Raw genomic sequence first — 46,550 nt, 5'->3', positions numbered from 1 at the left:
TCCTCGTCCACCGCCGCCGCGAACGGAGCGATCTTCGCCTCCGCGAGGGCACGCACCGACTCACGGAGCATGTCGTGCTCCTCCGAGGGCCGATAGAGGTCGAAGTCCTTACCCATGATGGAGCTCCCCTAGACGCTTGTGGCACTGAGTACCCTCAGCAAAACACACTCAGTGCCATGACGCCAGAGCGCCCCGACGCTGTTCTGCGTCGGGGCGCTCCAGAAACCGTTGGGTCGGTTTCCTTAACCGTCGGTTTCCGCGAAGTTCGTTTCTTCCCTGCGGTGCCGGTCCGCGTCGTACTCGGCGCCGAGCTTTCGACCGTACTCCTCGGTCAGGCCCAGGCCGGTCAGCAGCGCCGGCGTGCAGATGCTCGGCATGAAGTGCTGGAGCAGGACCGAGACGCGATGGATCAGGTCTTTGCGGTCGCACATGATCTGGGACATGGCCTGGACCCCGGAGAAGGCGCCCGAGAAGAGCGAGGCCGTGTCCGTGACGTCGACGTGGACGAGCAGCTCGCCGCGCGCCTTCGCGACCATCAGGATCTCCGACACCTGGTCGATCCACGCCTGGAAGGGGGCTACCCGGTCGACACCGGTGGCGCCGCTGTCCAGGGCCAGGGCCACGCTCGCCCGCACGAGCGCGTCGCGCTGCAGCCGGTGGGCGAGCAGGAAGGCCTGGTCCGCGAGCTCCTGGAGCTTTATCGCCTGTGGGGGCAGCGGGATGTCGAGCATCTGCGCGTCGAGCACGCCGAGGGCGAGGTCTTCCTTGGAAGCAAAGTGGAAATAGAGGGCTCCCTTGGTCACTCCCGCGCGAACCAGGATCTCTCCGATGGTCGTGCGCTCGTAGCCCCGCTCGGCGAAGACGGCCGCGGCCGACTGCAGGATCGCCTGCCGGGTCTTGATTGCACGCGCTTGCTGCGCCAAGGCGCCTCCCGCTGTGTCGCTGTCTGTGCTCGTCGTGTGACGTGAAGCATTGAAAAGAAAACCGGGCTGTACGTATTCTAAGTCGGGTGGATAAGCCGCTCAGGGGCGCGGGGATGTCATAGGGGGATCCATGGATCAGAGCTTTCGAGGAGCGACGTCGACCCGCGTCCCCGGAGAGTTCGTTCACCGAGCGGATCCCGCGGACATCATCCCCACGGGGTGGACCCAGTTGGCAGAGAACCGGTTCTCCGTCTCCGCCCGCTGGCCTGCCGCACATCCCTTCTTCTCTCCGGTGGCAGGGAACCGGCACGACCCCGTACTGGTGGCCGAGACGATACGCCAGACCACCATGCTCGTCGCTCATGCCGAATTCGGGGTACCCGTCGAGGACCAGTTCGTCATGTGGGGCATCCACTACACCGCCGACGCCGAGGCGCTCGCGGTGAACGACCTCTCCTCGGACGTCACCGTCGACATCGTCTGCTCCGACCTCGACAGCCGCCGCGGCGCCCTCCGCAACCTGCGCGCCACCATGGTGCTCACCAGGGACGGCAGGCACGTCGCCACCGGCGGCGCCGTGGCCCGCTGCACCTCGGCCCTGGCGTACCGCCGCGTCCGCGGCGACCGGATGGCCGCGCTCGGCCGGCCCGTTCCGCTGATCCCCGGCGTGGCCCCGCAGCTGGTCGGCCGCCAGCACGCCAAGGACGTCGTCCTCGCCCCGGGCACCCGGCCCGGTCAGTGGCAGCTGCGGATCAACACCCAGCACCCCACCCTCTTCCGGCGTCCGAACGACCACATACCGGGCATGGTGCTCCTCGAAGCCGCCCGGCAGGCGGCGACGCTGACGCTCGGCGGCGGCGCGTACCTGCCGACCGCCATGGACATCTCCTTCTCGCGGTACGCCGAATTCGACAGCCCGTGCTGGATCGAGGCCGAGACCCTGCCCGGCGCCGCCCCCGGGACGGCGACCGTCCGGGTCACCGGCCTGCAGGACGGCCGACCCGTCTTCCTCTCCACGCTCACCTCCCCGTCCCGGGACCTGACGGTGGCCGGAGCCGGCCTCGACAGCCGCCTGGCGGGCTGAAACAGACCAGGAACCATGGGGCTTCGCACACTGATCACCGGCGCGACCGGATTCATCGGCGGCCGGGTGGCGGCGACGGCCGCGGCATCGGCGGAACCGGCGCACGTACGGCTGCTCGCCCGCCGCCCGCTCGCCCCGCCGCCCGGCCCGGGGGACGGCGACGTCGAGGTCGTCGCCGGCGACCTCCGCGACCCGGACTCCCTGCGCCGCGCCTGCGAGGGCGTCGACGTGCTGATCCACTGCGCCTCGGCGATCGGGGCGGAGGAGGACGTGGCCCGCGCCGTCAACGACGAGGGCACCCGTGTCCTGGTGGACGCGGCCGTACGCGCCGGGGTGACCCGGATCGTCTCCCTGAGCACGGCCTCCGTCCACGGCCGCGGCCCGTTCCGCGCGGCGGCCCCCGGCACCCTTCCGCTCGCCCCGGGATCGGCGACCAGCCGCACCCGGGCGGCGGGGGAGCGGTACGTCCTGGACGCGGGCGGGACCGTCCTGCGACCCCACCTCGTGTACGGCACGGGCGACCGGCAGCTGATGCCCGGCATGGTCCGGCTGCTCGCCGCCCTGCCCGGGCCGCTCGACGGGGGCTCCTCGCTGCACTCCCTGATCGACGTGGACGGCCTGGCGCGGGCCCTGCTCGGTGCGGGGCTCTCCCCGCGGACGCGGCCGGGCCCCCACTACGTCAACCATCCGGAGCCGGTCCCGGTGGCGGAACTGCTCGCGGTCGCCGAGTCGCTCGTCGACGGGCGGGCCGGGGCCCGGGGGCCGGCGGTGGACGTCGCCGAGGCCCGGGCGCTGCTCGCGGACCTCCCCTTCGCGCAGCACCACCTCGCCATGCTCGCCACCGACCACTGGTTCGAGGACGAGCGCCCCTGGCGGGAGTGGGGTCAGGATCCGGGGCCGGGGTTCGCCGCGACGATCGCGGACCACATGCCGTGGTACCGGGAGCTCCTCGGCCGCTCCTGAGGCGGATCCGCGGGTGAGGCGGATCCTCGGGCGGGTCGGTCTCCGAACGGAAAGCAGAGCAGAGAGAAGGCACCACCGACATGTCCGCGTTGGCAGGGAAGACCGCGATCGTCACCGGGGCGAGCCGCGGCATAGGAAGAGGCATCGCGGAGCGGCTGGCCGGGGACGGCGCCCTGGTGGCCGTGCACTACGGCCACAGCGAGGCGGCCGCCCACGAGACGGTGAAGGCCGTCGAGGAGGCGGGCGGCCGTGCCTTCGCGTTCCACGCGGACCTGGAGACGCCGGACGCCGTGGACACGTTCTACACCGCCCTGGACGCGGGGCTCGCGGAGCGGGGCGCCGGTCCGGAGTTCGACATCCTCGTCAACAACGCGGCGGCGAGCGGCTCGGGCCGGATCCACGAGCTGACCACCGAGGTCTTCGACCGGCTCTTCGCGATCAACGTCAAGGCCCCGCTCTTCCTCGTCCAGCGGGGTCTCGACCGCATCCGCGACGGCGGCCGGATCGTCAACATCTCCTCGGCGGCGACGAAGCGCGCCTTCCCCGAGTCCGTCACCTACGTGATGACCAAGGGGGCCGTCGACACGATGACCCCGGCCCTCGCCAAGGAGCTGGCGCCCCGGGGGATCACGGTGAACACCGTGGCCCCCGGCTATGTCGCGACGGACATGAACGCGCGCCGCCGCACGACGCCGGAGGCGAGCGCCGCCCTCGCGGCCCAGTCGGTGCTCAACCGGCTCGGGACGCCGGCCGACATCGCGGACGTGGTCGGCTTCCTCGTCTCGGACGGCGCGCGCTGGATCACGGGCCAGTGCGTGGACGTGTCGGGCGGCTACAAGCTCTGACTCCCGGTCGCCCGCGGCGCCCCGCGGCGGGGGCCGGACGCTCAGCCGACGGGCACGCGGGTGTCGCCGGCCACGGCCGGGCTCCCCGCGGGATCGAGTCCGGCGAGCGACTCCGGGGTCGCCAGCATCGGCAGGAGGGTGCGCCACAGGCCCGTGACGGTCCTGGGGGAGAGCCATTCGCCGTTGTCGTGGCAGAGGGCCTCCAGTCCGATCGTCGCGGCCACGACGGTGCGGGCGAGGTCCTGCCGGCCTCCGGTGCCGGCGGCGAGCAGGCCCTCGTCGGCCGCTTCCGCGAGCCGCTGCTGCACACAGCTCTGCCATTCCTGGCGCAGGCTGAGCTCCGCACGGGAGTCGTCGGCGCAGCTGAGCCGGAATCCGGCGCGGACGACGGTGTCGTCGCGGAGGAGCCGGGCCAGGGCGTGCGAGGTGTCGGTGAGGTTCTGCAGGGCGTTCGACCGCCGGCCGTACACGATCCGGGCGGTCCGGCGCAGGGAGGTGCAGGCCTCCTGCTCGACGGCTTCGGCGATGGCGGCCTTGTTCTCGAAGTGGAAGTGGAGGGCTCCGGGGCTCACGCCGGCTCCCGAGCTGATCGCGGAGAGCGTGGCCAGGACGTAGCCGTGCCGGTCGAACTCCTCGGCCGCCGACCTGATCAGCGCGTCGCGGGTGCGCGTGGCCCGCTCCTGTTTGGTCACCCGTGGCTCCCGTACCTCTAAACCGACTGCTCGGTATTGTACGGGGTCTGGGGTATGTGGAGGTTTCCTCGGTCGTAAACCACTCCTTGGGGTGAAATCAGGGCGGAAGCGCTCCCAGATGGAGGCGGCGAGACCGCACGTCGGACGGGGGCGAGGAGGGGCAACGGGGTCACGCTAAACCGGATACGCGGTTTGTCAGGTCGGTGTGCCGCTCCGGCGTGACACCGCCGCCCGCACGCCGGCTCGGCCCGGCCGACCGCGGGCACGAACCGACTCCCGGCGGGGAAGGGCGGGACGGCGGTGTCCTCGGCGGCGGGGCCACCGCCCTCGGCCCCGAGCCGGGCGTCGCCTCCTGGCCCTCAGGAGGCCGTGCCGTACCGGGCGAGCAGGCGGGCCCGGCGGGACGGCTGGAGGTTCGCCCGGGTCACGTCCCCGTCGTAGTGGGCGAGGACCCGGGGGTCCATGACGCGGCGCCAGAGCGGGGGGACGTACGCGAGGACGATCATCCCCGCGTACCCCGTCGGCATCTCGGGGGCCTCGTCGAAGTGGCGCAGCGACTGGTACCGCCGGGTGGGGTTCGCATGGTGGTCGCTGTGCCGCTGGAGGTGGTAGAGGAAGACGTTCGAGGCGACGTTGTCGCTGTTCCAGCTGTGGCGCGGGGCGCACCGCTCGTACCGTCCGCTCTCGGTGCGCTCCCGCTTCAGGCCGTAGTGCTCGGTGTAGTTGATGACCTCCAGCAGGCAGAAGCCGAAGACCGCCTGGACCGCGAGGTACGGCAGGACCCCCGGCCCGAAGGCGAGCGCGAGCCCCGTGAAGAGCGCGAACGACAGCGCCCAGGAGCCGAGGACCGCGTTGCGCGGGCTCCACACGGATCGGCCCCGGCGGGCGAGCCGGCGCTTCTCCAGCCGCCAGGCCGAGGTGAGGCTGCCGAGGACGGTCCGGGGGAGGAAGCGCCAGAAGCTCTCGCCGAGCCGGGCGCTCGCCGGGTCCTCCGGAGTGGCGACGCGGATGTGGTGGCCGTGGTTGTGCTCGACGTAGAAGTGGCCGTACCAGGTCTGGGCGAGCGCGATCCGGGAGAGCCGGCGCTCCAGGGCCTCCGTCTTGTGCCCCAGCTCGTGGGCGGTGTTGATGGCGATGCCGGCGACCCCGCCGAGGGTGAACGTCAGTCCGATCCTGTCCACGAGGGCGAGGTCGCCCCGGGTGATCAGCCAGCAGCCGAGGACGAGGCCGGCGTACTGGAGGGGGAGGTAGAGGTAGGTGCACCACCGGTAGTAGCGGTCCTGTTCCAGGTGGGCTATCGCGCTGTCCGGAGGGTTGGCGGAGTCCTTGCCGACGAGGTGGTCGACGACCGGGAAGATCACGTACAGGACGAGGATCCCGGTCCACCAGAAGACGCGGAGCCCGGTGGCGGCCACCAGTCCCCAGGAGAGGAAGGGGAAGGCCGGGATGAGCAGACCGAGCAGCCAGAGCCATCGCTTGGGGTCGCGCCAGACGGCGGGGGCTTCGGGGGTGTCGCTGTGCAGGGCCAAGACCGGCTCCTCAAGGAGGTGGACACTTCGCTTGCCTACTGTCCAGTTGATAGACGGATCGATGGAGGAACGTCAATCCTCTGGACAGTGCCCGGTGGATAAGGTGGGGGCACGATGACACGTTTCCGCGAGAGTGTTCGGTCCCTCCTGCGTGAGCAGGTGCTCGACGCCGCCTACCGGCTCGTCGCCGCCGACGGCTGGGGCGTGCTGCGCATGGCCGCCATCGCGCGGGCCGCCGGCATCAGCCGCCAGACGCTCTACAACGAGTTCGGCTCCAAGGAGGCCATCGGCCAGGCCCTGGTCCAGCGCGAGCTGGAGGGCTTCCTCCTCGGGATCCAGCGGGAACTCGACGCGCATCGGGGCGAACTGGAGGCGGCAGCGGCGGCGGGCGTCGGCTACACGCTCCAGCAGGCCGTGGACAACCCCCTCGTCAAGGGCGTCCTGCTCGCGGCGCGCGGCGGCGAGGACGACCTCCTCGCCTACCTCACGACCCGCCCGGAGCCGGTCTTCGGCACGGCGATGGCGATGCTCGACGCGTACGCGACCGAGGCCTGGCCCGACGTCGACGAGGAGTCCCGGGGGCTCGCCGTCGAGACGATCGTGCGGCTCACCGTCAGCCACATCGTCCAGCCCGTGGCCTCGCCGGAGGAGTCGGCCCGGCGCATCGCCAGGATCACGGCGCGGATCGCGTACCCGGGCGGCCGCGCCTGAGGTGCGCCCCGCGCCCGGCGGCCGGGAGAAGGCGAGGCCCGCTGCCGGACACGGGGGATCTCCGGCAGCAGGCCTCTGTTGAACATTGTACTAGGTCGTCGGGGATGCTCCGCACGCCCCGCGTCGGTGGCGAGGGCCGGACCGGCGGGGTACACCTCCCCTGAGACGCGGGAACGGCCGCCCGGGCCGGACGCCTCGACCGCGTCGCCGGTGACGACGAGGAGGTCGCAGTGGAAGGCAGAAGCAAAGGGTTCGTGCAGTCCTTCAACCGACTCGGCGGGTACGGCTTCGTCGTCCCCGTGGGCTCCGAGGAGCAGGTGTACTTCAGCGCCGAGGACATCGAGGGCGCGCAGCGGACGGTCTCCGAGGGGCAGCAGGTCTCCTTCGTCCTGGTCCTCGGCGAGGGCCGCTTCGAGGCGAAGGAGCTGCGCCTCTGACACCGGCCGGCGCCGGGACGCGGAGACCGGCCGGTCCGCCGGGTCCGCCGGTCCGCCGGTCCGCCGGTCCGCGGAGGCCGGCCCGTCCGCCGGGTCCACCGGTCCGCGGCGTCGTGGCCCGGCCCGGGTCCGGCGGGCCCCCGCCCCCGCTTCCTGGGTACGGTGGGCGCATGTCCACACCCGGGCCCGCGCCCCTGGAACCCGCAGCCGCCGCCCGCCCGCACGAGCGGACGCCGGGAGCGCGTGAACTCGCGGCGGCGGCCGAGGTGTTCGGCCTGCTCGCCGACCCGACCCGGCTCCATCTGGTGTGGCTGCTCACCCGGGGCGAGGCCGACGTCGGCGCCCTGACCGAGGCGTGCGGGGCCGCGCGTCCCGCCGTCAGTCAGCACCTCGCCAAGCTGCGCCTCGGCGGGCTCGTCACGACCCGCAGGGAAGGCCGCCGGGTCGTGTACGCCATGCCGGACGGACACCTGAAGCGCCTGGTCGTCGAGGCGATCAGCCGCGCCGACCACCAGGTGACCGGAGAGCCCTGGCACGACTGACCCTCGGGGTGCGGCGGGCCCCGGAGCGGGGCCGTCCTTCGGGTGTGCCCGGTCCTCGGGTGTGCCCGGTCCTCGGGCGCGACCGGCTCTGGGCGCGTCCGGCGTGAACATGTGCGCACTCGTGCACGTGTCGGTTACGGTGGGGACCTCAGCCGTCCGCCGTGGCCGACCGGGGGCTCCCCCATGCTGTCCGTCCTCCGCAACCGCACCTACCGGCGCCTCTTCGCCGCGCAGGTCGTCGCCCTCACGGGCACCGGCCTGGCGACCGTGGCCCTGAGCCTCCTCGCGTACGACCTGGCCGGAGCGGACGCCGCCGCCGTCCTCGGCACCGCCCTCGCCCTCAAGATGGCCGCGTACGTGGCCGTCGCCCCGCTCGCCGGCGCGCTCGCCGACCGGGTGCCCCGGCGCGCGCTGCTCGTCTCGGCGGACCTGGCGCGGGCGACGGTCGTGCTCGCCCTGCCGTTCGTCACCCGGGTGTGGCAGGTGTACCTCCTGATCCTGCTGCTCCAGGCCGCCTCCGCCGCCTTCACCCCCGCCTTCCAGGCGACGATCCCGCAGGTGCTGCCCCGGGAGCACGACTACACCGGGGCCCTCTCCCTCGCCCGCCTCGCCTACGACCTGGAGAGCCTGGTCAGCCCCGTGCTCGCCGCCGCGCTGCTCACCCTCGTCCCGTACTCCTGGCTCTTCGCCGGCACCGCCGCCGGCTTCCTCGCCTCCGCCCTCCTCGTCCGGACCACCGCCCTGCCCCCGCCGCCCGGCCCCGAAGCCCCCCGGGCAGGCGCCGGCCGCCTGTACGCCAGGGCGGCCTTCGGCGTCCGGCTCCTCCTCGCCACCCCGCGGCTGCGCGCCCTCCTCGCCCTCGACCTCGCCGTCGCGGCCGCCGGCGCCGTGGTCCTCGTCGACACCGTGCTCCTGGTCCGCGACACCCTCGGCCGCCCCGCCGGCGACGTCCCGCTCGCCCTCGGCGCGTACGGCGCGGGGTCCATGACCGCCGCGCTCCTGCTGCCCCGCGTCCTGGACCGGGCGGACGACCGCGCCGTCATGGTCCGGGCCGCCTTCGTCCTGCCCGGCGCCCTCGCGCTCCTCGCCCTCGGCCTCACCGCCGCCCCGGGACCCTGGTCCTGGCCCGCGCTGCTCGCGGTCTGGCTGGTGGCCGGCGCGGCCGGCTCGGCGGTCCTCACCCCCGGCGGCAGAGTGGTGCGCCGCTCGGCCGACGGTGGCGACCTGCCGGCCGCCTTCGCGGCCCGCTTCTCCCTCTCGCACGCCTGCTGGCTGCTCGCCTACCCGCTCGCCGGCGGACTCGCCGCCGGGGCGGGGCCCGCCGTCTCGGCGACCGTGCTCGCCGCCCTCGCCCTCCTCGGGGCCGTGGGAGCCGCCCGCCTCTGGCCCCGCGAGGACCCGGCCGAGCTGGAGCACGCCCACCCCGAGCTCCCGGCCGGCCACCCGCACCTGGCCGGGGCCGGCGCCCGGCACGCGCACGCGTTCCACATCGACGCGCTGCACCGGCGGTGGCCGGCCGCGCCGGGCCGGTAGGCGGCCCCGGCTCCCGGACGGCGCGACCGAGCGGCTCTCCCGTCTGCCCCACATGGATGCCTCTCGTCCCGACTGTGGAGTGTTCGACCGGATCGGCACGGTTCCTCCCGACATAGTGCGGGACATGAGACTCACCCCCACACGGAGCCGGTCCCGCAGGGCCCTCCTCTGCGCCGCGCTCCTCGCCCTCACCGTCCAGACCGCCGCCGCCCCGGCGCTCGCCTCGCGCCCCACGGCCCCCGGCGGCCCCGGAGGACACGGCGGGAGCGACTGCGTGCGGACCGAGCGGCCCCTCGACGGCAAGGCCCGCCGGATCCTGGACATCACCCGCAAGGCCAAGAGCGACCTCAAGCTCAAGTCCGTCGAGCTGCGGGTCACCGTCGACGGACACGAGGTCGTCACCGACGCCCTCGGCGAGTCGATGACCGGCGTCCCCGCCGAGCCGGACATGCACTTCCGGGCCGGCTCCGTGGCCTTCGCCCACATCGGCACGGTCCTTCTCCAGCTGGTCGAGGAGGGCAGGGTCGACCTCGACGACACCGTGGAGCGGTGGCTGCCCGACGTGCCCAAGGCGCGTCGGATCACCCTGAGGATGCTGGCCACCAACACCACCGGCCTCCACGACTACGTCACCGACCCGGCCTTCGACGCCGAGCTGGAGGCGCACCCCTTCCGCCAGTGGACCCCGGCACAGCTCCTCGCGTACCCCTACAGCCACCCCTTCTGGTACGAGCCGGGCACCAGCTGGAGCTACTCCCACGCCAACTACCTCCTGCTCGTCGCCGCGCTGGAGAAGATCACCGGCACCCGGATCGACCGGCTCGTGAAGGAACGGGTCACCGGCCCCCTCGGCATGCGCGACACCCGGAACAACTTCACCCCCGACATCCCGCGCCCGGTCCTGCACGCCTTCACCTCGGAGCGGGGCCTCTACGAGGAGTCCACCTTCTGGAACCCCTCGTGGACCACGGCGCCGGGCGCGGTCATCACCACCCACATCTGCGACCTCGCCACCTCGGCACGGGCGATCGGCAGCGGCGAACTCCTCTCGTACCGCTCGTACCGCACGCTGCTGAACCCGGGCACCGTCGGCCTCGGCGGCGCGAGCGCCACGTGCCCCGCCTCGATCTGCCTGAAGCAGACCGAGGCCAAGCACTTCGGCCTCGGCGTCATCGTCGTCAACGGGTGGGTGCTGCAGAACCCGTCGTTCTCCGGGTACGCGGCGATCCAGGCGTACCTCCCGTCGAAGCGGCTCGCCATCGCGGTCTCCGCGACGAAGACCCCGACCACCCCCGAGGGCAACCAGGCCGAGGTGGTCGCCCAGCGCATCGCGGCCGCGCTCGCCCCGAACGACCCGCTCGCCATCTCCTGACCCTCCGGCGCGTGCCGCCGCGCCGGGCGTGTCGGCCTCCCGCGAGGCGTCGGGCAGGTGGTTACGTGGCCGGACACCGACCCCCCGGGCCACCGTGACGCGGTGGCCCGGGCCGGCACCCCCGGAGGAGAACGCCATGCGGATCCACGTCACCAGTGTCTTCGTCGACGACCAGGACAAGGCACTCCGCTTCTACACCGAGAAGCTGGGCTTCGTGAAGAAGACGGAGGTCCCCCTGGGCGACTACCGCTGGCTGACCGTCGTCTCGCCGGAGGCCCCCGAGGGCACCGAACTGCTCCTGGAACCCGACGCGCACCCCGCCGCCAAGGCGTACGCGAAGGCCCTGATCCAGGACGGCATCCCGGCCACCTCCTTCGCCGTCGACGACGTCCGAGCGGAGTACGAGCGGCTGAGCGCCCTCGGGGTCCGCTTCGCCCAGGGGCCGACGGAGGCGGGACCGGTCGTCATCGCGGTCCTCGACGACACCTGCGGCAACCTCATCCAGATCGTCCAACTGCCCTGACCGGGAACGTCAGTGGCGGAAGCCCGGCGAGCGCCGCACGAAGACCTGAGCGGGAGCGTCGCCGGGTGCGCGAGGGGGCCGGAGGAGATCGAGTACCGCCGGGGCCGCAGGCGCCCCAGCGCGGCGGTCCGCTCCGCGGCGGAGGCCGGACGGGGAACGCGGCGACGACGTCGGCGGCCTGCCGTCCCCCGGTCCACGGGCCCGGCGGGGTCGAGGCCGGTGAGGGCCGGCCATTCGGCCACGAGCCCGGCGCCGTTGACCGTCCACACCCCCGAGGGCGTCACCGGCCTCGGGGGCGGTCGCACGGGGTGTGAGACCGCCGCCCCGGCTCAGCCGACGTGGACGCGGGGGCGGCGGTCCCGGTCGGGCTCCGCCTCGCGCAGCACCTCGCGGGTGGTGGGGGCGACCTCGCCCCGGCCCAGGAGGAAGAAGCGGAAGAAGTTGGCGAAGGGGTTGCCCTCGGTCCACTCGAAGTAGACGTGGGGGCGGACGCCGGTCAGGTCGCGGGAGTGGAGGAGGAGGGCCGCGAGGGCGTTGGGAACGGAGGAGGACTCGACGGTCAGGACCCGGAAACGGTCGTGCATGACCTCGCCCCTCACCGTCAGACCGGCCTCGAACTCGGAGGGGTCGGTGACGGTCACCTCGACGAAGACGAAGTCCTCGGTGGTCGGGAGGTCGTTGTCGGCGCGGATCTGCTCGATCTTGTCGCGGTACTCGGCGACGTCCCGGTTGTCCGGTTCGTTGGCGATGAAGCGCGGGACGCGGCGGGAGATGTCCTCGATGAAGCGCTCGGCCATCTCGTCGAGCTCGATGTGGGTGACGCGGAGCTCGAAGGCGCGGCCGAGGCGGGAGAGGAGCGAGATGAGGATGATGCCGGCGATGAAGCAGGCGCCGATCTTGACGCCGTCGGGGCGTTCGATGACGTTGACGACGGTGGTGTAGAGGAAGACGGCGGAGATGACGCCGAAGCCGACGGTCCAGCCCTTCTGTCCGGCCTTGCGCGCGGCGATGGTCACCGCGATGGCGGCCGAGCAGATCAGGACGAGGACGCCGGTGGCGTAGGCGCCGCCCTGGGCGTCGACGTCGGCGTCGAAGATCCAGGTCACCAGGAAGGCGACCAGGGTGAAGACGATGACCATGGGGCGCACGGCGCGGGCCCAGTGCGGGGCCATGCCGTACTTCGGCAGGTAGCGGGGCATCAGGTTGAGCAGCCCGGCCATGGCCGAGGCGCCCGCGAACCAGAGGATCGCGATGGTGGAGACGTCGTAGACCGTGCCGAAGGCGCTGCCGAGGTACTCGTGGGCGAGGTAGGCGAGCGCGCGGCCGTTGGCGTTGCCGCCCGACTCGAACTCCTCGTGCGGGATCAGGACGGTGGTGATGAAGCTGGTGCAGATCAGGAAGACGCTCATGATCAGCGCGGCCGTGGTGAGCAGCTTCTTCGTCCCCCGGATGCGTCCGGTGGGCTTGGCCTCGGTGTCGTCCGGGTCGCCCTGGACGTGCGGCATGACGGCGACGCCGGTCTCGAAGCCGGACAGGCCGAGCGCGAGCTTGGGGAAGACCAGCAGGGCGACGCCGACCATGGCGAAGACGTTGCCGTGCTCCTGCGTCAGGGCGGCCGTCCAGTCGGTGACGACGTGGCCCTCGGTGAGGACGTGCCACAGGCCGGTGACCACGACGACCGCGTTCAGGGCGAGGTAGACGCCGACGAGGGCGACGGCGACGCCGATGGCCTCCAGGAAGCCCTTGAGGAAGACCGCGCCCAGGAGGGCGATCAGCACGAGCGTGATGATCATCTGCTTGTCGTGCAGCGCCGACTCGAGGTGGGGGTTCTCCACCAGGTGGGTGGAGGCGTCGGCGGCCGACAGGGTGATGGTGATGAGGAAGTCGGTGGCGGCGAAGCCGAGGAGGGTGAGGACGAAGAGCTTGCCCTGCCAGAAGGAGAGCAGGCGCGACAGCATCGCGATCGAGCCCTCGCCGTGCGGGCTCTCCTCGGCCACCCGCCGGTAGACCGGCAGCGCGCCGGCCAGGGTGACGATCACCAGGACGATCGTCGCGACGGGGGAGAGCAGCCCGGCGGCCAGGGCCGCGATGCCGGGCTGGTAGCCGAGGGTCGAGAAGTAGTCGACACCGGTCAGGCACATCACCCGCCACCAGCGCTGCCCCTGGTGGGCGGCGTCCGCAGCCGGTTCCTCGGGGCGGGAGGGCCTGCCCTTGCCCATGTCGGAGAGGCCCTCCAGCATCCAGGCGCGCAATCGTCCGGTGCGGGCGTCCTTCGTGGTGGCCATGCGGGTGTCCCTGGGGTGTCGGCGGGTGCCGGCGGGCGTCGACGAGGCGTCGACCCTGCTGTCGGCTTTCGGCCATCGGATGGACGGCCGGGCAAGCCTAAGCAGCCCGCGAGCCCCGGATCCGGGGTCACGCGTCAGAGAACCGTCAAGATCCCCCTCCCGGACGTCGTCCTCGTCACACCGGGCCCCTCACCTGCCTCAGCGACTGCCGAAGGCCTGCGTCCAGTAGGGGCCCCCGGAGGTGTGGAGGCCGACGCCGATCTCCTTGAAGCCGCAGTTCAGGATGTTCGCCCGGTGACCGGGGCTGTTCATCCAGGAGTCCATCACCTGCGCCGCGGTGGTCTGGCCCTTCGCGATGTTCTCGCCGTACGACGACCACGCGTATCCGGCGGCGGTGATGCGCTCGCCGGGGCCGTCGCCGTCGGGGTCGGTGTGGTCGAAGAAGTCCCGCGCGGCCATGTCGTCGGAGTGCCCCTGGGCGGCCTGGGTCAGCAGGGGGTGCTCGGTCAGCGGCCCGCAGCCCGCCTTGGCGCGTTCCGCGTTGACCAGATCGATCACCTGCTTCTCGGTGGAACCGGAACCGGAACCGGAACCGGAACCGGAACCGGAGCCCGACCCCGAGCCGGGTGTCGTGTGCGTGTCGGTGGGGCGGGGCGCGGATGTGGTCGCGGGTGCGGTCGTACGCGTCGGCCGGGGCGGCGCGGGCGGTGAGGTGCGGGAGGCGGCCGGCGTGGGGCGCGAGGGCCTCGGGGTCGTACGCGGGGTCTTCGAGGCCGACGGCGAAGGAGCGGCCGAGGAGGAGGCGGACGCCGGGACGGCGGTCGACTCCTGCGGGGCGGGCAGGCCGGTGCCGGTCGTCGCGGCGAGGGTCGTGTCCCTGCTCTCCGCACCCTCGTCGGGGCCGGTGGTCAGGGTGAAGGCGCCTCCGGTGACCGCCACCACGGCTATGCCCGCCGCGATGACGGCGCGCCTGCGGCCCCGCTGCTGCCGACGCCGGCGACGGGCGGCACGGCCGCTCCGGGGACCACGCCCCGCGGCCCCTTCCCGGGGCCCGGCCCCGGAACCGGTTCCCGTCCCGGTCCCGGAACCGAGGGACGGGGCGGTGAGCGGACCGGCGTCCGGGGACGCGAGCGGACCCGGGGCCGGCGCGGCGAACGACGCCGGGGCCGGGGCGGCGAACGGGTCGGCCGCCGGGGAGACCGCGGCGGCGGTCTCGAAGCCCGCCCGCTCGCGGACGCCCGCGAGGAGCATCGCGGCCGGGGGCACCAGGAGCAGCCCGGCGAGCAGCCCCTCCGCCGGCACGAGTCCGCTCCACAGTCCGGCGCAGTGCGCGCACGCGCGGGCGTGCCGGGCGATGCGCTTGCGCCAGAGGGCCGACGGCCGGCCGTCCCAGGTGTCGATCTCGTACCGCAGCGTCGCGCACGGCGGGTTCTGCGACAGGGCCCGTACGACCACCCGCGCGGTCTCCAGGCGCTCCTTCATCCGCTGGACCCGCACCGCGGTGTGCTGCGGGGACAGCCCGAGCGCGGCGGCCACCTCGTGGCGGCTCAGCTCTCCGGCGCATTCCAGCCACCACAGGGACAGCAGGTCCCGGTCCTCCGGCTCCATCCAGCGGGTCGCCTCGGCGGTCTCGCGCCGCTGGCCGGAGAGGTTCAGCCGGACCACGGCCAGCTCCACGAAGTCGGCCCCCGGCTGCGCGAGCTCACGGGCGTCGTCGAGCCCGCCCGAGGGGAGGCCGGCCTGCTGCTGCCGGTGCCAGTGGCTGCGGACGCCGTTCATGGTGATGGCGACCAGCCAGGACCTGAAGCTGTCCGGGGAGCGCAGGTCGCCGAGCCCGGCGAGCGCCCGCAGCATCGTCTCCTGCACGACGTCGTCGACGTCGTGGTGACCGTTCATCGCCCGGCCCACGATGTTGTAGACCAGGGGCAGGTGGAGGGCGATGAGCCGGTCCTGTGCCCGCGGGTCCCCGCTCTGTGCCGCCCTGACCAGTTCCGTACCGTGCTGTGCGCCCATGCTCCGAATCACCCTGCCTGTTCCCGCTGTCGTCGACGGCCAACATCTGGGAGATCACGGGGAGGGGGCCCGATAACAGGAATCGGCGGAGGACTTCCGGAATCCCCGACGGCCCCCGGGACCGGGCGCGCTCCCGTAGGGGAGGCCGGCGCGAGGTCCGGGACTTCGTGGGATCTGCCAGTACGGACCGCCGTCGCGGTCCGGCAAGACTGCCGAGGCATGACTGATCACCAGGGACGTGACCAAGCACCGGGGAGGACGGCGCGATGAGCGTGCAGCTGTACGACGGGATCGGCGAGGCGTTCGAGGGGTTCAAGTCCCTGCCGCTGACGCGGTACGGGGAGGTGCCCAGCTTCCTGGGCCTGGTCGGTGACGTACGGGGCAGGTCGGTCCTCGACCTCGCCTCGGGCACCGGCTTCTACAGCAGGGAGCTCAAGCGGCGAGGCGCCTCCGAGGTGCTCGGCGTCGACATCTCCGGCGCGATGGTCGCCGCCGCGCAGGCCTTCGAGGAGAGCGATCCGCTGGGCGTGCGCTACGAGGTGGGCGACGCGTCCGAGCTGCGCGACCTCGGCCGGCGCTTCGACATCGCGCTGGGGGTCCAGCTGCTCAACTACGCGCCGGACGTCGCCGCCATGGAGCGGATGTGCCGCCATGTGCACCGGAGCCTGGAGCCCGGGGGCGAGTTCTTCGTGCTCGCGCAGAAGCCCGACTACCGCTTCGACGGGCCGTCCCTCGCCAAGTACGGCTTCCTCTGCGAGGCGACCGGCGAGGAGATCGAGACCGGGCCGCGCGTCCGGATCACGGCGCTGCTCGACCCGCCGATCTCGTTCGTCGGCGCCTGCCCGCGCCGCGAGGTGTACGAGGGGTCCCTGCGGGCGGCCGGTTTCAGCGAGCTGACCTGGGTCCCGCTGGAGATCTCCGAGGCGGGCGTCCGTGAGTTCGGCGCGGACTTCTGGGCGGACTGCCTCGACAACCCGCCCTTCGAGCTCCTGCGCTGCCGCGCCTGACGACCGGTCCGGGGCCCGCTCCTCGCGGCGGGCCCCGGTGCCGTCGGCCGGCCGACGGCACCGTGCCTCCGGTCCGCACCCGCCGCCCCGGGGCGGTCCCGGGGCGCTCGAACGGCCCGCACCCGGATGCCCTCGGGACCGGAAACGGGCAGGCTGGTGTCCCGGACCGGACACGGGACGCCGCGATCGTCCGGTCCCGCGACCGCCCGGTACCGCGGTCGGGCACGGCAGGGGAGAGGACGGCATGGAAGGGTCAGGACCCGCAGGAAACCCGGCCGCGCGGCTGCTGGCCCGCCTGGCCCTGCTCGCCGCCGTCGGTTCGCTGGTCGTGCTCCTGCTCGCGATCGGGGACGGCGGCCTCAAGGTGGTGGGGGCCGGGTTCCTCGGCCTCGTCCTCTGCGCCGTCGGCGTCTGGTGGTTCGTGTCGCGCCGCGGCGCCGTGCGCCTGTTCGGGGCGCTCCTGGCGATCGCCGCGCCCGTCGGCGTCCTGGTCCTCTTCGCGTACGACGGCCTGTGGCTGACGGCACTGATCCTGTGCCTGTGCTGGGGCGCGGCCCTGGCCTGCGCGCGGGCGGCGCTGCGCAGATCGCGGCCGAAGCGGTCGATGCGGGCGGTCCCGGCGCTCCCGCCGAAGCGCCCGGTCCTGATCATGAACCCGAAGTCCGGGGGCGGGAAGGTCGGCCGCTTCGGTCTGGTGGAGCGGGCGGAGGAGCTCGGCGCGCGGGTCGTCCTGCTCGACCCGTCCGCCCCGGCCGACGTGGCCGAGCTGGCCCGCGAGGCCGTGGCCGGGGGCGCGGACCTGCTCGGAGTCGCGGGCGGCGACGGCACGCAGGCCCTGGTCGCCGCGGTCGCCGCCGAGCACGACCTGCCGTTCCTCGTGATCTCGGCGGGCACCCGCAACCACTTCGCCATGGACCTGGGCCTCGACCGCTCCGATCCGTCCCGCTGCCTCGACGCGCTGACCGACGGCGAGGAGCTGCGGATCGACCTCGGCGACGTCGGCGGGCGGGCCTTCGTGAACACGGTGTCCTTCGGGGTGTACGCCGATGTCGTCCAGCGCCCGGAGTACCGCGACGACAAGGCGGGCACGGCGCTCTCCCTCATGCCGGACCTGCTGCTCGGCGAGGGCGTGCGACGGCTCGAGGCGCGCGTCGACGGCACGCCGCTCTCGTCCCAGCAGGCCCTGCTCGTCAGCAACAACCCGTACGTCTCGCCCGACGAGGTCAGCGGCGCCGGCCGCCGCCCCAGCCTCGACGACGGCGAGCTGGGGGTGCTCGGCATCAAGGTCGAGGACGCGGCGCAGGCCGCCGACCTGGCCGTACGGGGCTCGCAGTCCACGGCGCTGTCCGTCCTGACCGCACACCGCGTCGAGGTGACCTCCGACGCGGAGGAGATCCCCGTGGCGGTCGACGGCGAGGCGCTGCGGATGCCCACGCCGGTCGTCTGCACGCTGCGGCCCGGCGCCCTGCGGGTCCTCGTGCCGCGCGACCGCCCGGGCGTCCCCGCGCCCGCGCCGCCCGTGAGGTGGCGCCGGGTCTTCGACCTCGCGTTCGGCCGCGCGGAGCGGCCCGCCGAAGCGTCGTCGTGACGGGGCGCCGAACCCGTCGCGGCCGAGCCCCGCACCCCGGGGAGTCCGTCCGTGCCTGAGCCGCCCTCCCCGCGCCGCCGGAACCGGTGGCTCTCCGAGCGCCGGCGGGGGGCGGTGAGCGCGTCCGTCGCCGCGGCCGCGGCGGTGTTCCTCCTCGGCTTCGACAGCGTCAGGGCGGAGCTCTCCGGGGCGGACGTCTGCGCCCTGCTGCTGTTCGCCTACCTCTTCCCGTACCTCCTGCTCACGGTGGTCGCCTTCTCCACCGCCTCCCCGGACCGGGTCCGCGCCTGGGCCGACCGCGAGTCGCGGGGCACGGTGCTCCAGCGGTACCTGTACGGCACGGCGCCCGGCCCGGGGGTGTCGCTCCTCATCTCGGCCGCGGCGCTCGTGGTGGCCGTGGTGTGGCGCCCCGGGCACATCGGCTCCTCCTTCGAACCGGCGGTCCGGGCGTCGGTGGCGCTCGTCCTGGTGGCCCTCGCCTGGGTGTGCGTGGCCGTCTCCTTCGCGGTCGCCTTCCAGGCCGACAACCTCGTGGAGGGGCGGGGGGCGCTGGAGTTCCCCGGCGAGGAGGATCCCGCCTGGGTCGACTACCTCTACTTCGCCTTCTCGGTCATGACGACCTTCGGCACGACCGACGTCAGCGTGACGTCCCGGGAGATGCGCCGGACCGTGACGGCCAACTCGTGCATCGCGTTCGTCTTCAACACCGTCACGGTGGCCAGCCTGGTCTCCGCCCTGGACAGCCTCTGACGGGCCCGCCGGACCCGCCGGATCACGCGACGCCCGGAGGACCGGCCACCGCCCCCTCCTGCGGACGCACCCGGTCCGGTCCGGCCGCGCCGGACGGGCCGAGCAGGCCCCGGACGGCCGCCTGGTAGCCGGCCTGGAAGCGGCTCTCGGCACCGAGCGATTCCATGATCGCGGCGATGTGGCGGCGGCAGGCCCGTACGGACATGCTCAGGCGGCGGGCCACGCCCTCGTCCTTGTGGCCGAGCGCGAGGAGTTCGACGATGGCGCGGCGGAGGTCGCCGTTGGCCTGGCCGTAGCCGAAGCCGTTGGGCGCCGCGCAGAACGGGGTGGCGGTGCTCCACAGGCTGTCGAGCGAGCGGTAGAGGTAGTCGACCACGGCGGGCTCGCGCACGACCACCGCGCCCACGTACCCGGAGGGCCGGACGCGGTCGGGCAGGACGGCGACCTCGCGGTCGAAGATGATGATGCGCTCGGCGACCTGGTCGCTGGTGCGCAGGTGCGAGCCGTGGTCCGTCATCTTCGCGAAGTGCGCCTGGATGTAGGGGTGGGCGAGGACCGCGTGCGGGTAGAGGGTGCGGATGCGGACGCCCCGCTCGATGACGTCCAGGGTCCGCTGGAGGCCCTCGTCCAGCGCCTCGGGGGGCGGCAGCACCGGGTGCGCGGCGAAGACCTCGGTGCGGCAGCCGGAGGTGAGCCGGCCCAACTCGGCCTGGACGGCGGGCAGTCCGGTGAGCACGTCGACCGAGGTGCCGCCCCGGTCGAGGTGCCGGGCCTCGATGTAGGTGGGGTTGAGGGTGAGCAGGTGGGAGCGGATCTGCTCGATGGACCGCCGGTGCAGCTGCACCTGTGCCTCGATGGGGCCGGTCAGGTGGGCGGCGGCCACCTCGGGGCTGCTGGGTATCAGCGCGCCGTCCTGCGGGGAGAGCCGGAGCAGGTGCATCCGGAGCAGGTCTCCCACCCCGGCGGCGACCGCGGCCCCGTCCAGGCCGGTCTCCGCCGTGAGCGCCGCGACGTGTGCCTGGCCGTTGCGCAGAACCCGCTCGTAAAGCAGCTGGTGGATCTCGGTGAGCTCGGGAAGGGTGTCGGGCAGGGTGCCCGCCTGACGTATCTCAACAGGGTGTTGAGGAATTACTGGAACGAATCCCTCCGGTTTATCGGCAGGAATACGCTCCACCACTTCGTGGTCAATGCGTTCTGTCCGATTGTTGCCCACTTGTGTGTTCCTGTCCGGGTGGGGGGTTCCTGCCTGCAACTTGATGACACCGGTGGTATCTGGTGCGCAGCCTACTCGCGGCCGCAGGATTACCTCCGCCGCACCCCGGCAGAACATCGAGCACCCTGCCCCGACCTGGCGGGGGCACCTCAGGAGAATGACGTGCAGTTCGTGGAAACATTCACGCGATCCCTTGTTGTCCTCGGTTTTTCCGCAATGGCCTCCGTGCTGATCGCGCAAGCCGCCCAGGACGAATTCCCGACCCGTTCGGCGGCCGCCGTGCGGTCGTCCGTGACGCTCGCGGGCACGACCGGGCCCGCGGTCCGGCCGCAGCCCGACATCATCTGGCACTGAGTTCCGGCATCGCGCGAACGGGCCTCCCGGACGGTATGCCGTAACCGCCCGGGGCCCGCGCGATCGCCCCACCGGCCCTCTGCCGCTTGCCACTTCGGGCGCCTGGCGCGGACGTCCGTCACCAGGCCGCGGCCCGGCCCGCTCCCAGTACTCCATCGACGCCCAAGGGGTCCGTCATGCCGTTCGTCAAGTACGCGGAACTTATCGACAGTTACGCGCGTGGATCGAGCGAGAAGGTCATCCACCACTGCTGCATTCGCTGCGGGAAGGAGAGCGACGACCCGACGCTCAACCGTTGCCCCGAGTGCTCCGGGGCCATGGACGCCATCTACGACCTCGATTACGCCGCACAGGCCGAGTGGGAGGACTCCCCGAATCCGCTGCTGCGCTATTTCCCGCTCATTCCGGTGCGGGACCCGAAGAACGTCGTGTGGCTCGGCGACGGAAACTCGCCCTGTATTCAGGCGCACAAACTCGGTGCGGAGATAGGCCTTCCCGGCCTCTTCCTGAAGGACGAGTCCTTCAATCCGACCCGCTCGACCAAGGACCGTATCGCCTCCATGGGCATTTCCCGGTTCGCGGAGCTCGGACTCAGGAAGCTCGCACTCGCCTCGACGGGCAACAGCTCGACCGCGTACGGCCGCGCCGTCCAGGTCGTGCCCGGCTTCGAGGCCCACATCTTCGCCGGCCGGGCGTTCGTGCACCGCCTCAACTACGGCGACCACCCGCGGGTCAAGACGTACGCCATCGACGGCGAGTTCGCCACCGCGGGCAACGCCGCCCAGCGCTACGCCGAGGAGAACGGCCTCTTCTCCGAGGGCGGCTTCTTCAGCCTCTCCCGGCGCGAGGGCCTCAAGCTGGCCTACCTGGAGGCGTTCGACGCCATGCCGGTCACCCCGGACTACGTCTTCCAGGCGGTCAGCAGCGGCATGGGCCTGCTCGGCGCGTACAAGGGCGCCCTCGAGTACCTCAGGCTCGGCCGGCTCTCCAGGATGCCCCGCTTCGTCGCCGTGCAGCAGGCCAGCTGCGCGCCCATGGCCCACGCGTACGCCGAGGACTCCGAGACCATCCAGGACCGGCACATCGTCAGGAACCCCGAGGGACCGGCCTACGCCATCCTGCGCGGCAACCCCACCCCCAGCTACCCCTACATCCGCGACGTGGCGCGCGAGTCGGGCGGCGACATCCGCGCCGTGACCACCCAGGAGATCGAGCGCGCCAAGGACCTGCTGCGCACCGTCGAGGGCATCGAGGTGTGCCACGCCGCGGCCGCCGCCCTCGCCGGAGTGATCGCGGCCGTCGCCGACGGCCGGGTGCCCTGGGACGCCGACGTCCTGGTCAACCTGACCGGCGGAGTGCGCCCGCACCGCCCCTCCCCGTCGCAGGTCATCGACTTCGAGATCGCCGAGGCGGACCTGTGAGCCTGCACCCCACCCCCGTGACCCCCGCCCCGACGGCGCCGACCGTCGCCGAAGCCGCCGTCGACGAGCTCGCCCGCGCCGGCGTCCGGCACGTCTTCGGCTTCCCCGGCGAGACCTCGCTCCCGCTCTACGTCGCCCTCCAGCAGCGCCCCGAGATCGACCACGTGCTGGCCCGCTGCCCGCGCTGCGCCGGCTACATGGCCGAGGCGTACGCCCGGATCTCGGGCCGGGTCGGCGTGTGCGACGCGCCCGGCGGCATCGGATCGCCGTGGACCACCCCCGCCCTCCTGGAGGCGCGCAACAGCTCCACCCCGCTGGTCTTCCTGGCCAGCGGCATGGCGCGGCGCAAGGAGGACCGCTGGGCCACCGGCGAGGTCGACCAGCAGGCGCTGTTCGGCCCCGTCACCAAGAAGACCGTCCGGCTGGCCGGCGCCGAGCGCACCCGCGAGGAGGTGGCCGGCGCGCTGTCCGCGGCCGCGACCCCCCGCACCGGACCCGTACTCCTGGAATTCCCCGCCGACAGCCTCGACCAGGCCGTCCACGGCGGTCCGGGCCCGGCGTCCGCGTCCTGGGGCTGCGCCTACCCCCAGGTACGGGCCTACCCCGACCCCGCCCTCGTCACCGCCGCGGCCGACGCCGTGCGGAACGCCCGCCGGACCGTCGTGGTCGCCGGCGGCGGCGTCCACCTCTCCGGTGCCGTCGAGGAGCTGCGCGCCCTGTCCCGGGAGACCGGACTGCCCGTGGCCACCACGCTCAACGGCAAGGGAGCGGTCGACGAGGACGACGCCCGCTCGCTCGGCGTCACCGGCGCCAAGGGCCTCGAAGTCGCCAACCGCCACGTGCACGAGGCCGACTGCGTGATCGTGCTCGGCAGCAAGCTCGGCGACAAGTCCTCCGACGGCTACAGCTGGCCCGAGCCCCACCAGACCCTGGTCAACGTCAGCGACGACGCGGCCGAACTGGTCCGCGGAGCCCGCGGCGGCATCGTCGTGCAGTCCGACGTCCGCGCCTTCTGCGAGGCGCTGCGACGGGAACTGGACGGCTTCCGCTACACGGGACCGGACGTCCACCGCGCGGAGCCGCGCTGGGACACCGGCCTGACCGACACCCTGTGCCGGATGCTCACCGACGCGCTGCCCGAGGACGGCGTCCTCGTCGCCGACGCCAGCGTCTCCAGCGGCTGGGCCGGCGCCGCCGTCCGGCTGCGCGGCGGCACCCGCAGGCTGCTCACCCCGCGCGGCACCGGCAGCCTCGGCTACGCCCTGCCCGCCGCCATCGGCGCCTCCGTCGCCCGCCCCGGCGCCCGGGTCGTCGCCCTCGGCGGCGACGGCGGACTGTCCATGGCCATGCACGAGATGGAGACCGCGGCCCGGCTCGGCCTGCCGCTCGTCTACTTCCTGCTGAACAACGAGCGCCTCGGCCTCATCGACCGGCACGCCACCGACCTGCTCGGCGGCGACCCGGTGAGCTCCTCGTTCACCTCCGTCGACTGGCAGACGGTCGCCGCCTCCTTCGGGTGGCGTTCGCACCGCGTCACCGACACCGACGCGCTCAAGAGCAGCTGGGACGAGATCTTCGCCCCGGCCGACGGCCGGGTCCGGCCCACGCTCGTCGAGTGCGTCGTCCCCGCCACCGAGATGGCACCCGACTTCCTGCTCACCCTCAAGAGGAACTGAACCGACATGAGCGTCCTGATCCTTCACACCAGCAACGCCAGCCGCAAGCGGCACTTCGCCCGGGCCCGTCTGCACGGGGAGCGCCTGCTCCTCATCGTCAAGAACCCCACCTGGGAGCCCGAGTTCGTCGACCGGGTCGTCGCCGCCGACACCAGCAGCATCGAGGACACCGTCGCCGCGGCCCTCGAACTCGCCGCCTCGGAGACCGAGAAGATCGACGCGGTCGTCGCCTTCGTCGAGCACAGCGTGCCCGCCGCGGCCGCGGTCGCCGCCGCCCTCGGCGTCCCGTTCATCTCCGAGAAGACCGCGCACATCGCCCGCAACAAGTTCGAGATGCGCACCGAGTTCGCCCGCCACGGCGACGTCCCCGGCCCCGGCTTCGGTCTCGCCCACACCCTCGACGAGGCCCGCAAGCTGGCCGCCGACATCGGCTACCCGCTGGTCATGAAGCCGCTCATCGGAGGCGGCAGCATGTACGTCCGCCGGGTCGACGACGAGACCGAGCTCGACGAGCACTTCGAGCTGATCCGCTCCGGATCCTGGGACGGCTTCGACTACGACCCGCTGCACCGCGCCGACCGCGAGAAGTACGGCGCCGCCCTGCTCCTGGAGGGCTACATCCAGGGCGACGAGATCAGCGTCGAGTCCATCGTGCGGGACGGCGTCACCCACGTCGTCGCGATCCACGACAAGCCGCTGCCGATGGAGGGCCCCTTCTTCGAGGAGGTCTTCTACTGCACCCCCACCCGGCTCGCCCCCGAACTCCAGGCCCGCATCAAGGAACTGACGGCCAACGCGCACGACGCCCTGGACATCCACACCGGCGCCACGCACACCGAGTTCCGCATCACCGCCGACGGCGAGCCGGTCATCCTGGAGACCGCCGCCCGGCTCGGCGGCGGCCCCGTCTACCGCTCGGTGCTCACCAGCACCGGAGTGGACATGGTCGACGCGGTGCTCGACGTGTCGCTCGGCCGCACCCCGGACCTGGCCGTCCCGGGCCCGGTCCGCCCCACCGGCTTCTTCATGTTCTTCGCCGAGCGCGCCGGCGTGATCACCTCCATCGGCGGAGTCGAGGAGGTCCGCGCCTCCGAGGGCGTGGTCGAGGTCGAGCTCTACAAGAACGTCGGCGATGCCGTCCAGGTGCCCCCGCACATCTGGCAGGCGCACGGCCACGTCGTCTTCACCGTGGACGACCCGGCCGACCTCGACGCCCGCTTCGCCGAGCTGCGCGACATGCTGCGGATCGACGTGGCGCCCCAGCAGTGAGGACGGACGCACAGTCCACCGCCGCGCCGCTGCGACCGTTCCGCGCCCTGCGGTACGGTCCGGCGGCCGGCGGCCCCCCGCACGTACTCCTCAGCCCGCCCGGCGACGGCGTCACCGCCGACCGCGCCGTCGGCCTCGCCGCCCACCCCCACGCCTTCCTGCGGCTGGTCCGGCCCGACCTCCTCGAAGGGCAGGGCCCCGGCGAAGGCCCCGACGGCACCGCGCGGCTGCTGCGCGCGTGGACCGCCCGCGGGGTGCTCCGCCAGGACGCGAGGCCGAGCCTGTACGTCGTCGAACAGTGCGCCGGCCCCGGCGGCGCACGCGTGCAGCGGGGCCTGATCGGCGTGCTCGACCTGGCGCATCCCGGCTCCGCCGAGGTCCGCCCGCACGAGGAGGTCGACCCCCACCGGGTACGGGCCCAGGCCCGCCGCCGCAGGGCCGCGGGCGCGGACCTCGAACCGGTGCTGCTCTGCTTCGACGGCTCCGACGCGGACCCCGCCGCCGCCCCCTCCGTCGAGGCCGGCGCGGCCTGTCTGGACCGGGTGGCGGCGGGCCGGCCGCTCGTCGAGACCAGGGTCGAAGGGTGCCGCGTCCGGCTGTGGCGGGTCGACGACCCCGTACGCCTGGGCGTGCTGGACGCCTACCTGGCGGGCCGATCGCTCTGCATCGCCGACGGGCACCACCGCTGGGCCGCCGCCGAGGAGCAGTACCGGACCGACCCCACGGGCCCCGGCCGGACCCTGCTCGCCATGGTGGTCGACGTCGGCCGCCACCCGCTCACGTCCTCGGCCATCCACCGGGTGCTGACCGGCGTGCCGGCGGCCGAACTGCTCACGGCCGCCGGGGAACCGTCCCCGCTCCCGTCCCGGCCCGAGCACGCCGTCGACGTGCGCGGCCTGCTGCCGGACCGCCTCCACGACCCGCTGGCGGCCTACCGGCTCGCCGAACGGCTGATCGCGCGGGTACGGCCGGACGGCCGGGGGGTGGAGTTCGAGACCCGCCGGGACCGGGCCGTCGCACGGGCCGCGGCCACGTCCGGCACCGCCCTGATCCTGCCGCCGGTCGCCTTCCCGGCGGTACGCGAACGGGCCGCCCGGGGCCTGCTCATGCCCCGCAAGACGACCTCGCTCACCCCCAAGCCGTGGAGCGGTCTGGTGGTCCACCGCCACCACCCCGGATCCACCTCCCACCATCCCGAGGAACAGGTATGCGACTGGCGCGAGTCCGAGTCCACCACGACGGCACCGAGCACTACGCGGCCGTCGTAGCCGCGCCGACGGGCCCCGGCGGCCCGGACGGCATCGAGTACGTACTCCTGGAGCAGGACCCCTTCGACGGGTCGGCGCGGCCGCTCCGGCAGCCGGACGGCCCCCGGATCCCCGCCCGGTCCGTGACCCTGCTCTCGCCCGTCCCCGCCTCCGCCAAAGCCGTGGGCATCGGCCGCAACTACGCCGGCACGGTCGACGGGCCGGGGGACTCCCCGCTCTTCCTCAAGCCCAGCACCTCGCTGCTCGCCCACGGCGAGCCGATCGTGCAGCCCGCGTTCTCCGACGAGATCGGCTTCGAGGCCGAGCTCGCCGTGGTCATCGGCCGCACCTGCAGCCGTGTGCCGCACGGGCGCGCGCAGGACTACGTGTTCGGATACGCCTGCGCCAACGACGTGACGGCCCGTGACGCCCAGCGCAGCGACGGCCAGTGGACCCGGGCCAAGGGCTTCGACACCTCCTGCCCGATCGGCCCGTGGATCGTGACCGGCATCGACGTCGCCGACCTCGGCATCACCGCCCGGCGCAACGGCGTGGTCGTCCAGCACGGACGCACCTCCCAGATGCTCCTGGAGATCGCCGGACTGATCGAGCGGGTCTCCGCCGCCATGACGCTGAACCCCGGCGACGTGCTCCTGACGGGAACCCCGGTCGGGGCCGGCGGCCTCAGCGTCGGCGACGAGATCGAGGTGGAGATCGAATCCGTCGGCAGGCTGGCCAACCGCGTGGTCGCGATCCGCTGACCGGCCGGCCGACCCACACCAACGGACAAGGCAAGGAACGGAACCTGACAGTGCCCCCCACGACTTCGACCCTCTTCTCCGCTCGCAGCGACGTGACCGCCCACTGGGTGGCCGTCATGCGACACCGCAGGAACGACCGGGCCCTGGTGCCCGCCCCCCTGCGCACCCGCTGCCTGCGGGCCGGCGAGATCCACGAGTTCATCCTGTGCCGCCCCGGCGCCGACCCCGCCGAGCCGATGAACGAGGTCTCGTACCTCGGATTCGCCGAGATCTCCAGGGGCGGCGTCCTGGAGGTCGGCGACGAGCTGTACGCGGGCAACCGCCTCGTCGGAACCGTCCACGGCTTCGACGAGATCCACCTGCCCAACCACTACAACATCCTCGTCGCCGTCCCCGAGCTGATCACCGGAGCCGACGCGGGCCTGCGCCCCGGCGAACCCCTGACCATGACGGCGGGGGCGGACAAGAAGGGACCCGCCCTGTGACCGCCACCGCCACCGCGGCCCCCGCCGTGCCGATGCGCCGGGCCGTCCTCACGATCTCGGCGACCCGGGTGGTCACCAGCCTCGGCTTCTACCTCAGCATCCCGATGCTCGGCGTGATCGCGCTGCGCAGCGGCACGATGAGCGCCGCCGACGTGGGACTGCTCGTCGCCACCCACGCCCTGTTCCGGCGCGCCTTCAGCATCCCGCTCGGCATCGCCTGCGACCGGTGGGGCGCCCGGCCGATGCTGGTCGGCGGCCTGTGCGCCGAGACGATCGCGTACGCGCTCCTCGCGAGCGGCACCAGCTTCCCGCTGTGGCTCGGCGCCCTCGTCGTCGACGGCCTCGGCGGAGCCGCGTACAACGCCGGGGCCAGACTGCTGCTCGCCCGGGTCGCCCAGGGCAACGCGGCCTCGTCCTTCGCGGGCTTCTACGTCGCGACCAACCTGGGCGCGCTGTTCGGCCCGCTCGCCGCCGCCGCCCTGTCGGGCGCCGGCCACCCGGCGCTGCCGCTCGCCCTGTCGGCCGGGGCGTACGGGATCAGCACGGTGGCCGGGTTCCTGGTCACCCGCCGGATCGCCGACGAGACCAACCCGGGGGCGCGCTTCGGCAAGGCCGTCCTCGCGCCGCTGCGCCACCGGTCCTTCATGGGCTACTGCGCCAGCACCGTCCCCCTCTGGTTCGGCATCTCCCTGCTGGTCTCCGCGCTGCCCCTGGAGGCCGAGCTGCGGGGCCTGAGCGCCTACGACGTGGCCGTGGTCAACGCCCTGAACGCCCTGGTCGTGGTCGCCCTCGGCGGCGTCGTCGGCCGGCGGGCCGACGGCTGGTCCCTGGCGGCCCGGCTGAAGGTGCTGTCCCTCGGGTCGCTGACGATGGCCGCCGGAAGCCTGGTGTGCCTGGCCCCCGGCCGCCCCGGCCTGTACGGGGGGCTGCTCCTGGTCACCGTGGGCGAACTGGCCCTCATCACCGCCGCGGACGTCGTCGCCGTACAGCTGGCGCCGTCCGGCGAGACCGGCGCCTACCTCGGCTACGTCACCTTCGCCTGGGCGGTCGGCGGCGTCACCGCCGGTGTGCTGGCCGGCCGGCTGCTCGACGTCCCCGGCTCGGGCACTACTCTGTTCTGGCTGATCAGCGCGGCCCTCGGCCTGGCGGGCGCGGCCGCGCTGCTGCGCCGGTCGGTGCGCGTCGGGGGAGCTGCCCATGGAACTGCCTGAGGACTGCGCGGGCGTCCTCCTGGACATCGACGACACGCTGATCGACTTCAGCGGGGCGAGCCCGGCCGCGCTCGCCCACGTCCTGGGCCCCGACGCGGACTTCACGGAGTGGATGGAGCTCACCGAGGAGCTCTACCCGCGGTTCACGGCGGGCGCCATCGACTACCGGGAGCTGGAGCGCCGACGGCTGGCCGCCCTGCTCACCCGGATGGGACGGCCCGTGCCCGACGTGCCGGAGCTCGACGCCGTCGAAGCGCGCCGCAGACGCGAGGTCGAGTCCCGGCTCCGGCTCTACCCCGACGTGCTGCCGTTCCTCACCCGGGTGCGTGCGTCAGGACGCCGCATCGGCGTGCTGTCCAACTCGGACGGGCCGCAACAGCGGCGCAGGCTGGAACAGTTGGGCCTCACCTCCTGGCTCGACGCGGTGACGGTCTCCGGCGAGACGGGCGTCGCCAAGCCGCGCCGCGAGGCCTTCGCCCTGGCCTGCCGCCGACTGGGCGTCCCGGCCGCGAGGACCGTGCACATCGGCGACAGCCTGGACGCCGACGCGCTCGGCGCCCACGGGGCCGGCCTCGGCGCGGTCTGGCTCCACCGCCCTCACCGGGGCCCGGCACCGGCACCGCCGGCCCGGGGGATCGCCGTGGTCACCACGCTCGACGCGCTCGGGTGACGCGGCCCCCCGTCCCCTCGGGTGACGCGGCCCCCCGTCCCCTCGGGTGACGCGGCCTCCCCGCCTCCCCGCCACCTCACCCTTCCCTCCCTTCCTCCCAGGAGCGCACCATGCACCTCCTCCTCGTCGGCGCCTGGCCAGAGCTGGCCAACTGCGTGATGGGGCTGCCGGCCCGAGTGACCCTGATGCAGACGCCGGGGACACCCGACAGCCCCTGGCCGGAGCGGCGGACGACCGTCGACTACACCGACACGGCCGAGGCCCTGCGCCGGGCGGCGGAGCTGCACGCGGCCGACCCCTTCGACGCCGTGGCCGGCTTCCGCGAGCTGTCGCTGCCCGCCGTCGCCGTGATCGCCGAAGGCCTCGGCATCCCCTGCGTCCCGGGGCCCACCACGAGTCTCGGCCACGACAAGGCGGCCGTACGCGACCTGCTGGCGGCGGGCGGCTGCCGCACCGTCCGGCACAGGGTCTGCGCCGACCCGGGGGAACTGGCGGGGTTCGTCCGGGAGGTGGGCCTCCCGGTGGTGGTGAAACCCGCGTCCGGCGCGGGCAGCGCCGGCGTCCACGCCCTGAAGGAGCCGGGCGACCTGGCGGCGGCCTGGGCCCACACGGAGGCCGCGGGCCAAGGCGCTCTCCTGGCGGAGGAGATGCTCTCGGGCCGGGAGTTCAGCGTGGAGGTCCGCTCGGTGGCAGGCGTCCACGAGGTCGTGGTCGTGACCGGGAAGCACACCACCGGAGCCCCGCACTTCGTGGAGACGGGTCATGTGGTCCCGGCCCGGCTCACCGCCGCCGAGCGGGCGGCCGTGGCGGACGAGGCAGCCCTCGCCCTCACGTCCGTCGGCCACCTGGACGGCCCCTCCCACGTGGAGGTCATGCTCACCGCGGACGGCCCGGCGGTCATCGAGATCAACCGGCGGCTCGGCGGTGACCGCATCTGGGAACTGGTCCAGCTCGCCACCGGCCGCGACCTGATGCGCGAGTCCCTCCTCGACGCGACCGGCGCGGCGTCCACGCCCGCCCCGCACGCCGCTCGCGCCGCCGCGATCCGCTTCATCCGGGCGCCGCGCGAGACGACCGCCCCGGAGGTTCCGACGGACCTCGACCCGGGCGCGGAGACCCCCGGGTTGGTGCGACTGCGGCTGTCCCTCCCCGCCCCCGGGACGCCCGTCCGCCCGATGCGGTCCTCGCACGACCGCCTCGGTTATCTGATCTGCGTCGCCGACACGCCCGAGGAGGCCGACGCGGCCGCCGACCGGGCGCTCACCCGGACCCTGGAACGACTGTTCCCGGAGTAGCCCCCGGCCGGACCGTCCACCCCGCCCGAACCGCTCGCGCGCGGAGGGGAGTCGACGGGCGGCCAGCAGCGGTGCCCGGGCCGCGCCCGTCGGTCAGACCGCGTCGGCCTCCGTGCGGGCGCGGAGTCGCCCCGCTGCTTCGAGCCGGGAGAGCCGCTGGTGTTCCCGGTCGGCCCAGCGGCGGACCCGGTCGGGTTCCAGCGGGGTGCCGTGGCCGACGTGGAGGCCGGTGGGGTTCAGGGCGAGCATCTTCCGCAGGCTGGCGAGGTTGCGCAGCGGGTCGTCGTGGAAGGGAGGGTTGGCGGGACGGCCCCGGACGAGACCGAAGAGGGAGTTGGCGATCAGGTCGCCGGCGACGAGGTCCCCTCGGTCGGTGAGGACGGAGACCGATCCGGCGGTGTGTCCGGGGGTGGGCATGATGCGCCCTGCGATCCCGAAGTCCTCCAGATCGGTCTCGCCGGTCACCAGTACGTCGGGTTCGAGGGGCTCCACCCGGACGTGCAGGTTCTTGTTCCTGGCCATGAGGCGGCCCATCGGCCCGGTGGGCCGATAGGGCTCGCGGGCCCGGCCGGCGCGGTAGGGGCCGAGGTCGGCGGCGTGTGCCGCCACGGGAGCTCCGGTCAGGCGGTGCAGTTCGGCGGCGGAGCCGAAGTGGTCGATGTGGCCGTGGGTGATGACGATCAGCGACACGTCGGTGGGGTCCACCCCGTGGGCGGCGACCTGTTCGTAGATCTTCCGGCCGCTGCCGGGCGTTCCCGCGTCGACGATGACGGGCCGGCGGCCCAGCAGCAGGTACGCGTTGATGTGGTGCCGGCCCATGACCGGGATGGGGACGACCTTGGTTCGGGACACGTTTCTCTCCTTGGGCACGACCGTCCTCCGCCGCGCGGCGGTCCGCGGGCGGTCGGAGGAGTACGGCGGGGTTCAGCGGAAGCGGCGCCGGTACTGGGCGGGGGTGGTGCCGAGACGGCGCCGGAAGGAACGGTGCAGGCTCTCCACGGAACCGAGGCCGCTGAGGGCGGCGACCTCGGGCAGGCCGTGGGTGCTGTCCTGGAGCAGCCGCCGGGCGGCCTCCAGCCGGACGGACTCGACGTACGAGGCCGGAGTGGTGCCGGTGCGCTCGCGGAACAGCCGGGAGAAGTGGCGCACGCTCAGGTGCAGCCGTGCGGCCAGGACCTCGGCGGAGAGGTCCTCGGTGAGGTGCTCGCCGATCCACGCGCGCAGGTCGTCCAGCCGGTCGCCGGGTGCCGCGGGAGGCGCGAGCGGGACGCTGAACTGGCTCTGGCCACCGGCGCGTTTGACGTACATGACCATCGTCCGTGCGGTGGCGAGGGCGAGTTCGGGACCGTGGTCCTCGGTGACCATGGCCAGCGCCATGTCCATCCCCGAGGCGATGCCGGCGCAGGTCCACAGCCGCCCTTCCCGGATGAAGATCGGGTCCGGGTCGACGGTGACGAGCGGGTGGTCGGCGGCCAGCCGTGCGGCCGTCCGCCAGTGGGTCGTGGCGGTGCGGCCGTCCAGCAGGCCCGCCGCGGCCAGCAGGTGCGCGCCCGCGCAGACGGATCCCAACCGGCGGGTGCCGGGGGCGGTCTCGCGCAGCCAGTCGACGATCCCGCGGTCGAGCACCGGCTCCACCTCGTGGTCGTGCACCCGGACGGCGCCCGAGACGAGCAGGGTGTCCACGTCGCCGTCCACCTCGTCCAGGGTCAGGTCGGCCATCAGCCGGACCCCGCCGGCGGTGGCCACCGGCTCGCCCAGGGCCGTCGCGATGCGCACGGTGTAGCCGGGGCGGGCGGCGCCGGCGACCCGCGTGGCGACGGAGAACACCTCGGCCGGACCGGTGACGTTGAGCAGTTCGACGCCGGGGAAGGCCGCGATGACGACCCTGTGCGGTGGGAGCATGCGCCGATCATTTCGCCCCGCCACGAAGGCCGCAATGACCATGTTCTGTCAGATCCGGACACGGCACGGTGAACCGCGCGCGGCGCGAGGGGGCCGCTCCCGCGCCGGCGCCGGCGCCGTGACCTCGCGCGTTCGCGTCCGTGGCACCGAGTGTTCGCGTCCGTGACCTCGCGCGTTCGCGTCCGTGACACCGCGCGGCTCCGGCCCCGGACCGGTTGTGCGCTGTCGTGCCAACCCCTGGGCGCGGGAGGTCAACACGGTCGGTCGGGTCGCTCCTAGCGTGCAGAGGTGCCGAGCCGCGGTCGCGGCGGGCACGTCACCGATCGCTTCGAGAGGACCCCTCATGTTCGACATCGCCAAGGTGCAGGCCGCCCCGAGCAAGGACCTGCTGACGCCCGACAACGCCGTCATGCTCTTCGTGGACCACCAGCCGCAGATGTTCTTCGGCACCGGGAGCGGCGACCGTGCCGCGATCATCAACAGCACCGTGGGCCTCGCCAAGGCGGCTCGGGCCTTCGACGTCCCTGCCGTCCTGACCACGGTCGCCGCCGAGTCGTTCTCCGGGCCCCTGCTGCCGCAGCTCGCCGAGGTGTTCCCCGGGCACGAGATCGTCGACCGCACCACCATGAACGCCTGGGAGGACGAGGCGCTCGTCGCGGCGGTCAGGGCGACCGGACGCAAGAAGATCGTCCTGTCGGGCCTGTGGACCGAGGTCTGCCTGGTGCTGCCCGCGCTCTCGGCACTGGAGCAGGGGTACGAGGTGTACGTCGTGACCGACGCCTCCGGCGGCGTCAGCCCGGCCGCCCACGAGCACGCCCTGCAGCGGATGACCGCCGCCGGCGCGGTGCCGGTGACCTGGGTCCAGGTCCTCCTGGAGCTGCAGCGCGACTGGGCGCGTCAGGAGACGTACGGCGCGGTCATGGAGATCGTCAAGGCCCACGCGGGTGCGTACGGCCTGGGCGTCGTGTACGCGCAGAGCGTCATCGGCGCGCACGCGGCCGGCTGACCTCCTTGGACACCGGCATCCTGGTCCTGCGCCTGCTGGTGGGCCTGCTCGTCGCCGGCCACGGTGTGCAGAAGGTCAGTTCGCACCTGGGCGGCAGGGGACTCGAAGGCGGCACGGAGGAGTTCCGCGCCGACGGCTTCCGCGGCGGAGCCCTCACCGCACTGGCGGCGGGCGGCGGCCAGATCGGATCGGGCCTGCTGCTCGCGGCCGGCCTCCTGACCCCGCTCGCCGCCACCGGGGCCATCGGGGTCATGACCGTCGCGCTCACCGTGAAACGGCACAACGGCCTCTGGGTGCAGAACGACGGCTACGAGTACCCGCTCGTCCTCATCGGCACCGCCGCCGCCCTCGCCGCCACCGGACCCGGCGCCTGGTCCCTCGACGCGGTCCTCGGCCTCACGCCGTACCCCCTGTGGTGGGCGGCCCTCGCGCTCGTGGCCGGCCTCGGCAGCGGGCTCCTCACCCGGCTCGTCCTGCACCGGCCCCCCGCCCCGGCGAACGCCGGGCGCTGAGCGCGAGCCGCGCGGACCGGGTCCGGCCGCCCGCGCCCCCGACCGGACGGCCGGACCCTTCCCACCCCCTCTTCTTCCGATCTCTCCGAACAGGAGCACCCGATGGACACCCTCACGACCCCGCACGGCGGCGGCCAGCCGCTGCTGCACCAGAAGGGCGCCGAGACCCAGGCGTTCGGCACGCTCAAGCAGCTGCCGATCGGCCTCGGCCACGACACCCGCATGTACGCGTGCCAGCGCCTGAACCGCGTCCTCGCCGACACGCAGATCCTGTACTCGCTCTACAAGAAGCACCACTGGCTCATGCGCGGTGCGACCTTCTACTCGCTCCACCTCATGCTGGACAAGCACGCCGAGGCCCAACTGGCCATCGTGGACGCGCTGGCCGAGCGGGTCCAGAGCCTCGGCGGCGTCGCGGTCGGAGACCCGCGCCACGTCGCGGAGCTGACCGCGATCCCCCGGCCGCCGGACGGGGTGGAGCCCGTTCCCGTCATGCTGTCGAGGCTCCTCGACGCGCACGAGCGGATCCTGATCGACGCGCGGGACGCCGCCGCCCGGATCTCGGCCGAGGGCGACGAGGGCAGCACCGACCTGCTCGTCTCCGAGGTCATCCGTACCGGCGAGGCACAGGTGTGGTTCCTGGCCGAGCACCTCGTGGACACCCCGCTGGTCCGCGGCTGACGCCGGACGCGTACGCCCGGACCACTCCCGGGAGCCGCCCGGTCACGACCGCCGACACGCCCGTCGGCGCCGCCCGCGGCCCCCGCGTCCGCCGAACAGGGCCACCACCCCGGCCCCGCATCCCCAAGGAGAACCACCATGTCGAACCGGCCGATCCTCGAACCCGCCGCCCAGGCCTTCGCCGACGCGACCGCCCGGCCGCCGTTCCTGTACGAGATCCCGGTGGCCGAGGGCCGCAAGGCCGTGGACGACGTCCAGAGCGGCGAAGAGACCCCCCTGCCCGCCGTCGACGAGGAGTGGGTCACCGTCCACGGCGGTCCCACCGGCGACGTCCGCGCCCGGATCGTCCGCCCCCGCGGCGCGACCGGCCCGCTCCCCGTCGTCCTCTACCTCCACGGCGCCGGCTGGGTCTTCGGCAACGCCCACACCCACGACCGGCTCGTCCGCGAACTCGCCGTCGGCACGGGGGCGGCCGTGGTCTTCCCCGAGTACGACCTCTCGCCCGAGGCCCGCTACCCCGTCGCCGTCGAGCAGAACTACACCGTCGCCCAGTGGATCGCCCGCGAGGGACACCACAAGGAGCTCGACGGCACCCGCATCGCCGTCGCGGGCGACTCGGTCGGCGGCAACATGACCGCCGCCCTCACCCTGATGGCCAAGCAGCGCGGCGACGTCCGCCTCGCCCACCAGGTCCTCTTCTACCCGGTCACCGACGCGGGCTTCGACACCGACTCGTACCACGACTTCGCCGAGGGCTACTTCCTGCGCCGTGACGCCATGAAGTGGTTCTGGGACCAGTACACGACCGAGGAGGCCGAGCGCGCCCAGATCACCGCCTCGCCGCTGCGCGCCACCACCGAACAGCTCACCGGACTGCCGCCCGCCCTGGTCGTCACCGCCGAGGCCGACGTCCTGCGCGACGAGGGCGAGGCGTACGCGGCGAAGCTCCGCGCCGCCGGGGTCCCCGTCACCGCCCTGCGCGTCCAGGGGGTCATCCACGACTTCGTCATGCTGAACGCCCTGCGCGAGACGCGGGGCGCGGAGCTCGCCATCGGCCTCGCCGTCGACACCCTCCGCAAGGCACTGGCATGACCCGGCCCTCGACGAGCATGCCGGTGGCGGGCCTCGTGCCCGCCCCCCGACAGGAGCCCGCACAGGCCGACCTCCTCGTCCGCAACGCGAAGGTGTTCACCGGCGACCCCGCACGCCCCGAGGCCCGGGCCGTCGCGATCCGCGACGGCCGGATCGCGGCCCTCGGCGACGACCACGACCTCGCCCACCTCGTGGGACCGGGCACGAAGGTCGTCGACGCGCTGGGCCGGCGGGTGGTCCCCGGACTCAACGACTCGCACCTCCACGTCATCCGGGGCGGCCTGAACTACGTACTGGAGCTGCGCTGGGACGGCGTGCGCAGCCTCCGCCACGCCCTGGCCATGCTCCGCGAGCAGGCCGGCCGCACCCCCAAGGGGCAGTGGATCCGGGTCGTCGGCGGCTGGACCGCCGAGCAGTTCGCCGAGCGCAGGATGCCGACGGTCGCCGAGCTGAACGCCGCCGCGCCCGACACCCCGGTCTTCGTCCTGCACCTCTACCAGTCGGCGCTGATGAACCGGGCCGCCGTACGGGCCGCCGGCTTCACCCGCGACACCCCCGATCCGCGCGGCGGACAGATCGTACGGGGCAGGGACGGCGAGCCCAACGGAGTGCTCCTCGCGGCGCCGGGCGCGCTCATCCTGTACTCCACCCTGGCCAAGGCGCCGACCCTCGACGAGGCCGACAAGCGGACGTCGACCCGTCACTTCCTGCGGGAGCTGAACCGCTTCGGACTGACCTCGGCGGTCGACGCCGCCGGCGGTTTCCAGAACTTCCCCGGCGACTACGCCACGGTCGCCGACCTCGCCGGGGCGGGGGAGCTGTCCCTGCGGATCGCCTACCACCTGTTCCCGCAGACGGCCGGCCAGGAGCTCGCCGACCTGAGGCGCTGGACCGGGACGGTCAGGCCAGGGGACGGGGACGAGTGGCTCCGGCTGAACGGCGCGGGCGAGAACCTGACCTGGGCGGCCGCCGACTTCGAGAACTTCTCCGAGCCCCGTCCGGAACTCGCCGCGGGATACGAGACCGAGTTCGAACAGGCCGTCCGGCTGCTGACGGAGAACGGCTGGGGCTTCCGCCTGCACGCGACCTACGACGAGACGATCCGCCGCGACCTGGCCGTCTTCGAGAAGCTCGCCGCGGAGGGACTCTTCCCCGGCGGCAACCGCTGGCTCTTCGACCACGCGGAGACCGTGTCGGCCGACAGCCTGGACCGGATCGCCGCCCTCGGCGGCGCCCTCTCCGTCCAGAACCGGATGTCCTTCCAGGGCACCGCCTTCCTCGACCGCTACGGCGCCGAGGCCGCCGCCCACGCCCCGCCGGTCCGGGCCATGCTCGACCGGGGCCTGACCGTCGCCGCCGGAACCGACGCCACCCGCGTCTCCTCGTACAACCCCTGGGTCGCGCTCCACTGGCTGGTCACCGGCAGGACCGTCGGCGGCACCGCGCTCCGCCCGGCCGGGAACGCGATCGACCGCGAGACCGCCCTCGGCCTCTACACCCGGGGCGGAGCGCAGCTCACCGGCGAACAGGACGTCAAGGGCGTGCTGCGGGAGGGGTGGTACGGCGACCTCGCCGTCCTGTCCGACGACTACCTCACCGTGCCCGAGGAGGTCATCCCCGGCATCGAGTCCGTGCTCACGGTCGTCGGCGGCCGGATCGTCTGGGCGAGCGCGGAGTACGAGGGCCTCGACGAGGCCGTCCCGCCGGTCAGCCCGGAATGGAGCCCCGTGGCCCGCTTCGGCGGCTACCAGAGCGGCGCCCGCCAGGCCTCGCTCGTGGCCGAGGCCGCGGCGGAGTCCGAGCGGCACCGCCGGTGGCGCGTCGCCCGCGGCACCGTCCCCGACACGACGCCGTCCTTCGTCGACCCCTGCTTCGAGCACTGAAGGAGAGATCCACCCGATGTCCGCAGCCTCCCCCGCCGCCGACGGCGGCGACACCCCGGCGACCCCGCCGGACGCGCCCCCGGAACGCCGCTTCGAACCGGACCTACGGTCGATGACCCGGATCAACCTGCGCCCCATCGCCTCACCCATGCCGCTCGGCTTCTTCACGATCGCCATCGCCTCCGTGATGACGGGCTGCCTCCAGCTCGGGGTCTTCGACGAGACGGCCCGTGCCGCCGTCGCCTTCACCGTGCTGCCGGCCTTCGTCCTCCAACTCCTGGTGAGCTTCCTGGCCTTCGGCGCCCGCGACGTGATCGCGGCGACGCTGATGGCGGTCTTCGCCGGCAGCTGGCTGCCCTACTCGCTGATCATGCTCAGCGGCGCGGCCGACGGCCTTCGGGTGCTCGGCGTGTTCAACCTGGCGCTCCTTTGCTTCGGGGCTCTGATGACCGCCGTGACCCGGCCCAAGCGGGCGCTGTGGTTCGTGCTCGCGGTCTCCCTGCCCCGCTGGGCGGCCACCGGTCTCGCGGGCGTCACCGGTGCCGAATGGCTGACCCGCACGTCCGGTGCGCTCGGCCTCGTGGTGGCGCTCGTCGCGATGTACACGGCGTTCGCCCTGATGCTCGAGGACATGCGCAGCGAGCAGGTCCTGCCCATCGGCCGCAGCGGGCCCGCCCACCTCGCGGTGGAAGGCGACCTGGCCGTCCAGCTCCGCAACCTCGAACGTCAGGCGGGCGTGCGCCGCACGCTCTGACCGCACCCACCCACCCACCCCGCCGCACCACGACCGCACAGGAGCACCCATGGAACCGCAGGTGACGGACCGGCCCGAGAAGTCCCGGTACGAGATCCTCGCCGGCGACGACGGCACCGAGACCGCGGGCTTCGCCGAGTACCACCTCTCGGAGGGCGAGATCGCCTTCATCCACACCGAGATCGACGACCGGTTCGCCGGCCGGGGCCTGGGCGGTCTCCTCGCCCGGGGAGCGCTCGACGACGCCCGGGCCCGAGGGCTGCGCGTCCTGCCGTACTGCCCCTTCGTCCGGGGATGGATCGGCAAGCACCCCGAGTACGCCGATCTGGTGCCCGAGGCGAGGCGCGCCCGCTTCGGCCTGTGAAGCGCCCCACCGACACCCCACGGCCGCCTCCCGCGTCCCCGACCCCCCCCTCACCCACCGAGGAGTTCCCCCATGCCCCGACACGCCCGCCCCACCGTCGTCCTGGTCCACGGCGCCTTCGCCGACGCTTCCGGTTTCGCCCGCGTCATCCCCGAGCTGACCGCCGCCGGCATGGAGGTGGTGGCCCCGGCGGTGCCCAACCGCGGCCTCGTCGACGACGCCGCGTACATCGCCTCGGTGATCCGCGCCGTCGAAGGCCCCGTGATCCTGGTGGGGCACTCCTACGGCGGCGCCGTCATCACCCTCGCCGGCACGGAGGACAACGTCCGCGCGCTGGTGTACCTCGCGGGATACGCGCTGGAGGAGGGCGAGAGCCTGGGCGAACTGCAGGGCCGCTTCCCCGACTCCGGCCTCGCCGACGCGCTCGTCCGCACCCCGTTCCCGGTGGCCGGCTCCACCGAGACCGGCATCGACGTCTCGGTGGAGACCGAGAAGTTCCCCGCCCTCTTCGCGGCGGACGTCGACCCCGGCCTCGCCGCGGTGCTCGCCGTCTCCCAGCGCCCCCTGGCCGCACGCGCCTTCTCGGAGGCGGCGCCCGTCGCGGCCTGGAAGACCAAGCCCTCGTGGGGCCTGGTCGCCTCCTCCGACCGCACGATCAACCCCGACGTGGAGCGCTACGGCTACGAGCGCGCCGGCATGACCGTCGTCGAGGTCGACTCCTCCCACCTGGTCATGCTGGCCCAGCCCAAGGCCGTGGTGGAGCTGATCCAGGACGCGGCCCGGTCCACCGTCCACTGACCCGATCGTCCAGGATCGAACGATTAGTCGATGTGTTCGGGCGCTGATAGCTTCTGATCGCCCCCCGAGAACCCTTCGGCGGGCGATCGGAGGAGACACACCCATGAGGTTCGGCGCGAGGCTCACGCCCGCCGTCATCGCCCTCGCCGCCCTTGCCACCGCCTGCGGTGTTCCGCAGGACAGCGGTTCGCAGCCGCACACCGCCGTCGCATGCGGGCCGTACGCCGGGTACGGAAAGCACCCCGGCACCCGGGTCACCGTCTACGCGGAGAACCGCGACCGGGAGGCCGACCTGTTCGAAGAGACCTGGGCGGACTTCGCCGACTGCACGGGAATCGACGTCCAGTACGAGGGGGACGGGGAGTTCGAGGCCCGGATCCAGCTCCGGGTCGACGGCGGGAACGCGCCCGACGTGGCGTTCTTCCCCCAGCCCGGCCTCCTGGAACGCTTCGCGCGGGCGGGGAGGCTCAAGCCCGCGAGCGCCGGGGTCGTGGCCCTCGCGAAGCAGGGCTGGTCGGCGGACTGGAACAGCTACGCGACCGTGGACGGCACCCTCTACGGCACGCCGCTGGTCGCGAACGTGAAGTCGTTCGTCTGGTACTCGCCGAAGTTCTTCCGCGACAGGGGACTGAGCGTTCCCCGCACGTGGTCCGAGCTGATGGCCGTGACGGAGAAGGTCGCGGCCTCGGGCGTCAAGCCCTGGTGCGCGGGCATCGAGTCCGCCGAGGCGACCGGCTGGCCCGTGACGGACTGGATCGAGGACGTCCTGCTGCGCCGGCAGGGCACGGACGTCTACGACCGGTGGGTCGCCCACGAGATCCCGTTCGACGATCCGCGGGTGATCGAGGCCATGGACACCGTCGGGTCCATCCTCAAGAACGACCGTTACGCGAACGGCGGTTTCGGCCCGGCCCGGTCGATGGCGTCCATCTCCTTCCAGGAGGCCGGCGCACCGGTCCTCTCCGGCGACTGCGCGATGCACCGCCAGGCCTCGTTCTACGCCGACATGTGGCCGAAGGGCACCGAGATCGGACCGGACAAGGACGTCTACGCCTTCCTCCTGCCGGGGGCCGACCCGGCCGACCACCCCGTCCTGGGCGGTGGGGTGTTCACCGCGGCGTTCGCCGACCGTCCCGAAGTGCGGGCGTTCCAGGAGTACCTGGCCTCCGCGGACTTCGCGAACGCGCGGATGAAGAAGGGCCCGTTCGTCTCGGCGAACAGGGGCGTGGATCCGGCGAACGCCGCGACCCCGGTCGACCGGCTCTCGATCCGGCTGCTCCAGGACCCCAGGACGCGGTTCAGGTTCGACGGTTCGGACCTGATGCCCGCGTCGGTCGGCGCCGGGACGTTCTGGAAGGGAGCGGTCGACTGGATCGGCGGCGCGAGCACCCGGCAGGTCGCCGCCTCCGTCGAACGGTCCTGGCCGAGCCGCTGATGTCGTTCGACGCCGTCGCCCAGCAGCCCAAGCTGCTGTACCTGCTCCAGGGCGTCGCCGCCTTCGCGGCGGTGGTCTCCCTGATCCTCCTCGCGCTGCACCGGGGGCCGGTACGGAGGAGGGCCGCGGCCCTGATCCTGCTGGCCCCTGCTCTGCTGCTGCTCACGACCGGTCTTCTTCTGCCGGGTCTGCGCACCCTGGCGCTGTCGTTCACCGACAGCGGGGGAGAGGCGTGGGCCGGCTTCGACAACTACCGCTGGATGATCACCGACCCCCGGGCGCTGGTGGCGCTGCGCAACACCCTGGCGTGGGTGGTGCTCGTGCCGCCGACGGCGACCGCGGTCGGTCTGCTCTACGCGGCGGCCGTCGTACGGTCACGGTTCAGGACGTTCGCGCTGTCCCTCCTCCTGACGCCGATGGCGATCTCGTTCGTCGGCGCCGGCGTCGTCTGGAAGTTCGTCTACGCCTACCGTCCCGCGGCGGCCGGGCAGATCGGGCTGCTGAACCAGCTGGTCGTCGCGTTCGGCGGCGAGCCCCGGCAGTGGCTCGTGGACTCCCCCTGGAACGTCCTCTTCCTCATCGTGGCGATGGTGTGGACGCAGGCGGGCTTCGCGGCCGTCCTGCTGGCCGGCGCGATCAGGGCCGTCCCCGGTGAGCTGACCGAGGCGGCCCGGCTGGACGGCGCGTCCCCCCGGCAGATCTTCCGGTGGATCACCGTGCCGTCGATCAGGCCCACGCTGCTCGTCGTGCTCCTCGCCCAGGCGATCGGCACCTTCAAGGCCTTCGACATCGTCAAGACCATGACCGGAGGGCAGTTCGACACGGGCGTGCTCGCCCACGAGATGTACGACCAGGCCTTCGGCTACGGCGAGACGGGCCGTGGCGCGGCCCTCGCCGTGCTCCTCTTCGTCCTCGTCACCCCCTTCGTCGCCCACCAGGTCCGGGCGCAGCGGAGAGCGGGGTGAACGGCGTCCGCGAGCGTCTGGCCTCCCGCGCCCTCACGTCGATCGCCGTGGTGATCGCGGTCCTCTGGACGACACCGACCCTCGGCCTCCTGCTCTCCTCGTTCCGCCCCGAGAACGAGATCAAGACGACGGGCTGGTGGACCGTGTTCGGCGCGCCGCGCCTCACGCTCGACAACTACGGCGAGGTGCTGTCCGGCGGGGGGAACGGGTCGGGGCGGCTCGCGGAGCACTTCGTCAACTCCGTCGTCATCACCCTCCCCTCGGTGCTGTTCCCGCTCGTGCTGGCGTTCCTCGCGGCGTACGCCCTGGCGTGGATCGACTTCAGGGGGCGGGACGCGCTCCTCGTCGGCGTCTTCGCGCTCCAGATCGTGCCGCTCCAGATGGCGCTCGTCCCCCTCCTGAAGCTCTTCTCCCGGGGCTGGCTGTTCCTGCCCGGGTGGCATCTCACCGGTCCCGCGCGGTTCGGCCCGGTCTGGTTCGCCCACACGGTCTTCGCGCTGCCGTTCGCGGTGTTCCTCCTGCACAACTTCCTGGCCGGGCTGCCCCGGGACCTGATCGAGGCCGCCCGCGTCGACGGCGCGTCGCACGGGACGCTGCTGCTCCGGATCGTGCTGCCCCTGGCCCGCCCGGCCCTGGTCACCTTCGCCATCATCCAGTTCATCTGGGTGTGGAACGACCTCCTCGTGGCCCTGACGCTGTCGGGCGGAACGGCCGAGACCGCACCGATGACGGTCAGACTGGCGAACCTGGCCGGGACGTACGGCAACGAGTGGCAGCGGCTCACCGCAGGAGCCTTCGTGGCGGCGTTCGTCCCGCTGCTCGTCTTCTTCGCCCTCCGGCGGCACTTCGCACGGGGACTGCTCGCCGGATCGGTCAAGGGATGAGCCCCGACCGGACCGGGGGAGAAGGAGCGGCGGCGCCCGGGAGCGCGGGGCTGAGCCGGCCCGGGCTGCGGGGCCGCGAGGCCGAGCTGGAGCGGCTGCGCGCCCTGGTCGAGGCGGTGCGCGACGGCGAGGGAGGAGCGATCGCGCTGCTCCTGGGCGAGCCCGGCATCGGGAAGACCGTACTGCTGCAGGAGACCGTCTCGATCGCACGGGCCCACGGATTCGTCGTCAGCCATGGACGCGCCGAGGAGCTGCACGAGCTGGCACCGCTCGCCTCACTGGCCTCGGGCCTCCTCCACGGTGACCCGCCGCTGCTGGCCGGCACGGACTTCGCGGACCTCGCCGGCCACCACGACCAGCGCATCTGGCTGGTCGAACGGCTGGCCCAGCTGATCGAGGAACGCTCGGCGGGCACGCCCGTGCTGATCGCGGTCGACGACGTCCAATGGGCCGACCCGCTGAGCCGGTTCGCCCTGAGCGTCCTGCCGGCACGGCTGCTCAGCTCCCCGGTCCTCTGGCTGCTCACGGCCAGGAACGACCCGGCACCGTACGGGCAGGGCCCGCGGACGACGACCCTCCCCCTCCGACCGCTGTCCGACACGGCCCTGGCCGAGCTGGCCCGGGACGTCCTCGGCCGGGACGTACCGGAGCAGGTCGCGGAGTTCCTCGACGGCGCCGGAGGCAACCCCTTCCTCGCGGCCGAGATGCTCACGGGCATCGCGGCGTCGGGCGCGGACGGGCCGGAACCGCCCGAGCGGCTGATCCTCGGCGTACGCGGCCGACTGGCCGGCCTCCGGCCGGACACCCTCCACTTCCTGCGGATCGGTTCGGTCCTCGGCCGCGCGTTCTCGCTCGCGGACGCCGCCGCCCTGTGCGGCCGGCCCGCCTCCGGACTCGGCGCCGAAGTGGACGAGGCGGTCGCCGCCGCCCTCCTCCACGACGACGGCGAACGCCTCCTGTTCCGCCACGACCTGCTCCGGCAGGCGGTGTACGCCGACCTCGCCCCCTCCGTACGCCGCGCGCTGCACCGGGAGGCCGCGCGCCGGCTCGTCGCGGCGGGCCGGAGCTCCACCGACGCCGTCCCGCACCTGCTGGAGAGCGCCGAACCCGGCGACCAGGAGGCGATCGGGCTGCTCGGCACGGCCGCCACGAACGTGATCGCCGTGATGCCCGACCTCGCCGCCGACCTGGCCGTGCGCGCCCTGGAACTCGTACCGCCCCATGCGCCCATGATGTTCGACGTGGGAGAACGGGCCATCGTGGCGCTGACCCGCGCGGGCCGGTACACCCGGGCGCGGGACACCGGCGACACCCTGCTCGCCCGGCAGCCGCCCCTGGACGTCTTCGCCCGCCTGCAGTCCGTGCTCGGCGACACGCTGTGGCACCTCGACGACGTCCACGAGCTGACCCGCCGCACGACGGCGGCGCTGGCGGCCGTCACCGACCCGGCGATCCGCGCCCGGCTCACCGCCCGGCAGGCCCTCGCCCGGTCCCGCGGGCGCGACCTCGGGGCCGCCCGCGAGACCGGCGAACGGGCGCTCGCCGAGGCGGAGCGGTCCGGCGACCGGGAGGCCCGTGTCCTCGCGCTGTGGGGCCTCGGCGAGATCGCCCTCAACGCGGGCGACTGCGCCGCCGCCGTCGAACACCACACGGCGCTGAGCGTGTTCGACACGGCCTTCCTGCCCGAGGAGGCCGTCGCCCGGATCCACACGGACGACTTCGACACCGTACGGCGACTGCTCCGGACGGCGGGCGACGCCCCCCTGCGCCCCGCCCTGCTGATCTGGGCCCAGGGCACCCTGAACATGGGACTCGGCCGGCTCGACGACGCGGACGCCGACTTCGTCACCGCCGAACGGCTCGAAGCGGACCTCCGCGTACCCGGCAACCTGGTCAACGTCCGCGTCAACCGCGGCCTGATCGCGATGCTGCGCGGCGACCGCGAAGCCGCTCGGGAACACCTGGACGTCGTGAGGGCGACCGTGGCCGACCGGCCGAACACGGGCAACCACGCCACGCACCAGTACTTCGAGGCCGTGGTCGCCGACGCCGACGGCGACCACGCGGCGGCGGCCGAACTGGTCCGGGCCGTGCAGCGGGACCACCCCTTCCTCCGGTGGCGGCTGCTGCGCCCCCACGTCGTCCAGGCCGTGCGGATCGCGCTGCGCGGCGGGGACCGGAACCTGGCCGAGGACCTCGCGGCCCAGGCCGTCGAACACGCCGCCCGCAACCCCGACGTGCCGACCGCCCAGGGGACGGCCGCCCACGCGTCCGCCCTGGTGAACGCCGACCACGGACTCCTGGAGCGCTCGGTCCGCATCCTCCTCACCGGCCGCCGGCCGCTGCCCCTCGCCGCCGCCTCCGCCGACCTCGGGCGCGCTCTCCTCACAGCGGGCGACCCCGCCGCGACAGCCGCCCTGACCAGGGCCCACGACATCTACGCCCGGGCGGGGGCCGACGGCGAGGCCGAACTGGTCCGGGCCGAGCTGGAACGGGCCACAAGCCGCCCCGGCCGGCGCCGAGGGGGCCCCCGGCCGCGCCCCCACCAGGGCTGGGACGCGCTCACGGCCTCGGAGCGCAAGGTGGCCGGGCTGATCGCCGCCGGTCACACCAACCGCTCGGCCGCGGAGGCCCTCGTCGTCTCCCCGCACACGGTCAACACCCATCTGGCGTCGATCTTCCGCAAGCTCTCGGTGCGCTCCAGGGTCCACCTGGCCCGGATCGTGCTCGCGGAGGGCGACGCCGGGACGGCCACCGCCGACTGAGCGGTCTCTGCGCCCCCGTGCAAGGGGCGGTGCGCTGTACGGCAACAGGAGGCGCGGGACCGGTCCTAGCGTGACGGGCAGACCGCGCCGCTTCGACGCGCGGACCAGCCGAACCGAATCGAGGAAGCATCCCGATGCCCTACATCACCGTGGGTCAGGAGAACACCGTCCCCATCGAGCTGTACTACGAGGACCAGGGTGCCGGGCAGCCGGTCGTCCTCATCCACGGCTTCCCGCTCGACGGCCACTCCTGGGAGCGGCAGACCGCCGCGCTGCTCGACGCCGGCCACCGCGTCATCACGTACGACCGCCGCGGGTTCGGGCAGTCCTCCCAGCCGACCACCGGCTACGACTACGACACCTTCGCGGCCGACCTGAACACCGTGATGGAGACCCTCGACCTGAACGACGCCGTCCTGGTGGGCTTCTCCATGGGCACCGGCGAGGTCGCCCGCTACGTGTCCAGGTACGGCTCCGCCCGCGTCGCCAAGGTCGCCTTCCTGGCCTCGCTGGAGCCCTGCCTGCTCAAGTCCGACGACAACCCGGACGGCGCGGCCCCGAAGGAGTTCTTCGACGGCGTCGTCGCCGCGGTGAAGGCCGACCGCTACGCCTACTACACCGCCTTCTTCGAGGACTTCTACAACCTCGACGAGAACCTGGGCACCCGGATCAGCGAGGAAGCGGTCCGCAACAGCTGGAACACCGCGGCCGGCGGCGGCTCCTTCGCCGCCTCCGCGGCGCCGGCGACCTGGTACACCGACTTCCGCGCCGACATCCCGGCCGTCGACGTGCCCGCCCTGATCCTGCACGGCACCGCCGACCGCATCCTGCCCGCCGAGAACACCGCGCGCCCCTTCCACAAGGCGCTTCCGTCGGCCGACTACGTCGAGATCGAGGGCGCCCCGCACGGACTGCTGTGGACCCACGCGGAGGAGGTCAACGCCGCCCTCCTCGCCTTCCTGGCGAAGTGACGCCGCACCGTTGACCCGCCGGGGGGGGGCCCGGGGCCCCCCCGGCCCCCCCCCCCCCGGGGCCCCCCCCGGGGCCCCCGGCCCCCCCCCGGCCCGGCCCCCCCCCCGCCCGGCCCCCCCCCCCCGCCGGGGCCGGGGC

At 73.5% G+C, this 46,550-nt stretch carries 44 protein-coding genes; 35 read left to right on the top strand and 9 right to left on the bottom strand.

Going from position 1 to position 46,550, the window contains the following annotated elements:
• On the bottom strand, positions 1 to 116 hold a 116-nt coding region (locus ACFYUZ_RS38005; protein ID WP_389317405.1), incomplete at its 3' end, for an acyl-CoA dehydrogenase family protein.
• Positions 117 to 242: 126 nt separating this feature from the next.
• The gene (locus tag ACFYUZ_RS38000) at positions 243 to 923 is read right to left on the bottom strand and encodes a ScbR family autoregulator-binding transcription factor (RefSeq protein ID WP_389317402.1); all 681 of its coding nucleotides are present in this window, start codon (positions 921 to 923) and stop codon (positions 243 to 245) included.
• 130 nt (positions 924 to 1,053) lie between these two features.
• Here ACFYUZ_RS38000 and ACFYUZ_RS37995 point away from each other — a divergent pair, with 130 nt between their 5' ends.
• The 3 genes from ACFYUZ_RS37995 (at position 1,054) to ACFYUZ_RS37985 (ending at position 3,815) form a co-directional block, all read left to right on the top strand.
• On the top strand, positions 1,054 to 2,007 hold the full coding sequence (locus ACFYUZ_RS37995) for a ScbA/BarX family gamma-butyrolactone biosynthesis protein (protein ID WP_389317399.1): 954 nt from the start codon (positions 1,054 to 1,056) through the stop codon (positions 2,005 to 2,007).
• A 15-nt stretch (positions 2,008 to 2,022) separates the two neighbouring features.
• A complete protein-coding gene (locus ACFYUZ_RS37990; RefSeq protein ID WP_389317395.1) occupies positions 2,023 to 2,970 on the top strand; it encodes an NAD-dependent epimerase/dehydratase family protein in 948 nt (315 codons plus the stop codon).
• 80 nt (positions 2,971 to 3,050) lie between these two features.
• Complete coding sequence (locus ACFYUZ_RS37985) at positions 3,051 to 3,815, top strand: SDR family oxidoreductase (protein WP_389317392.1); 765 nt, start codon at positions 3,051 to 3,053, stop codon at positions 3,813 to 3,815.
• A 41-nt stretch (positions 3,816 to 3,856) separates the two neighbouring features.
• Here ACFYUZ_RS37985 and ACFYUZ_RS37980 read toward each other — a convergent pair whose 3' ends face one another.
• A complete protein-coding gene (locus ACFYUZ_RS37980; RefSeq protein WP_389317389.1) occupies positions 3,857 to 4,507 on the bottom strand; it encodes a ScbR family autoregulator-binding transcription factor in 651 nt (216 codons plus the stop codon).
• 359 nt (positions 4,508 to 4,866) lie between these two features.
• On the bottom strand, positions 4,867 to 6,036 hold the full coding sequence (locus ACFYUZ_RS37975; RefSeq protein WP_389317386.1) for an alkane 1-monooxygenase: 1,170 nt from the start codon (positions 6,034 to 6,036) through the stop codon (positions 4,867 to 4,869).
• A gap of 114 nt (positions 6,037 to 6,150) precedes the next feature.
• Between ACFYUZ_RS37975 and ACFYUZ_RS37970 the strand changes: the two genes are divergently transcribed.
• The 6 genes from ACFYUZ_RS37970 to ACFYUZ_RS37945 all read left to right on the top strand — a co-directional run bounded on the left by ACFYUZ_RS37970 (position 6,151) and on the right by ACFYUZ_RS37945 (position 11,154).
• Positions 6,151 to 6,747, top strand: a complete 597-nt coding sequence (locus tag ACFYUZ_RS37970; RefSeq protein WP_389317383.1) for a TetR family transcriptional regulator — start codon at positions 6,151 to 6,153, stop codon at positions 6,745 to 6,747.
• A gap of 230 nt (positions 6,748 to 6,977) precedes the next feature.
• Positions 6,978 to 7,184, top strand: coding sequence for a cold-shock protein (locus tag ACFYUZ_RS37965; RefSeq protein WP_389317380.1), 207 nt, complete (start codon positions 6,978 to 6,980; stop codon positions 7,182 to 7,184).
• A gap of 170 nt (positions 7,185 to 7,354) precedes the next feature.
• The gene (locus tag ACFYUZ_RS37960) at positions 7,355 to 7,726 is read left to right on the top strand and encodes an ArsR/SmtB family transcription factor (RefSeq protein WP_389317377.1); all 372 of its coding nucleotides are present in this window, start codon (positions 7,355 to 7,357) and stop codon (positions 7,724 to 7,726) included.
• Between the two features lie 183 nt (positions 7,727 to 7,909).
• The gene (locus ACFYUZ_RS37955) at positions 7,910 to 9,259 is read left to right on the top strand and encodes an MFS transporter (protein ID WP_389317375.1); all 1,350 of its coding nucleotides are present in this window, start codon (positions 7,910 to 7,912) and stop codon (positions 9,257 to 9,259) included.
• A gap of 124 nt (positions 9,260 to 9,383) precedes the next feature.
• Complete coding sequence (locus tag ACFYUZ_RS37950) at positions 9,384 to 10,631, top strand: serine hydrolase domain-containing protein (RefSeq protein WP_389317372.1); 1,248 nt, start codon at positions 9,384 to 9,386, stop codon at positions 10,629 to 10,631.
• Positions 10,632 to 10,767: 136 nt separating this feature from the next.
• A complete protein-coding gene (locus ACFYUZ_RS37945; protein WP_389317369.1) occupies positions 10,768 to 11,154 on the top strand; it encodes a VOC family protein in 387 nt (128 codons plus the stop codon).
• A 329-nt stretch (positions 11,155 to 11,483) separates the two neighbouring features.
• Here the strand turns inward: ACFYUZ_RS37945 and ACFYUZ_RS37940 are convergent, their stop codons facing one another.
• Positions 11,484 to 13,439, bottom strand: a complete 1,956-nt coding sequence (locus ACFYUZ_RS37940; RefSeq protein ID WP_389317366.1) for an amino acid transporter — start codon at positions 13,437 to 13,439, stop codon at positions 11,484 to 11,486.
• Positions 13,440 to 13,637: 198 nt separating this feature from the next.
• Positions 13,638 to 15,452 carry a sigma-70 family RNA polymerase sigma factor gene (locus ACFYUZ_RS37935; protein WP_389317363.1) on the bottom strand — a complete coding sequence of 605 codons (1,815 nt, stop codon included), beginning with the start codon at positions 15,450 to 15,452 and terminating at the stop codon, positions 13,638 to 13,640.
• 266 nt (positions 15,453 to 15,718) lie between these two features.
• Between ACFYUZ_RS37935 and ACFYUZ_RS37930 the strand changes: the two genes are divergently transcribed.
• The 3 genes from ACFYUZ_RS37930 (at position 15,719) to ACFYUZ_RS37920 (ending at position 18,797) form a co-directional block, all read left to right on the top strand.
• Entirely contained in the window at positions 15,719 to 16,459 is a 741-nt protein-coding gene (locus ACFYUZ_RS37930) for a class I SAM-dependent methyltransferase (protein WP_389317360.1), read from the top strand.
• 244 nt (positions 16,460 to 16,703) lie between these two features.
• On the top strand, positions 16,704 to 18,047 hold the full coding sequence (locus ACFYUZ_RS37925) for a diacylglycerol/lipid kinase family protein (protein ID WP_389317357.1): 1,344 nt from the start codon (positions 16,704 to 16,706) through the stop codon (positions 18,045 to 18,047).
• 51 nt (positions 18,048 to 18,098) lie between these two features.
• A complete protein-coding gene (locus tag ACFYUZ_RS37920) occupies positions 18,099 to 18,797 on the top strand; it encodes a DUF1345 domain-containing protein (RefSeq protein ID WP_389317354.1) in 699 nt (232 codons plus the stop codon).
• Between the two features lie 22 nt (positions 18,798 to 18,819).
• On the opposite strand, the gene ACFYUZ_RS37915 is transcribed toward ACFYUZ_RS37920, so the two are convergent.
• Positions 18,820 to 19,737: a hypothetical protein gene (locus tag ACFYUZ_RS37915; protein ID WP_389317351.1), complete on the bottom strand. Its 918-nt coding sequence runs from the start codon at positions 19,735 to 19,737 to the stop codon at positions 18,820 to 18,822.
• Here ACFYUZ_RS37915 and ACFYUZ_RS37910 point away from each other — a divergent pair.
• The 10 genes from ACFYUZ_RS37910 to ACFYUZ_RS37865 all read left to right on the top strand — a co-directional run bounded on the left by ACFYUZ_RS37910 (position 19,732) and on the right by ACFYUZ_RS37865 (position 30,399).
• Complete coding sequence (locus ACFYUZ_RS37910; RefSeq protein ID WP_389317349.1) at positions 19,732 to 20,364, top strand: hypothetical protein; 633 nt, start codon at positions 19,732 to 19,734, stop codon at positions 20,362 to 20,364. The genes ACFYUZ_RS37915 and ACFYUZ_RS37910 overlap by 6 nt on opposite strands.
• Positions 20,365 to 20,540: 176 nt before the next feature.
• Complete coding sequence (locus tag ACFYUZ_RS37905; RefSeq protein WP_389317347.1) at positions 20,541 to 21,785, top strand: pyridoxal-phosphate dependent enzyme; 1,245 nt, start codon at positions 20,541 to 20,543, stop codon at positions 21,783 to 21,785.
• Entirely contained in the window at positions 21,782 to 23,461 is a 1,680-nt protein-coding gene (locus tag ACFYUZ_RS37900) for a thiamine pyrophosphate-binding protein (RefSeq protein WP_389317344.1), read from the top strand. Before ACFYUZ_RS37905 ends, ACFYUZ_RS37900 begins: the two co-directional genes overlap by 4 nt.
• A 6-nt stretch (positions 23,462 to 23,467) precedes the next feature.
• The gene (locus tag ACFYUZ_RS37895; protein ID WP_389317342.1) at positions 23,468 to 24,730 is read left to right on the top strand and encodes an ATP-grasp domain-containing protein; all 1,263 of its coding nucleotides are present in this window, start codon (positions 23,468 to 23,470) and stop codon (positions 24,728 to 24,730) included.
• A complete protein-coding gene (locus tag ACFYUZ_RS37890) occupies positions 24,727 to 25,998 on the top strand; it encodes a DUF1015 family protein (protein ID WP_389317339.1) in 1,272 nt (423 codons plus the stop codon). Before ACFYUZ_RS37895 ends, ACFYUZ_RS37890 begins: the two co-directional genes overlap by 4 nt.
• Entirely contained in the window at positions 25,938 to 26,738 is an 801-nt protein-coding gene (locus ACFYUZ_RS37885) for a fumarylacetoacetate hydrolase family protein (RefSeq protein ID WP_389317336.1), read from the top strand. Before ACFYUZ_RS37890 ends, ACFYUZ_RS37885 begins: the two co-directional genes overlap by 61 nt.
• A 50-nt stretch (positions 26,739 to 26,788) precedes the next feature.
• A complete protein-coding gene (locus ACFYUZ_RS37880) occupies positions 26,789 to 27,223 on the top strand; it encodes a DUF6917 domain-containing protein (RefSeq protein ID WP_389317333.1) in 435 nt (144 codons plus the stop codon).
• The gene (locus tag ACFYUZ_RS37875) at positions 27,220 to 28,434 is read left to right on the top strand and encodes an MFS transporter (RefSeq protein WP_389317330.1); all 1,215 of its coding nucleotides are present in this window, start codon (positions 27,220 to 27,222) and stop codon (positions 28,432 to 28,434) included. The genes ACFYUZ_RS37880 and ACFYUZ_RS37875 overlap by 4 nt, the downstream gene beginning before the upstream one ends.
• Positions 28,421 to 29,104: an HAD family hydrolase gene (locus tag ACFYUZ_RS37870; RefSeq protein WP_389317327.1), complete on the top strand. Its 684-nt coding sequence runs from the start codon at positions 28,421 to 28,423 to the stop codon at positions 29,102 to 29,104. Before ACFYUZ_RS37875 ends, ACFYUZ_RS37870 begins: the two co-directional genes overlap by 14 nt.
• Positions 29,105 to 29,214: 110 nt before the next feature.
• Entirely contained in the window at positions 29,215 to 30,399 is a 1,185-nt protein-coding gene (locus ACFYUZ_RS37865) for an ATP-grasp domain-containing protein (protein ID WP_389317324.1), read from the top strand.
• Positions 30,400 to 30,492: 93 nt separating this feature from the next.
• Here ACFYUZ_RS37865 and ACFYUZ_RS37860 read toward each other — a convergent pair whose 3' ends face one another.
• Positions 30,493 to 31,251 carry an MBL fold metallo-hydrolase gene (locus tag ACFYUZ_RS37860; protein ID WP_389317321.1) on the bottom strand — a complete coding sequence of 253 codons (759 nt, stop codon included), beginning with the start codon at positions 31,249 to 31,251 and terminating at the stop codon, positions 30,493 to 30,495.
• Between the two features lie 72 nt (positions 31,252 to 31,323).
• Positions 31,324 to 32,301 carry a GlxA family transcriptional regulator gene (locus ACFYUZ_RS37855; RefSeq protein WP_389317318.1) on the bottom strand — a complete coding sequence of 326 codons (978 nt, stop codon included), beginning with the start codon at positions 32,299 to 32,301 and terminating at the stop codon, positions 31,324 to 31,326.
• A gap of 343 nt (positions 32,302 to 32,644) precedes the next feature.
• Here ACFYUZ_RS37855 and ACFYUZ_RS37850 point away from each other — a divergent pair, with 343 nt between their 5' ends.
• The 13 genes from ACFYUZ_RS37850 to ACFYUZ_RS37790 all read left to right on the top strand — a co-directional run bounded on the left by ACFYUZ_RS37850 (position 32,645) and on the right by ACFYUZ_RS37790 (position 46,411).
• Positions 32,645 to 33,307, top strand: a complete 663-nt coding sequence (locus ACFYUZ_RS37850) for a hydrolase (RefSeq protein WP_389317315.1) — start codon at positions 32,645 to 32,647, stop codon at positions 33,305 to 33,307.
• Positions 33,308 to 33,312: 5 nt separating this feature from the next.
• Positions 33,313 to 33,819 carry a DoxX family membrane protein gene (locus ACFYUZ_RS37845; RefSeq protein ID WP_389317312.1) on the top strand — a complete coding sequence of 169 codons (507 nt, stop codon included), beginning with the start codon at positions 33,313 to 33,315 and terminating at the stop codon, positions 33,817 to 33,819.
• Positions 33,820 to 33,921: 102 nt separating this feature from the next.
• Complete coding sequence (locus ACFYUZ_RS37840) at positions 33,922 to 34,500, top strand: Dps family protein (protein WP_389317309.1); 579 nt, start codon at positions 33,922 to 33,924, stop codon at positions 34,498 to 34,500.
• A gap of 138 nt (positions 34,501 to 34,638) precedes the next feature.
• A complete protein-coding gene (locus ACFYUZ_RS37835; protein WP_389317307.1) occupies positions 34,639 to 35,592 on the top strand; it encodes an alpha/beta hydrolase in 954 nt (317 codons plus the stop codon).
• Entirely contained in the window at positions 35,589 to 37,475 is a 1,887-nt protein-coding gene (locus tag ACFYUZ_RS37830; RefSeq protein ID WP_389317304.1) for an amidohydrolase, read from the top strand. Before ACFYUZ_RS37835 ends, ACFYUZ_RS37830 begins: the two co-directional genes overlap by 4 nt.
• A 16-nt stretch (positions 37,476 to 37,491) precedes the next feature.
• Complete coding sequence (locus tag ACFYUZ_RS37825; protein ID WP_389317301.1) at positions 37,492 to 38,229, top strand: GPR1/FUN34/YaaH family transporter; 738 nt, start codon at positions 37,492 to 37,494, stop codon at positions 38,227 to 38,229.
• A 49-nt stretch (positions 38,230 to 38,278) separates the two neighbouring features.
• The gene (locus tag ACFYUZ_RS37820; protein ID WP_389317298.1) at positions 38,279 to 38,593 is read left to right on the top strand and encodes a GNAT family N-acetyltransferase; all 315 of its coding nucleotides are present in this window, start codon (positions 38,279 to 38,281) and stop codon (positions 38,591 to 38,593) included.
• Positions 38,594 to 38,665: 72 nt separating this feature from the next.
• A complete protein-coding gene (locus ACFYUZ_RS37815) occupies positions 38,666 to 39,391 on the top strand; it encodes an alpha/beta fold hydrolase (protein WP_389317295.1) in 726 nt (241 codons plus the stop codon).
• A gap of 103 nt (positions 39,392 to 39,494) precedes the next feature.
• Complete coding sequence (locus ACFYUZ_RS37810) at positions 39,495 to 40,826, top strand: ABC transporter substrate-binding protein (protein WP_389317292.1); 1,332 nt, start codon at positions 39,495 to 39,497, stop codon at positions 40,824 to 40,826.
• Positions 40,826 to 41,791 (top strand): carbohydrate ABC transporter permease, encoded by a 966-nt coding sequence (locus tag ACFYUZ_RS37805; protein WP_389317289.1) that lies wholly within the window; start codon positions 40,826 to 40,828, stop codon positions 41,789 to 41,791. The genes ACFYUZ_RS37810 and ACFYUZ_RS37805 overlap by 1 nt, the downstream gene beginning before the upstream one ends.
• Positions 41,788 to 42,675 carry a carbohydrate ABC transporter permease gene (locus ACFYUZ_RS37800; RefSeq protein ID WP_389317286.1) on the top strand — a complete coding sequence of 296 codons (888 nt, stop codon included), beginning with the start codon at positions 41,788 to 41,790 and terminating at the stop codon, positions 42,673 to 42,675. Before ACFYUZ_RS37805 ends, ACFYUZ_RS37800 begins: the two co-directional genes overlap by 4 nt.
• A complete protein-coding gene (locus ACFYUZ_RS37795) occupies positions 42,672 to 45,440 on the top strand; it encodes an AAA family ATPase (protein ID WP_389317283.1) in 2,769 nt (922 codons plus the stop codon). The genes ACFYUZ_RS37800 and ACFYUZ_RS37795 overlap by 4 nt, the downstream gene beginning before the upstream one ends.
• A 134-nt stretch (positions 45,441 to 45,574) precedes the next feature.
• Complete coding sequence (locus tag ACFYUZ_RS37790; RefSeq protein WP_389317280.1) at positions 45,575 to 46,411, top strand: alpha/beta fold hydrolase; 837 nt, start codon at positions 45,575 to 45,577, stop codon at positions 46,409 to 46,411.
• The last annotated feature ends 139 nt before the right edge of the window (positions 46,412 to 46,550 follow it).

Origin of the sequence: Streptomyces sp. NPDC004266, from assembly GCF_042874095.1 — a bacterium.
Classification (GTDB): Bacteria; Actinomycetota; Actinomycetes; order Streptomycetales; family Streptomycetaceae; genus Streptomyces.
Note: the sequence above shows the minus strand (reverse complement) of the source record. Positions and strands in the feature narration are given on the sequence as shown.

Excerpts from the sequence above, each read along its gene's own strand:
- ACFYUZ_RS37995 (WP_389317399.1), top strand. The coding sequence starts at position 1,054 with ATGGATCAGAGCTTTCGAGGAGCGACGTCGACCCGCGTCCCCGGAGAG.
- ACFYUZ_RS37990 (WP_389317395.1), top strand. The coding sequence starts at position 2,023 with ATGGGGCTTCGCACACTGATCACCGGCGCGACCGGATTCATCGGCGGC.
- ACFYUZ_RS37985 (WP_389317392.1), top strand. The coding sequence starts at position 3,051 with ATGTCCGCGTTGGCAGGGAAGACCGCGATCGTCACCGGGGCGAGCCGC.
- ACFYUZ_RS37970 (WP_389317383.1), top strand. The coding sequence starts at position 6,151 with ATGACACGTTTCCGCGAGAGTGTTCGGTCCCTCCTGCGTGAGCAGGTG.
- ACFYUZ_RS37960 (WP_389317377.1), top strand. The coding sequence starts at position 7,355 with ATGTCCACACCCGGGCCCGCGCCCCTGGAACCCGCAGCCGCCGCCCGC.
- ACFYUZ_RS37955 (WP_389317375.1), top strand. The coding sequence starts at position 7,910 with ATGCTGTCCGTCCTCCGCAACCGCACCTACCGGCGCCTCTTCGCCGCG.
- ACFYUZ_RS37950 (WP_389317372.1), top strand. The coding sequence starts at position 9,384 with ATGAGACTCACCCCCACACGGAGCCGGTCCCGCAGGGCCCTCCTCTGC.
- ACFYUZ_RS37945 (WP_389317369.1), top strand. The coding sequence starts at position 10,768 with ATGCGGATCCACGTCACCAGTGTCTTCGTCGACGACCAGGACAAGGCA.
- ACFYUZ_RS37940 (WP_389317366.1), bottom strand. The coding sequence starts at position 13,439 with ATGGCCACCACGAAGGACGCCCGCACCGGACGATTGCGCGCCTGGATG.
- ACFYUZ_RS37935 (WP_389317363.1), bottom strand. The coding sequence starts at position 15,452 with ATGGGCGCACAGCACGGTACGGAACTGGTCAGGGCGGCACAGAGCGGG.
- ACFYUZ_RS37930 (WP_389317360.1), top strand. The coding sequence starts at position 15,719 with ATGAGCGTGCAGCTGTACGACGGGATCGGCGAGGCGTTCGAGGGGTTC.
- ACFYUZ_RS37925 (WP_389317357.1), top strand. The coding sequence starts at position 16,704 with ATGGAAGGGTCAGGACCCGCAGGAAACCCGGCCGCGCGGCTGCTGGCC.
- ACFYUZ_RS37915 (WP_389317351.1), bottom strand. The coding sequence starts at position 19,737 with ATGCACCTGCTCCGGCTCTCCCCGCAGGACGGCGCGCTGATACCCAGC.
- ACFYUZ_RS37905 (WP_389317347.1), top strand. The coding sequence starts at position 20,541 with ATGCCGTTCGTCAAGTACGCGGAACTTATCGACAGTTACGCGCGTGGA.
- ACFYUZ_RS37895 (WP_389317342.1), top strand. The coding sequence starts at position 23,468 with ATGAGCGTCCTGATCCTTCACACCAGCAACGCCAGCCGCAAGCGGCAC.
- ACFYUZ_RS37885 (WP_389317336.1), top strand. The coding sequence starts at position 25,938 with ATGCGACTGGCGCGAGTCCGAGTCCACCACGACGGCACCGAGCACTAC.
- ACFYUZ_RS37870 (WP_389317327.1), top strand. The coding sequence starts at position 28,421 with ATGGAACTGCCTGAGGACTGCGCGGGCGTCCTCCTGGACATCGACGAC.
- ACFYUZ_RS37865 (WP_389317324.1), top strand. The coding sequence starts at position 29,215 with ATGCACCTCCTCCTCGTCGGCGCCTGGCCAGAGCTGGCCAACTGCGTG.
- ACFYUZ_RS37855 (WP_389317318.1), bottom strand. The coding sequence starts at position 32,301 with ATGCTCCCACCGCACAGGGTCGTCATCGCGGCCTTCCCCGGCGTCGAA.
- ACFYUZ_RS37850 (WP_389317315.1), top strand. The coding sequence starts at position 32,645 with ATGTTCGACATCGCCAAGGTGCAGGCCGCCCCGAGCAAGGACCTGCTG.
- ACFYUZ_RS37840 (WP_389317309.1), top strand. The coding sequence starts at position 33,922 with ATGGACACCCTCACGACCCCGCACGGCGGCGGCCAGCCGCTGCTGCAC.
- ACFYUZ_RS37835 (WP_389317307.1), top strand. The coding sequence starts at position 34,639 with ATGTCGAACCGGCCGATCCTCGAACCCGCCGCCCAGGCCTTCGCCGAC.
- ACFYUZ_RS37830 (WP_389317304.1), top strand. The coding sequence starts at position 35,589 with ATGACCCGGCCCTCGACGAGCATGCCGGTGGCGGGCCTCGTGCCCGCC.
- ACFYUZ_RS37825 (WP_389317301.1), top strand. The coding sequence starts at position 37,492 with ATGTCCGCAGCCTCCCCCGCCGCCGACGGCGGCGACACCCCGGCGACC.
- ACFYUZ_RS37820 (WP_389317298.1), top strand. The coding sequence starts at position 38,279 with ATGGAACCGCAGGTGACGGACCGGCCCGAGAAGTCCCGGTACGAGATC.
- ACFYUZ_RS37815 (WP_389317295.1), top strand. The coding sequence starts at position 38,666 with ATGCCCCGACACGCCCGCCCCACCGTCGTCCTGGTCCACGGCGCCTTC.
- ACFYUZ_RS37810 (WP_389317292.1), top strand. The coding sequence starts at position 39,495 with ATGAGGTTCGGCGCGAGGCTCACGCCCGCCGTCATCGCCCTCGCCGCC.
- ACFYUZ_RS37805 (WP_389317289.1), top strand. The coding sequence starts at position 40,826 with ATGTCGTTCGACGCCGTCGCCCAGCAGCCCAAGCTGCTGTACCTGCTC.
- ACFYUZ_RS37795 (WP_389317283.1), top strand. The coding sequence starts at position 42,672 with ATGAGCCCCGACCGGACCGGGGGAGAAGGAGCGGCGGCGCCCGGGAGC.
- ACFYUZ_RS37790 (WP_389317280.1), top strand. The coding sequence starts at position 45,575 with ATGCCCTACATCACCGTGGGTCAGGAGAACACCGTCCCCATCGAGCTG.